The sequence below is a fragment of the Microbacterium sp. NPDC086615 genome (genome assembly GCF_040686055.1).
Lineage (GTDB): Bacteria > Actinomycetota > Actinomycetes > Actinomycetales > Microbacteriaceae > Microbacterium.
Window position 1 is genome coordinate 141,332 of sequence record NZ_JBFBJJ010000003.1, and the last position, 57,671, is coordinate 199,002.

50 protein-coding genes and 1 tRNA gene (1 of these 51 cut by a window edge) are annotated in these 57,671 nt (G+C 70.5%); 32 read left to right on the plus strand and 19 right to left on the minus strand.

Annotation, left to right across the window (positions count from 1 at the left end):
- Positions 1–397: 397 nt before the first annotated feature.
- Positions 398–468: transfer RNA gene (locus AB0O24_RS04815), tRNA-Gly, on the minus strand.
- Between the two features lie 180 nt (positions 469–648).
- On the opposite strand from AB0O24_RS04815, the gene dcd reads away from it, so the two are divergent.
- Positions 649–1,254 (plus strand): dCTP deaminase, encoded by a 606-nt coding sequence (gene dcd / locus AB0O24_RS04820; protein ID WP_058597005.1) that lies wholly within the window; start codon positions 649–651, stop codon positions 1,252–1,254.
- Between the two features lie 137 nt (positions 1,255–1,391).
- Here dcd and AB0O24_RS04825 read toward each other — a convergent pair whose 3' ends face one another.
- A complete protein-coding gene (locus tag AB0O24_RS04825) occupies positions 1,392–2,186 on the minus strand; it encodes a hypothetical protein (protein WP_363372949.1) in 795 nt (264 codons plus the stop codon).
- Between the two features lie 108 nt (positions 2,187–2,294).
- Between AB0O24_RS04825 and AB0O24_RS04830 the strand changes: the two genes are divergently transcribed.
- A complete protein-coding gene (locus tag AB0O24_RS04830) occupies positions 2,295–2,801 on the plus strand; it encodes a MarR family transcriptional regulator (RefSeq protein WP_275800793.1) in 507 nt (168 codons plus the stop codon).
- 196 nt (positions 2,802–2,997) lie between these two features.
- Here the strand turns inward: AB0O24_RS04830 and AB0O24_RS04835 are convergent, their stop codons facing one another.
- On the minus strand, positions 2,998–4,368 hold the full coding sequence (locus tag AB0O24_RS04835; RefSeq protein ID WP_363373173.1) for an MFS transporter: 1,371 nt from the start codon (positions 4,366–4,368) through the stop codon (positions 2,998–3,000).
- A gap of 126 nt (positions 4,369–4,494) precedes the next feature.
- On the opposite strand from AB0O24_RS04835, the gene AB0O24_RS04840 reads away from it, so the two are divergent.
- The 5 genes from AB0O24_RS04840 (at position 4,495) to AB0O24_RS04860 (ending at position 10,758) form a co-directional block, all read left to right on the plus strand.
- A complete protein-coding gene (locus AB0O24_RS04840; protein WP_363372954.1) occupies positions 4,495–6,237 on the plus strand; it encodes a DEAD/DEAH box helicase in 1,743 nt (580 codons plus the stop codon).
- A 497-nt stretch (positions 6,238–6,734) separates the two neighbouring features.
- The gene (gene dnaK / locus AB0O24_RS04845) at positions 6,735–8,606 is read left to right on the plus strand and encodes a molecular chaperone DnaK (protein WP_058597008.1); all 1,872 of its coding nucleotides are present in this window, start codon (positions 6,735–6,737) and stop codon (positions 8,604–8,606) included.
- Positions 8,607–8,615: 9 nt separating this feature from the next.
- On the plus strand, positions 8,616–9,242 hold the full coding sequence (locus tag AB0O24_RS04850) for a nucleotide exchange factor GrpE (protein ID WP_058597009.1): 627 nt from the start codon (positions 8,616–8,618) through the stop codon (positions 9,240–9,242).
- 11 nt (positions 9,243–9,253) lie between these two features.
- Entirely contained in the window at positions 9,254–10,243 is a 990-nt protein-coding gene (locus tag AB0O24_RS04855) for a DnaJ C-terminal domain-containing protein (protein ID WP_058597010.1), read from the plus strand.
- Between the two features lie 77 nt (positions 10,244–10,320).
- A complete protein-coding gene (locus AB0O24_RS04860) occupies positions 10,321–10,758 on the plus strand; it encodes a MerR family transcriptional regulator (protein ID WP_275800795.1) in 438 nt (145 codons plus the stop codon).
- Positions 10,759–11,174: 416 nt separating this feature from the next.
- Here the strand turns inward: AB0O24_RS04860 and AB0O24_RS04865 are convergent, their stop codons facing one another.
- Together AB0O24_RS04865 and AB0O24_RS04870 are read right to left on the minus strand one after the other, a co-directional pair.
- Positions 11,175–11,768 (minus strand): hypothetical protein, encoded by a 594-nt coding sequence (locus AB0O24_RS04865; protein WP_363372959.1) that lies wholly within the window; start codon positions 11,766–11,768, stop codon positions 11,175–11,177.
- Positions 11,769–11,800: 32 nt separating this feature from the next.
- Positions 11,801–12,283, minus strand: a complete 483-nt coding sequence (locus AB0O24_RS04870) for a HutD family protein (RefSeq protein ID WP_307384330.1) — start codon at positions 12,281–12,283, stop codon at positions 11,801–11,803.
- A gap of 124 nt (positions 12,284–12,407) precedes the next feature.
- Between AB0O24_RS04870 and AB0O24_RS04875 the strand changes: the two genes are divergently transcribed.
- The 15 genes from AB0O24_RS04875 (at position 12,408) to AB0O24_RS04945 (ending at position 30,412) form a co-directional block, all read left to right on the plus strand.
- Positions 12,408–13,082, plus strand: coding sequence for a helix-turn-helix domain-containing protein (locus AB0O24_RS04875; RefSeq protein ID WP_307384332.1), 675 nt, complete (start codon positions 12,408–12,410; stop codon positions 13,080–13,082).
- The gene (locus tag AB0O24_RS04880; protein WP_363372963.1) at positions 13,079–14,176 is read left to right on the plus strand and encodes an ABC transporter ATP-binding protein; all 1,098 of its coding nucleotides are present in this window, start codon (positions 13,079–13,081) and stop codon (positions 14,174–14,176) included. The genes AB0O24_RS04875 and AB0O24_RS04880 overlap by 4 nt, the downstream gene beginning before the upstream one ends.
- Positions 14,173–14,823 carry an ABC transporter permease subunit gene (locus AB0O24_RS04885; RefSeq protein WP_275800454.1) on the plus strand — a complete coding sequence of 217 codons (651 nt, stop codon included), beginning with the start codon at positions 14,173–14,175 and terminating at the stop codon, positions 14,821–14,823. The genes AB0O24_RS04880 and AB0O24_RS04885 overlap by 4 nt, the downstream gene beginning before the upstream one ends.
- Positions 14,820–15,536: an ABC transporter permease subunit gene (locus AB0O24_RS04890; RefSeq protein ID WP_363372966.1), complete on the plus strand. Its 717-nt coding sequence runs from the start codon at positions 14,820–14,822 to the stop codon at positions 15,534–15,536. The genes AB0O24_RS04885 and AB0O24_RS04890 overlap by 4 nt, the downstream gene beginning before the upstream one ends.
- A 79-nt stretch (positions 15,537–15,615) precedes the next feature.
- Positions 15,616–16,530: an ABC transporter substrate-binding protein gene (locus AB0O24_RS04895; protein ID WP_363372969.1), complete on the plus strand. Its 915-nt coding sequence runs from the start codon at positions 15,616–15,618 to the stop codon at positions 16,528–16,530.
- A 35-nt stretch (positions 16,531–16,565) separates the two neighbouring features.
- On the plus strand, positions 16,566–18,236 hold the full coding sequence (gene hutU, locus AB0O24_RS04900; protein ID WP_307384342.1) for a urocanate hydratase: 1,671 nt from the start codon (positions 16,566–16,568) through the stop codon (positions 18,234–18,236).
- A 1-nt stretch (position 18,237) separates the two neighbouring features.
- Positions 18,238–19,815 (plus strand): aromatic amino acid ammonia-lyase, encoded by a 1,578-nt coding sequence (locus AB0O24_RS04905; protein WP_363372972.1) that lies wholly within the window; start codon positions 18,238–18,240, stop codon positions 19,813–19,815.
- Entirely contained in the window at positions 19,805–21,025 is a 1,221-nt protein-coding gene (locus tag AB0O24_RS04910; protein ID WP_275800460.1) for a CoA transferase, read from the plus strand. The genes AB0O24_RS04905 and AB0O24_RS04910 overlap by 11 nt, the downstream gene beginning before the upstream one ends.
- On the plus strand, positions 21,022–21,903 hold the full coding sequence (locus tag AB0O24_RS04915; protein ID WP_275800462.1) for a 3-hydroxyacyl-CoA dehydrogenase NAD-binding domain-containing protein: 882 nt from the start codon (positions 21,022–21,024) through the stop codon (positions 21,901–21,903). The genes AB0O24_RS04910 and AB0O24_RS04915 overlap by 4 nt, the downstream gene beginning before the upstream one ends.
- The gene (locus tag AB0O24_RS04920) at positions 21,900–22,667 is read left to right on the plus strand and encodes an enoyl-CoA hydratase-related protein (RefSeq protein WP_275800465.1); all 768 of its coding nucleotides are present in this window, start codon (positions 21,900–21,902) and stop codon (positions 22,665–22,667) included. The genes AB0O24_RS04915 and AB0O24_RS04920 overlap by 4 nt, the downstream gene beginning before the upstream one ends.
- A gap of 3 nt (positions 22,668–22,670) precedes the next feature.
- Complete coding sequence (locus AB0O24_RS04925) at positions 22,671–23,873, plus strand: allantoate amidohydrolase (protein ID WP_363372976.1); 1,203 nt, start codon at positions 22,671–22,673, stop codon at positions 23,871–23,873.
- Positions 23,870–25,186 (plus strand): formimidoylglutamate deiminase, encoded by a 1,317-nt coding sequence (locus AB0O24_RS04930; protein WP_363372979.1) that lies wholly within the window; start codon positions 23,870–23,872, stop codon positions 25,184–25,186. Before AB0O24_RS04925 ends, AB0O24_RS04930 begins: the two co-directional genes overlap by 4 nt.
- A gap of 29 nt (positions 25,187–25,215) precedes the next feature.
- A complete protein-coding gene (hutI, locus tag AB0O24_RS04935) occupies positions 25,216–26,358 on the plus strand; it encodes an imidazolonepropionase (RefSeq protein WP_363373175.1) in 1,143 nt (380 codons plus the stop codon).
- A 299-nt stretch (positions 26,359–26,657) separates the two neighbouring features.
- Complete coding sequence (locus AB0O24_RS04940) at positions 26,658–28,385, plus strand: ABC transporter ATP-binding protein (protein WP_363372981.1); 1,728 nt, start codon at positions 26,658–26,660, stop codon at positions 28,383–28,385.
- Positions 28,382–30,412, plus strand: a complete 2,031-nt coding sequence (locus tag AB0O24_RS04945; protein ID WP_363372983.1) for an ABC transporter ATP-binding protein — start codon at positions 28,382–28,384, stop codon at positions 30,410–30,412. Before AB0O24_RS04940 ends, AB0O24_RS04945 begins: the two co-directional genes overlap by 4 nt.
- A 20-nt stretch (positions 30,413–30,432) precedes the next feature.
- On the opposite strand, the gene AB0O24_RS04950 is transcribed toward AB0O24_RS04945, so the two are convergent.
- Positions 30,433–31,095: an NAD(P)H-dependent oxidoreductase gene (locus tag AB0O24_RS04950; RefSeq protein ID WP_363372986.1), complete on the minus strand. Its 663-nt coding sequence runs from the start codon at positions 31,093–31,095 to the stop codon at positions 30,433–30,435.
- A gap of 5 nt (positions 31,096–31,100) precedes the next feature.
- The gene (locus AB0O24_RS04955; protein WP_275800479.1) at positions 31,101–33,359 is read right to left on the minus strand and encodes an LLM class flavin-dependent oxidoreductase; all 2,259 of its coding nucleotides are present in this window, start codon (positions 33,357–33,359) and stop codon (positions 31,101–31,103) included.
- A gap of 64 nt (positions 33,360–33,423) precedes the next feature.
- Here AB0O24_RS04955 and AB0O24_RS04960 point away from each other — a divergent pair, with 64 nt between their 5' ends.
- The 5 genes from AB0O24_RS04960 to AB0O24_RS04980 all read left to right on the plus strand — a co-directional run bounded on the left by AB0O24_RS04960 (position 33,424) and on the right by AB0O24_RS04980 (position 40,853).
- A complete protein-coding gene (locus AB0O24_RS04960; RefSeq protein WP_275800480.1) occupies positions 33,424–33,792 on the plus strand; it encodes a helix-turn-helix domain-containing protein in 369 nt (122 codons plus the stop codon).
- Between the two features lie 142 nt (positions 33,793–33,934).
- A complete protein-coding gene (locus AB0O24_RS04965; protein ID WP_275800492.1) occupies positions 33,935–35,149 on the plus strand; it encodes a glycosyltransferase in 1,215 nt (404 codons plus the stop codon).
- A 4-nt stretch (positions 35,150–35,153) separates the two neighbouring features.
- On the plus strand, positions 35,154–36,479 hold the full coding sequence (locus AB0O24_RS04970) for a glycosyltransferase (RefSeq protein ID WP_275800482.1): 1,326 nt from the start codon (positions 35,154–35,156) through the stop codon (positions 36,477–36,479).
- A 236-nt stretch (positions 36,480–36,715) separates the two neighbouring features.
- Positions 36,716–37,705 (plus strand): helix-turn-helix domain-containing protein, encoded by a 990-nt coding sequence (locus AB0O24_RS04975; protein ID WP_363372992.1) that lies wholly within the window; start codon positions 36,716–36,718, stop codon positions 37,703–37,705.
- 940 nt (positions 37,706–38,645) lie between these two features.
- On the plus strand, positions 38,646–40,853 hold the full coding sequence (locus AB0O24_RS04980; protein WP_363372995.1) for an AAA family ATPase: 2,208 nt from the start codon (positions 38,646–38,648) through the stop codon (positions 40,851–40,853).
- A gap of 177 nt (positions 40,854–41,030) precedes the next feature.
- Here the strand turns inward: AB0O24_RS04980 and AB0O24_RS04985 are convergent, their stop codons facing one another.
- The 3 genes from AB0O24_RS04985 to AB0O24_RS04995 all read right to left on the minus strand — a co-directional run bounded on the left by AB0O24_RS04985 (position 41,031) and on the right by AB0O24_RS04995 (position 44,015).
- Positions 41,031–41,663, minus strand: a complete 633-nt coding sequence (locus AB0O24_RS04985) for a YdcF family protein (protein ID WP_275800749.1) — start codon at positions 41,661–41,663, stop codon at positions 41,031–41,033.
- A gap of 194 nt (positions 41,664–41,857) precedes the next feature.
- Positions 41,858–42,442, minus strand: coding sequence for a nitroreductase family protein (locus AB0O24_RS04990; RefSeq protein ID WP_275800751.1), 585 nt, complete (start codon positions 42,440–42,442; stop codon positions 41,858–41,860).
- A 211-nt stretch (positions 42,443–42,653) separates the two neighbouring features.
- Positions 42,654–44,015, minus strand: coding sequence for a glucose-6-phosphate dehydrogenase (locus AB0O24_RS04995; RefSeq protein WP_363373000.1), 1,362 nt, complete (start codon positions 44,013–44,015; stop codon positions 42,654–42,656).
- Positions 44,016–44,128: 113 nt separating this feature from the next.
- Between AB0O24_RS04995 and AB0O24_RS05000 the strand changes: the two genes are divergently transcribed.
- From AB0O24_RS05000 to AB0O24_RS05010, 3 genes are all read left to right on the plus strand, one after another.
- Positions 44,129–45,901 (plus strand): glycoside hydrolase family 15 protein, encoded by a 1,773-nt coding sequence (locus AB0O24_RS05000; RefSeq protein WP_363373003.1) that lies wholly within the window; start codon positions 44,129–44,131, stop codon positions 45,899–45,901.
- Positions 45,902–46,109: 208 nt separating this feature from the next.
- A complete protein-coding gene (locus tag AB0O24_RS05005; protein ID WP_275800756.1) occupies positions 46,110–46,787 on the plus strand; it encodes a hypothetical protein in 678 nt (225 codons plus the stop codon).
- Positions 46,784–47,161, plus strand: a complete 378-nt coding sequence (locus tag AB0O24_RS05010; protein ID WP_275800760.1) for a VOC family protein — start codon at positions 46,784–46,786, stop codon at positions 47,159–47,161. Before AB0O24_RS05005 ends, AB0O24_RS05010 begins: the two co-directional genes overlap by 4 nt.
- Before the next feature lie 6 nt (positions 47,162–47,167).
- Here the strand turns inward: AB0O24_RS05010 and AB0O24_RS05015 are convergent, their stop codons facing one another.
- The 5 genes from AB0O24_RS05015 to AB0O24_RS05035 form a co-directional block, all read right to left on the minus strand.
- The gene (locus tag AB0O24_RS05015) at positions 47,168–48,325 is read right to left on the minus strand and encodes a hypothetical protein (protein WP_363373008.1); all 1,158 of its coding nucleotides are present in this window, start codon (positions 48,323–48,325) and stop codon (positions 47,168–47,170) included.
- A gap of 284 nt (positions 48,326–48,609) precedes the next feature.
- A complete protein-coding gene (locus AB0O24_RS05020; protein ID WP_363373011.1) occupies positions 48,610–49,728 on the minus strand; it encodes an ABC transporter permease in 1,119 nt (372 codons plus the stop codon).
- Entirely contained in the window at positions 49,725–50,609 is an 885-nt protein-coding gene (locus tag AB0O24_RS05025; protein WP_363373014.1) for an ATP-binding cassette domain-containing protein, read from the minus strand. Before AB0O24_RS05025 ends, AB0O24_RS05020 begins: the two co-directional genes overlap by 4 nt.
- A 383-nt stretch (positions 50,610–50,992) precedes the next feature.
- Positions 50,993–51,661, minus strand: a complete 669-nt coding sequence (locus AB0O24_RS05030) for a response regulator transcription factor (protein WP_307384388.1) — start codon at positions 51,659–51,661, stop codon at positions 50,993–50,995.
- A complete protein-coding gene (locus AB0O24_RS05035) occupies positions 51,654–52,913 on the minus strand; it encodes a sensor histidine kinase (RefSeq protein WP_363373018.1) in 1,260 nt (419 codons plus the stop codon). The genes AB0O24_RS05030 and AB0O24_RS05035 overlap by 8 nt, the downstream gene beginning before the upstream one ends.
- 143 nt (positions 52,914–53,056) lie before the next feature.
- On the opposite strand from AB0O24_RS05035, the gene AB0O24_RS05040 reads away from it, so the two are divergent.
- Positions 53,057–53,629: an NADPH-dependent FMN reductase gene (locus AB0O24_RS05040; protein WP_058595253.1), complete on the plus strand. Its 573-nt coding sequence runs from the start codon at positions 53,057–53,059 to the stop codon at positions 53,627–53,629.
- A gap of 223 nt (positions 53,630–53,852) precedes the next feature.
- On the opposite strand, the gene AB0O24_RS05045 is transcribed toward AB0O24_RS05040, so the two are convergent.
- Positions 53,853–54,698, minus strand: a complete 846-nt coding sequence (locus tag AB0O24_RS05045) for an exodeoxyribonuclease III (RefSeq protein WP_363373178.1) — start codon at positions 54,696–54,698, stop codon at positions 53,853–53,855.
- Between the two features lie 271 nt (positions 54,699–54,969).
- Here AB0O24_RS05045 and pyrE point away from each other — a divergent pair, with 271 nt between their 5' ends.
- Positions 54,970–55,548: an orotate phosphoribosyltransferase gene (gene pyrE / locus AB0O24_RS05050; protein WP_275796686.1), complete on the plus strand. Its 579-nt coding sequence runs from the start codon at positions 54,970–54,972 to the stop codon at positions 55,546–55,548.
- 4 nt (positions 55,549–55,552) lie between these two features.
- Here the strand turns inward: pyrE and AB0O24_RS05055 are convergent, their stop codons facing one another.
- The 3 genes in view from AB0O24_RS05055 to AB0O24_RS05065 are tightly spaced (at most 15 nt apart) and all read right to left on the minus strand, a layout consistent with a single transcriptional unit that may run on beyond the window.
- Positions 55,553–56,737 carry a GDSL-type esterase/lipase family protein gene (locus AB0O24_RS05055; protein ID WP_275796684.1) on the minus strand — a complete coding sequence of 395 codons (1,185 nt, stop codon included), beginning with the start codon at positions 56,735–56,737 and terminating at the stop codon, positions 55,553–55,555.
- Positions 56,734–57,510 (minus strand): alpha/beta fold hydrolase, encoded by a 777-nt coding sequence (locus AB0O24_RS05060; protein ID WP_275796682.1) that lies wholly within the window; start codon positions 57,508–57,510, stop codon positions 56,734–56,736. The genes AB0O24_RS05055 and AB0O24_RS05060 overlap by 4 nt, the downstream gene beginning before the upstream one ends.
- A 15-nt stretch (positions 57,511–57,525) precedes the next feature.
- Positions 57,526–57,671: the final stretch of an MFS transporter gene (locus tag AB0O24_RS05065; RefSeq protein ID WP_058613678.1), read on the minus strand. Its footprint extends 1,183 nt past the window's final position; only the last 146 of its 1,329 coding nucleotides appear in the window; its start codon lies beyond the right edge, outside the window — the gene reads right to left on this strand; the stop codon is at positions 57,526–57,528.

Consider the following 57,671-nt stretch of genomic DNA (forward strand, 5'->3'; position numbering starts at 1 on the left):
GGCGGCAGGGGCCCACCCGCCGCGGATCGGTTCCTACGGCACCCACGCGAAAGGTCCGCCACCCCGGCTGCGCCGGAATGTCGGACCTTTGGAGGGGCTGACGGGAATCGTCCCCACCGCCCCTCCACGCGCTGCTTCGCGACGCGCGGAGCCTCCGGCGGCGTGGGCCCACCCAAGGCTTCGATTCGCGGCAACACGAAAGCCCTCCCGAACGGCCTGCGGCCGCCCGTGAGGGCTTTGAGGGGCTGACGGGAATCGTCCCTACCGCCCCTCCACGCGCCGCTTCGCAGCGCGCGGAGCCTCGGGCGGCAGGGGCCCACCCGCCGTGGGATCGTTTCCTACGGCACCCACACGAAAGGCCCGCCACACCGCCTGTGGCGGTGAGTCGGGCCTTTTGAGGGGCTGACGGGAATCGAACCCGCGCTGTCTGCTTGGGAAGCAGAAGTTCTGCCATTGAACTACAGCCCCGGATGCCTTGCGGCAACCCGGCCAGCATAACAGCGTCTGCGTCGCGCGCCGGCGGCGTCCCATGGCATCCCTCGCCGAAACCGCAGGCGATCTTCAAGATCGCGCCCAGCAGACGCGGTGTCGGCGCAGCGGGCACGTCACGCGACGACACGGCCGGACCCCGCGCTCTAGGCTGGCCTCGTGCTGCTCTCCGATCGCGACATCCGAGCCGAACTCGCCTCCGGACGCCTGGGGCTCGACCCCTTCGACCCCGCCATGGTGCAGCCGTCGAGCGTCGACGTGCGGCTCGATCGGTACTTCCGGCTGTTCGACAACCACAAGTACCCCTTCATCGACCCGGCCGAAGACCAGCCCGAGCTGACCCGTCTGATCGAGGTCGACCCCGACGAGCCGTTCATCCTGCACCCGGGCGAGTTCGCGCTCGGCTCGACGTTCGAGCGGGTCTCGCTGCCCGACGACGTCGCGGCGCGTCTCGAGGGCAAGTCGTCGCTCGGGCGCCTCGGCCTGCTCACGCACTCGACCGCCGGGTTCATCGACCCGGGTTTCTCGGGTCACGTCACCCTCGAGCTCTCGAACGTCGCGACCCTGCCGATCAAGCTCTGGCCCGGCATGAAGATCGGGCAGGTCTGCTATTTCCGCCTGACCTCGCCCGCCGAGAGCCCCTACGGTTCCGGCCCCTACGGCAACCGCTATCAGGGGCAGCGCGGCCCGACCGCTTCGCGCTCGGCGCTGAACTTCCACCGCACCGACGTCGGCGCGACCGACGCGGGTTCCGCCGGACGCTGAGCAACACGCGAACAGCCCCATCGAGTCGAGCTCGGTGGGGCTGTTCGCTGCGCGGCGCGTGCCGCGCCATAAACGCGATCCACGCACAGAAACACGATGTGCACGTGTTTCCGGTCGCGGAGAGCGTTTATCGCTGATCATTCGGATGCCGAGGGCTCACCGGATGCCGAAGCCTCGCGGCCGCGGACGAACCCGGCGTCGAAGCCGCGCTCGAAGGCACGCTGCGCCGCGCGGTGGGCGCGGTGCGAGCCGCCGTGATGGTGCTCGCCGCCGTGGTGCGCGCCGTGGCCGTGTCGGCCGAAGCCGTGCTCGCCGCGCGCGAACCCGTCGTGGTGGCGGAGTCGACCGTGGCCGTGCTCACCGTGCTCTGCACGCTCCGACCCGGTGCGCTCGCCGCGCTCGAACCCGGCGTGGTCGCCGTGCCCGCGGAATCCGGGGCCGAAACCGCGGCCGAAGCCCCGGCCGGCGCCGGGACCGAACGCAGGCCCGAAGCCGGGGCCGAAGCCGCGTCCGCCGCGGAACCCGCGGGGCCCGGAGTCCGTGGCATCCACCCCGAGGGCGTCCGCGACGGCATCGACCGAGGCGCTGAGCTGGGCCAGCTCGTCGGCGGGCAGGTCGGCGAGGATCGACGCGCGGTCGGCGTCCACCCGGTCGAGGATCGCGCGTCCCTCGTCGGTCAGCGTCCATGCGTCGTCGGTCCGGGCGATCCAGCCGCGCTCGGCGAGAGCGGCGACGCGCTTGCCGCCGCGGGAGATGCGGTCGCTCACCCAGTGGGCGTCGAGGCGACCGTCGATGACGCTGAGGATCGCGATGGTCCGCGGGTCGAGGTCGCTCGCGCGGAGCTGCTCGAACAGGCGGTGGTGCAGTGCATGGCTCACCGCGCTCAGGCGATGGGCGAGGCTGCGGGCATCAAGAGAAGAAGAGGTGTTCATGGGGTGTCCTTTCGTGCGACGGGATATCCGTCGATGTATGTCATGTGACAACAAATGTACTGTGACATGTATTCCGAATGCTTGTCAAGCGACATGTAAAATTCCCTCGTGACCTCCGATCCCGCCGACGACATCGCCGCCGCTCTCGCGAAGCTGCGCGGGCGACGCCCGCGTCCCCCTTTCGGTCCGGACGAGCATCACCACCACCCCCACTCCCACGGAGGGCCGTGGGGCCGCGGAGCGCCGCCGTGGGCGGATCCCGCGCACGGACGCTTCGGTGGACCCGCGCGCCTGCGCCTGCTGGACGCCCTGGTCGCGGCATCCGACGCCCTGTCCGTCAGCGAGATCGCCGAAGCGGTGGGTGTGGATCAGCCGCGCGCTTCGCGCCTTGTGCAGCAGGCGACGCAGATGGGTCTCGTCGCGCGAGAGCCCGACCCCGACGACGCCCGCCGCACCCGCGTGCGCCTCACCCCCGAGGGCGAGAAGCTCATCTCGAGCTTCCGCGGAAGGCGACGGGATGCCGTGCGCTCCGCGCTCGAGTCGTTCACCGAGGCCGAGCGCGCCGATTTCGCGCGTCTGCTGGCGAAGTTCGCCGAGGCCTGGCCGCGCGACTGAGTCCGCGGCATCCGGAGTCGTCCGCGCGGCGCGGGCGAAACTCCTGAAGAATCGCGGGCGGCACTGACGTCTGCCGCGAGATCACACGGACATCCCCGACGGCGGTGCGGGAAAGTCAGGAGTTTCGCACGCTCCGCGCCGCCCGACCGCAACGCGCCGTTCCGCACCGCGCCGCGCACGAAGCCAGCGCGGCGGCTCAGACGATCGCGGCCGGCTTCGCCTTCACCGGGAGCAGCAGCACCAGGCCGACGGCGAGGATCAGCACGATCCCCAGGATGCCGAGTCGCGTGTCGCCCGTCAGCCCGACGAACAGGGCGAACAGGCCGGGGGCGAGGAACGACACCGCGCGTCCGGTGGTCGCGTAGAGGCCGAAGATCTCACCTTCGCGGCCCTCCGGCGCGACGCGCGCGAGGAACGACCGGCTCGCCGACTGCACCGGACCGACGAAGGCGCACAGGCCGAGGCCCACAATCCAGAACCCGGTCTGTGACGTTCCGATGAAGAGCATCGCCGCGCCGAGCACGATCAGGCAGATCAGCGAGGCGGTGATCACGCGTTTCGGTCCGAAGCGGTCGTCGAAGCGTCCCGCCGCGAACGTGCTCAGCCCCGCCACGACGTTCGCCGCGACGGCGAAGTAGAGCACCTCGGTCGAGCTGAAGCCGAACACCTGCGCCGCGATGATCGCGCCGAACGTGAAGACGCCGGTCAGGCCGTCGCGGAACACCGCGCTCGCGACGAGGAAGAGCAGCACCTGACGACTGTCGCGCCAGAGGGATCGCAGCGTGTTCCACAGCACGACGTACGAGCGGAAGAATCCCACCCGCACCTCGCGTCGCTGCGCCGGGATCTCGGGCACGCGCAGAAGCACCGGGATCGCGAACACGGCGTACCAGAGGGCGGATGCCAGGATCGCGAGCCGGATGTTCAGGCCGCCGTCTTTCGACACGGCGAGGAGGCCACCGGCATCCGGATTCCCGAAGCTCTGGATGAACAGCACGAGGAGCAGGATGAGCAGCACGATTCCGCCCACGTACCCCATGCCCCAGCCGAAGCCCGAGACGCGGCCGATGTTCTCGCGCGTCGAGACCTGCGTGAGCATCGCGTAGTAGTTGACGCTGGCGAACTCGAAGAAGACGTTCCCGACGGCGATGAGCGTCGCGCCGAGGATGAGATACGCGGGCGTGCCCTCGACGAACACCATGGCGGCCATCGCCAGCACGACCAGGCCCGTGTTCACGCCGAGCCAGAGTTTGCGGCGTCCGGTGCCGTCGGAGCGTTGGCCGAGCACGGGGGCGACCAACGCGACCACGATGCCGGCGAACATCAGCGCCAGACCGACGACGCTCGCGTTCTCGGCGAGGGCGTGCACGAGCGCGGGGTCGTCGTCGTTGCCGTTCGCGGCGGCCACGATCGCCGGGTCGACGAAGAGTTCGCTCGCGAGGTACGTGCTGAACACGAACGTCGTCACGACGGCGTTGAAGGCGGCCGAACCCCAGTCCCAGAGGGCCCAGGCGATGACCGGGCGGCGGGTCGAGACGTTCGGCGAGGCGGTCCCGGGGGAAGGCATGTCGGTCACGCTAGGGTCCTTCGGTGAACGCCCGGTGCGCCGGGAGACAGCCGCGCCGGCGTCGGCGCGCGCGTTCAGGTTATCCTTCGGCCCGCGCGGGACAGCGGAGCGGACTACCGTGGAGTCATGGCATCCGAAATCCCCGTCGACTCCGCTGAGGCTGAGACCACCCCCGAGAAGCTCACCTTCGCCGATCTGGGACTGGATGCCGCCGTGCTCAAGGCCCTGAAAGACGTCGGGTACGAGACCCCGTCCGCCATCCAGGCCGCCACGATCCCCGTGCTGCTGCAGGGCCGCGACGTCGTCGGGCTCGCCCAGACGGGCACCGGCAAGACCGCGGCCTTCGCGCTGCCGGTGCTGTCGCAGATGGAGACCGGGCACAAGAACCCGCAGGCGCTCGTGCTCGCCCCCACCCGCGAGCTCGCGCTGCAGGTGTGCGAGGCGTTCGAGAAGTACGCCGCGCACATCAAGGGCGTCTCGGTGCTGCCCGTCTACGGCGGTCAGGGCTACGGCCAGCAGCTGTCCGCGCTGCGCCGCGGCGTCGACGTGATCGTCGGCACCCCCGGTCGCATCATGGACCACCTCGACAAGGGCACGCTCGACCTCAGCGAGCTGAAGTTCCTCGTGCTCGACGAGGCCGACGAGATGCTCAAGATGGGCTTCGCCGAAGACGTCGAGACGATCCTCGCCGACACCCCCTCGACCAAGCAGGTCGCGCTGTTCTCGGCGACCATGCCGGCGCAGATCCGCCGCATCTCGGCGCAATACCTCAACGACCCCGAAGAGATCACGGTCAAGACCAAGACCACGACCTCGGCGAACATCACGCAGCGCTACCTCGTGGTGTCGTACCAGCAGAAGATCGACGCCCTCACGCGCATCCTCGAGGTCGAGAACTTCGAGGGCATGATCGTCTTCACCCGCACGAAGAACGAGACCGAGACGGTGGCCGAGAAGCTCCGCGCCCGCGGCTACACCGCCGCCGCCATCAACGGCGACATAGCCCAGGTGCAACGCGAGCGCACGGTCAACCAGCTGAAGTCGGGCAAGCTCGACATCCTCGTCGCCACCGACGTCGCCGCGCGCGGCCTCGACGTCGACCGCATCAGCCACGTCGTCAACTACGACCTCCCGATCGACACCGAGTCGTACGTGCACCGCATCGGCCGCACGGGCCGCGCGGGTCGGACCGGGGATGCCATCAGCTTCGTCACCCCGCGCGAGCGCCGCATGCTCACCGCGATCGAGAAGGCCACGCGCCAGCCGCTGACCGAGATGTCGCTGCCGAGCGTCGACGACGTCAACGCCACGCGCCTGACCCGCTTCGACGACGCGATCACAGCGGCCCTCGAAGACACGGCGGCGATCGCGACCTTCCGCGACGTCGTCGCCCACTACGTCGCGCACCACGACGTTCCCGAGGCCGACGTGGCCGCGGCCCTCGCCGTCGTGGCGCAGGGCGATACGCCGTTGCTGCTCGAGGAGGAGACGATCCAGCAGCCGCGATTCGATCGCGACCGCGCGGACCGCCCGGCCCGCGAGCCGCGCGAGGGCGGCGACCGGCGCAGCAGCGGCGGACGCTTCGCGACGTACCGCATCGCCGTGGGCCGTCGCCAGCGAGTCGAGCCGCGCCAGATCGTCGGCGCTCTCGCGAACGAGGGGGGCCTGCGCCGCAACGACTTCGGGGCGATCCAGATCCGCCAGGACTTCTCGCTCGTCGAGCTCCCCGCCGACCTCTCGCGCGACACGATCAACCGCCTCGCCGACACCCGCATCTCGGGCCAGCTGATCGACCTGCGGCTCGACCAGGGTGGTCGCTCCGCGAAGCGCAGCGACCGGCCGCAGCGCCGCGACCGCGACCGCGACTGAGCCTCTGACCGGCCGCCGCGCCGGGCCCGCGGCATCCGTTCGACGCCCCCGCTGCCCTTCTGGGCGCGGGGGCGTCGGTGTCGTGCGCCGGCAATGACCTGACCGCTGAGGGCGTGTCCACTTTGTGCAGTTCGAAGGCCCTGCGGCCGCACATAGTGGGACATCTGAGCGTTGGGCGGGGCCGTGGCCGTTGGGCGTGTCCCATTTTGTGCGGTTTGGTGGGCCGGATGCTGCACATAGTGGGACATCTGAGCGTTGGGCGGGGCCGTGGCCGTTGGGCGTGTCCCACTTTGTGCAGTTCGGAGGCCCTGCGGCTGCACATAGTGGGACATCTGAATGCGCAAGTTGCGCGCCGAAGTTGAGCCAATTCATATCAAGTCTCCTTGACGCCCGGAGAGGGCTGCGATAACCTTGAGTCATCGCGGCTCAACCCGTGAGAAGACTTCAACAGAACCACGAGCTCGGCACCGGTCGGGCTCACAAGCAAGGAGACACATATGCCACGTGCAGTGGGAATCGACCTCGGTACGACCAACTCCGTCGTGAGCGTCCTCGAGGGTGGCGAGCCCAAGGTCATCGCCAACGCCGAGGGTTTCCGCACGACCCCCTCGGTCGTCGCGTTCACGAAGGACGGCGAGGTGCTCGTCGGCGAGACCGCCAAGCGCCAGGCCGTGACCAACGTCGACCGCACCATCTCGAGCGTCAAGCGCCACATGGGCACGACCTGGACCTTCGATGTCGACGGCAAGAAGTGGACGCCGCAGGAGATCTCGGCCCGCATCCTGCAGAAGCTCAAGCGCGACGCCGAGGAGTACCTGGGCGACAGCGTGACGGATGCCGTCATCACGGTGCCCGCGTACTTCAACGACGCCGAGCGTCAGGCCACCAAGGAGGCCGGTGAGATCGCGGGCCTCAACGTCCTGCGCATCATCAACGAGCCCACCGCCGCGGCCCTCGCGTACGGCCTCGACAAGGGCAAGGAAGACGAGCTCATCCTCGTGTTCGACCTCGGTGGCGGAACGTTCGACGTGTCGCTGCTCGAGGTGGGCAAGGACGACGACTTCTCGACCATCCAGGTGCGCGCCACCGCCGGTGACAACCGCCTCGGTGGTGACGACTGGGACCAGCGTCTCGTCGAGTACCTCATCAAGCAGTTCAAGGACACCACCGGTGTCGACGTCTCGGGTGACAAGATCGCCCTCCAGCGTCTGAAGGAAGCGGCCGAGCAGGCCAAGAAGGAGCTCTCGTCGTCCACGTCGACGAGCATCAACCTGCCCTACCTGTCGCTGACCGACTCCGGCCCCGTGTCGCTGAGCGAGACGATCACGCGCGCCAAGTTCGAGGACCTCACCAAGGACCTCCTCGACCGCACCCGCAAGCCCTTCTCCGACGTCATCCGCGAGGCCGGCGTCAAGGTCGACGACATCGCCCACGTGGTGCTCGTCGGCGGCTCGACCCGCATGCCCGCGGTCGCCGAGCTCGTCAAGAAGGAGACCGGGAAGGACGCCAACAAGGGCGTGAACCCCGACGAGGTCGTGGCCGTGGGCGCAGCCCTGCAGGCCGGTGTCCTCAAGGGTGAGCGCAAGGACGTGCTGCTCATCGACGTCACCCCCCTGAGCCTCGGTATCGAGACCAAGGGCGGCATCATGACCAAGCTCATCGAGCGCAACACGGCCATCCCGACCAAGCGCAGCGAGACCTTCACCACCGCCGACGACAACCAGCCGTCGGTCGCGATCCAGGTCTTCCAGGGCGAGCGCGAGTTCACCCGCGACAACAAGCCGCTGGGCACCTTCGAGCTCACCGGTATCGCCCCGGCTCCCCGTGGCATCCCGCAGGTCGAGGTCACCTTCGACATCGACGCCAACGGCATCGTGCACGTGTCCGCGAAGGACAAGGGCACCGGCAAGGAGCAGTCGATGACGATCACGGGCGGCTCGTCGCTGCCCAAGGAAGACATCGAGCGCATGGTGCGCGAGGCCGAGGAGAACGCGGCCGAAGACAAGAAGCGCCGCGAGTCCGCCGAGACCCGCAACCAGGCCGAGACGCTCTCGTACTCGATCGAGAAGCTGATCAAGGAGAACGAGGACAAGCTCCCCGCCGAGGTCAAGACCGAGGTGCAGGGCGACGTCGACGCGCTCAAGACGGCTCTCGCCGGTGACGACGACGACGCGGTCAAGACCGCGTTCGACAAGCTGAACGCCAGCCAGGGCAAGCTCGGCGAGGCGATCTACGCCTCGTCGCAGGCCGCGGGCGAGCCCGCTGACCCCAACGTGGGCCAGCCCGGCAACGGCGAGACGCCGAACCCCGAGGAAGACGTCATCGACGCCGAGGTCGTCGACGACGAGAACCCCGACGAGAAGAAGTAAGCAGAGAACATGGCACACAAGGACGACGAACAGCCCACGGGCTCGGGCGCCGGTCCTGACGAGACGGGGCCGGAGGAGAACACCTCCGGCCCCGCGCCGTCGGGCGAGCAGTCCGAGACGCAGGATGCAGGCCAGACCCCGGATGCCGAGGGCCTGACCATCGACGACATCCTCGGCGCCGAGCAGACCCCCGAGGCGGCCGCAGAGGGCGCTTCCTCCGACAAGGAGGCGTCGCTGCTGATCGACCTCAAGCGCCTGCAGGCCGAGTACGCGAACTACCGTCGACGGACCGAGGAGCAGCGCGAGCGCGAGATCGAGCGCGCCAAGGGCGAGGCCGTGAAGGGCCTGCTGCCCGTCATGGACGACCTCGACCGCGCCGCCAAGCACGGCGACCTCGTCGAGGGCAGCCCGCTCGCCGCCATCGGCGAGAAGGTCCGCGCCGTGGCCGAGCGCCTCGGTGTGGTCTCGTACGGCGCCGTCGGCGAGGTGTTCGACCCGCAGCAGCACGAGGCGATCTTCCAGGCTCCGACCCCGGGTGCGACCGAGACGACGATCCTCGAGGTCGTCGAGGTCGGCTACCGCCTCGGCTCGGTCGAACTGCGACCGGCGAAGGTCGTCGTCGCCGTGCCGGCCTAAGAGGAGGACATATGGCGAGTCAGGACTGGTTCGACAAGGACTTCTACAAGGTCCTCGGTGTCGACAAGGGCGTGAGCGCGGCCGATCTGAAGAAGACCTACCGCAAGCTGGCGCGCCAGTACCACCCCGACTCGAACCCGGGCGACGCGAAGGCGGAGGCCAAGTTCAAGGAGATCAGCGAGGCCTACTCGGTGCTCAACGATCCCGAGCAGCGCGAGGAGTACGACCAGATCCGGGCCATGGGCTCGGGGGCGCGCTTCTCGGCTCCGGGGACGGGTGCCGGCGGCGGTTTCGATGACGTGTTCAGCCGTTTCGGTCAGCAGCGCGGGGGAACCACGGGCGGTCCCGCCGGCTTCGAGGACTTCTTCTCGATGTTCGACCAGGGCGGAGGGGGCTTCGGTTCCGGACGCTTCGGTCAGACGACGGGCGGATACCGCGGCTTCGGCGGCCCCCAGCGCGGGGCCGACGTCACGGCGCGCACGACGATCGACTTCGTCACCGCGGCCAAGGGCGAGACCATCACGTTGCAGGGCGAGGACAACAAGCCCTTCAAGGTGAAGATCCCGGCGGGCGTCTCGGACGGGCAGAAGATCCGCCTGCGTGGTCGTGGTCGTCCTTCCCCGGACGGCGGCGAGAGCGGCGACATCGTCGTGACCGTCGCGGTGCGTCCGCACCCGGTGTTCACCCGTGATGGCCTCAACCTGCGGCTGACGGTCCCCGTGACCTTCACCGAGGCGGCTCTCGGCGCGACCATCGAGGTCCCCACCCTCGGCGGCGACCCGGTGCGGCTGCGTGTCGCCCCGGGCACTCCGTCGGGGCGCGTGCTGCGCGTCAAGGGGCGTGGCATCCAGACCTCCAAGGGCACCGGCGACCTGCTCGCCGAAGTCCAGGTCGCGGTCCCCGCGCACCTCGACGACGCCGCCCGCGAGGCCCTCGAGCGTTTCCACGAGCTCGAACCGAAAGAGAATCCCCGCGCCGACCTGATGGCCAAGGCGCGATAACACCACCACGCCGGGGCTCGGCATCCGGGATCACGGATGCCGGGACCCGGCGAACGGCACGAGCGAGAGGAGAAGACGTGGCCGACCGAGAGATCGATGAGGATTCCCCCATCTTCGCCATCGCCGTCGCCGCCGAGCTGTCGAACATGCACCCGCAGACCCTGCGGCAGTACGACCGGCTCGGCCTCGTCGTTCCCGCGCGGACCCAGGGCGGGTCGCGCCGGTACTCGAGCCGGCACGTGCAGCAGTTGCGCGAGGTCGCGCGCCTGTCGAGCGAGGGCATGAGCCTTCCCGCGATCGCGCGGCTGCTGACGCTCGAGCAGCAGGTGCACGACCTCTCGCGCCGCGTGAACGACCTCGAGCGTCAGCTCATCGCCGAACGCGAGTCGCGCCCGGGTGCGCGTGTGTTCGCCGCGGGGGCGACCGGCTCGGTCGTGACGCTGCGCCACGGTGCGCGCGTGCGGCGCGCGACCGACATCGTGCTGTGGCGTCCGCGCGACGCGCACGGCGACTGACGCCGCCTCCGCGCCGCGAGCACGCTCTGTGCGGCGCGAGGCCCCTGCGCGCCGCGAGGCCTCCGCGCGCGAGGCGAGGTCCCTGAGCTCGAAGCGAGGTCCCTGAGCTTGTCGAAGGGACCGGGATGCCGCGGTCGCCCGGTGGCTTCGACAAGCTCAGCCACCTCTGCCGGGCTGCCGCGGTCGCCCGGTGGCTTCGACAAGCTCAGCCACCTCTGCCGGGCTGCCGCGGTAGCCCGTGGCTTCGACGCGCTCAGCCACCTCTGCCGGGCTGCCCCGGTAGCCCGTGGCTTCGACGCGCTCAGCCACCTCTGCCGGGATGCCGCGGTCGCCCGGTGGCTTCGACAAGCTCAGCCACCTCTGCCGGGCTGCCGCGGTAGCCCGTGGCTTCGACGCGCTCAGCCACCCCTGCCGGGTCAGGCGGGATCGAGGCGCAGAACGGCGGGGGATTCGCCGAGCTTCACGTCGTCGACGATGCGCACCGTCCGGGCGATGGCATCCACGTCGCCGATGACCGTGCCGAAGCGCTCGCGGTCGGAGCAGACCGTGGTGACCGTGACGAAGTGCGAGCCCGTGTCCCACGTGTAGGTCGCGAACGGCGGCGTCTTCGGGTCGGTCGGCAGCGGCATCGCGAGCTTCTCGCCGACCCCGAGGAAGGGGTTCCGGAACGACTCGGTGTCGTCGTACTCCATCGGCATCATCGCGCGCGCCGTGCGCAACTGCGGTGTCGCCTCCTGCAGCTGCGCCATCACGACGAGCAGCTCGGGGTCGCTCTTCCACACCCACACGAGCACGCGTCCGGCCGCGCGCCGCATGAGCAGCGGAGCGGCCTGGCTGAGGATCCACGCGAAAGCTCCGCCGCCGGGGCGGGGTGTCGATCCCGCGGCGGTGTTCGCCTGGTTCAGCAGCATGCCGATGGCGGCCTTGCGATGGCGGCGGCCGCGGAATCCGAGAGAGCCCGTGACGGGCACCCAGCGGTCGGCGGGGGCGTCGGCCTGCAGTCGGGACATGGGTCCAGCCTAGAAGGAGCGACCGGGTGGAGTCAGTCCCCGTCCAGGCGCACCACGACGGAATCGGCCGGCAGCGGTTCGCGGGCGTCGAGCCGGATGACGTCGAAGCGCTCTGCGTCGACGATCGGCGCGCAGAGGACCGCGATCGCGGCATCCGGCAGCCGTGCACCGGCGGCGACGACAGCGAGAGTGGGCCGACTCTCGGATGCCATGAGGTTGACGGCATGACACGGGTGGTCGAGCGCCAGCAGGCGTGTCGTCGCGTCCCCGTCGAACCGCGCGATCTCACCGTGGCGGACGTCGAGCTCTTCGCCGTCGACCTCGAGGCGGACGCCGCCGCCCCACGGCACGAACGTGCGGTGCAGGTCGGGGAAGGACGAGAAGGCAGCGGGGTCGTCGAGTCGCGCGACGCTCAGTCGCCAGGAGGTCTCGGTGAAGAGCGGCCACGTCTGCCCCCGCCCATTGCGCCATGGTGTCGCGGGTGTCTCGGCGAAGCGGCGGATCACGGTGGCCATACCGGCACGGTACTCCACGCACTATTGCCATTCTGTGGCAACCGCGTTTTACTAGCTGGAAACATGAACAGCGGGACCGCGTAACAGCGGCCGCATAACGTCACTCGCAACGAAGGGAGGACGCATGGCCGAAACACCCACCCGCACCGTCGACCGGGCGCTGTCGCTGCTGGGGACCGTCTGCGATTCCGGACCGATCACCCTGGCCGACGCGGCCCGCGCCGCGGAGCTGTCCGCGAGCACCGCTCTCCGACTGCTGCGCACACTCGAGGCCCAGGAGTTCGTCCGCCGTGTCGCCGACGGCCGCTACGCCGCCGGAGCGCGCATCGTGCAGCTCGGTGCCCTCGCCCTGTCGAACGACTCGCTCGTCTCGCTCGCCGAACCCGCCCTCGCCCGCGTCGTCGCCGAGACGGGCGAGTCCTGTTACCTCGCCGTCCGCGGGGCGGGTGACACGGCCCTCTACATCGCGATCGTCGAGGGAACGCACTCCATCCGCCACGCGAGCTGGGTGGGTCGGACGATCCCGCTGCACGGGTCCGCCGCCGGTGCGGTGCTCGAGGGTCAGACCGGCGAGGCCGGCTACGTCGTCGTCATGCAGGGCGTCGAGGACGACGTCACCGCGATCGCCGCCCCCGTCGTCGTGGGCGGGAGGGTCGTGGCATCCCTCTCCGTCGTCGTCCCGAGCTACCGCACGACCGACGTCAAGAACGCGGCGATCGGACGCCTGCTCGTCGCGGAGAGCCGGTCGATCCTGGCGCACCCCGAACTTCCCGCCGCGGCTGAGGAGCGCGCTCGATGATCACCTTCCAGAACGTCACCAAGCGCTACGGCGACACGGTCGCGGTCGACGACCTGCAGCTCGTGGCGCCGTCCGGAAAGCTCACGATCCTCGTCGGCCCGTCGGGATGCGGCAAGACGACCTCGTTGCGGATGGTCAACCGGCTCATCCGGCCGACCTCCGGCGACATCCTGCTCGACGGGGAGTCGACAGCGGGCATGGACGTCGCCGCGCTCCGCCGCCGGATCGGCTACGTCATCCAGCACGCGGGACTGTTCCCGCACCGCACGATCGCCGACAACATCGCCACGACCCCCCGGCTGGCGGGCGTGCCCGCGAAGCAGGCGCGTAGCCGCGCGATCGAGCTGATGGAACGCGTCGGACTACCGGCCTCGTTCGCCTCGCGGTATCCCTGGCAGCTGTCCGGGGGGCAGCAGCAGCGCGTCGGCGTCGCCCGTGCCCTCGCGGCCGACCCCGCCTTCATGCTGATGGACGAACCGTTCAGCGCCGTCGACCCCGTGGTCCGCACGCAGTTGCAGGACGAGTTCCTGCGCATCCAGCGCGAAGAGGGAAAGACCATCGTCATGGTCACGCACGACATCGACGAGGCGCTCAAGCTCGGCGACTACGTCGCGGTGATGCGCACGGGCGGACGCCTCGCCCAGCTCGCCACCCCCGAAGAACTGCTGACCAGCCCGGCCGACGCCTTCGTCGCGGACTTCGTCGGGCGCGACCGCGGCTACCGCTCCCTCGGCTTCCGCTCGGTCTCCGACCTGCCGCTGACGCTCGAGCCGACCGTCGTCGTGGGCACTCCTGTGGCCGAGGCGCGGGGCGCGACCGACGACGACTGGCTCCTGGTGGTGGACGGCGAGCGGCGCCCACTCGGCTGGGTCGAGCCGCGCCGTCTGAACGCCCCGATCGCGGCGTCCGACCTGAATCTCGCCGGCACCGTCGCCCCGCGCGAGGGAACCCTGCGGCAGGTGCTCGACGCGGCCCTCAGCGCCCCGAGCCGTCGCGGCGTGATCGTGGACGACACCGGAGCAGTCGCGGGATCGGTGACGGCCGCAGCCGTGGTCGCGATGATCCCCGAACTCGACGCGGGGGCGGCGGCATGAACCTCGACTGGGTGTTCCGCGAGAGCGACAACATCCTCGGACTGCTCGCGTCCCACATCGCACTGTCGGTCGTCCCGGTGATCGTCGGCCTCGTTCTCGCGCTCCCGCTCGGTTGGGCGGCCCAGCGCAGCGGCGTGTTCAAGACGGGCCTGTTGAGCATCACCGGACTGCTCTACACGATCCCCTCTCTCGCTCTCTTCGTGCTGCTGCCCTCGGTGCTCGGGACCCGCATCCTCGACCCGCTCAACGTCATCGTCGCGCTGACCGTGTACACGCTGGCGCTGCTGGTCCGCACGGTCTCGGACGGGCTCGACTCGGTCGCCCCCGAGACCCTGCAGGCAGCGGATGCCATGGGCTACCGGCCCCTTCACCGGCTGCTGTCGGTGGAGCTTCCGGTGGCCGTGCCGGTCATCGCGGCGGGGCTGCGCGTCGCGGTGGTCTCCAACGTCAGCGTCGTCTCGATCGCGGCTCTGATCGGCACCCCCCAGCTCGGACTGCTGTTCACGCAGGGCGCGCAGCTGCGGTTCCTCACCCCGATCATCGTCGGCATCGTGCTCTGTCTCGTGCTGGCCCTCGTGCTCGACGGACTCGTGCTGCTCCTGGCGCGCGTGATGACCCCGTGGACCCCGAGAGGAGCGCACGCGTGATCGACTACCTGCTCGACCCGAACAACTGGACCGGGTCCGGTGGCATCCCGGTCCTCGTCGGACAGCACCTCATCTACACCGCCGTCGCCCTCGTCATCGCGGGAGCGATCGGGGTTCCCGCGGGCCTCTACGTCGGGCACACCGGACGCGGCGTCGTCGTCATCGCCGGCTTCGCGAACGCCCTGCGCGCCCTGCCGACGCTGGGACTGATCGTTCTGCTCGTCATGATCGTGGCACCGCTCATCGCGTCGGATCTCGCGTTCGTCATCCCCAGCATCATCGTGCTCGTGCTGCTGGCGATCCCGCCCATCATGACGAACACGTACGCCGGCATCCGAGCCGTGGATGCCGCCGCCGTCGACGCCGCCGTGGGGATGGGGTACCGGCCCCTCCGAGTGCTGTTCTCGGTGCAGGTGCCGTGCGCACTGCCGCTGATCATCTCGGGCTTCCGTGGAGCGACGCTCCAGGTCATCTCGACCGCGACCATCGCCGCCTACGTCTCGCTCGGGGGCCTCGGTCGCCTCATCATCGACGGCCGCGCGCAGAACGACTACGACAAGATGCTCGTCGGCGCGCTGCTGGTGGCGATCCTCGCGCTCGTCGTCGACCTGCTGCTCGCCCTCGCCGCGCGCGTCTTCGTCTCCCCGGGCCTCGACCGCCGGACCTCTCGCATCCCTCTGCGCGTTCGGCGCTCCGCCGTCGCCGCCTCCTGACCCGTTCCATCCGAAAGCACCACCCGACCCGCACCACCGCTTTTCTCGCTCCGTGCTCTGCACGACGAAAGGAACCCTGATGATCCGTACCCGCATCGCCGCGGCGGCCGCCCTCGCGACCGTCGCCGCCCTCGCCCTCTCCGCCTGCTCCTCGGGCGGCAACCCGCTCGCTGCGGGCGATGACCAGTCCGCTCCGGCCGACAGCATCGTCATCGGCTCGGCCGACTTCCCCGAGAGCCAGCTGCTCGCGACCATCTACGCCCAGGCGCTCACCGGGGCCGGCGTCGAGGCGACCACGCGCCTCAACATCGGCAGCCGCGAGGTGTACATGCCTGCCCTCCTCGACGGCTCGATCAACATGCTCCCCGAGTACACGGGTGCGACCCTCAGCTACCTCACGAAGGGCGACGCGGGCGTCTCGAGCTCGGCCGACGTGGCCGCCGCGCTCGAGAAGGCGCTACCCGAGGGCATCACCATGCTGACGCCGTCAGAGGCCCAGGACTCCGACGTGCTCGCCGTGAGCAAAGAGACCGCCGCGAAGTACAACCTCAAGACCATCGAGGATCTCAAGCCGTACGCGGCCGACATGGTGCTCGGCGGTCCGCCCGAGTGGCCGACGCGCCACGAGGGCGTCCAGGGCCTCCAGGAGGTCTACGGCCTCACGTTCAAGGAGTTCAAGGCGCTCGACGTGGGCGGCCCGCTGACCATCGCAGCCCTCACGAACGGCCAGATCCAGGCGGCCGACATGTACTCGACCTCTCCCGCCATGAAGGACTTCGTCGCTCTGGAAGACAACCTGAACCTCTTCCCCGCGCAGAACATCGTGCCGATCATGGCGGCCGACAAGAAGACCGACAAGGTGACCGAGGTGCTCGACAAGGTCTCGGCGGCGCTGACCACGCAGGACCTCATCGACATGAACGCCAAGCTCGACGACCAGCAGAGCCTCGACGACGTCGCGGCCGAGTGGATCTCCGCCCACGACCTGGGCTGATCGCGCGAACGCTCCACCAGAAAGAGAGACAAGAGATGACCGGAAGCCGCGCGGTGCGCGCGCCGCGAGGGACGACCCTAACAGCCAAGAGCTGGCAGACCGAGGCCCCGCTGCGGATGCTCATGAACAACCTCGACCCCGAGGTCGCGGAACGGCCCGAAGACCTCATCGTCTACGGAGGCACGGGGAAGGCCGCCCGCAACTGGGCGAGCTACGACGCGATCGTGGCGACCCTCGCCGACCTCGACGACGACGAGACGCTGCTGGTGCAGTCGGGCAAGCCCGTGGGGGTGTTCCGCACCAACGTGTGGGCACCGCGCGTGCTTCTGGCCAACTCCAACCTCGTCGGCGACTGGGCCACCTGGCCCGAGTTCCGCCGGCTCGAGGCCGAAGGGCTCATGATGTACGGCCAGATGACGGCCGGGTCGTGGATCTACATCGGCACGCAGGGGATCCTTCAGGGCACGTACGAGACGTTCGGCGCCGTGGCGCGCAAGCGCTTCGGCGGCACGCTTGCCGGCACCCTCACCGTCACGGGCGGCTGCGGCGGCATGGGCGGCGCGCAGCCGCTGTCGGTGACGCTCAACGGCGGCGTCGTGCTCATCGTCGATGTCGATGAGACGCGCCTTCGCCGTCGCCAGGGCAAGCGCTACCTCGACGAGGTCACCACCGACCTCGACGACGCCCTCGAGCGGGTGCTCGCGGCGAAGGCCGAGGGACGGGCCCTGTCGGTCGGTCTCGTCGGCAACAGCGCCGAGGTGTTGCCCGAGCTGCTGCGCCGCGAGGTGCCGGTCGACATCGTCACCGACCAGACCTCGGCCCACGACCCGCTCGCCTACCTTCCCGCGGGCATCGCGTTCGAGGATTGGCGCACCGAGTCGGCCCGCGACCCCGAGGGCTTCACCGTCCGTTCGCGTGAGTCCATGGCCCGCCACGTCGAGGCGATGGTGGAGTTCCAGAAGCGCGGCGCCGAGGTGTTCGACTACGGCAACTCGATTCGCGACGAGGCCCGCCAGGGCGGCTACGCCGACGCGTTCGCCTTCCCCGGCTTCGTGCCGGCGTACATCCGGCCGCTGTTCTGCGAGGGCCTCGGCCCCTTCCGCTGGGTGGCACTGTCGGGCGACCCCGCCGACATCGCCGTCACCGACCAAGCGATCCTCGAGCTCTTCCCCGAGAACGAGGGCCTGAAGCGCTGGATCACCGCAGCGCAGGAACACGTCGAGTTCGAAGGCCTTCCCGCCCGCATCTGCTGGCTGGGCTACGGCGACCGGGCGAAGGCCGCGGTCCGCTTCAACGAGCTCGTCGCCGAGGGGAAGATCTCGGCTCCGATCGTGATCGGGCGCGACCACCTCGACTCCGGCTCGGTGGCCTCGCCCTATCGCGAGACCGAGGCGATGGCGGACGGTTCGGATGCCATCGCCGACTGGCCCATTCTCAACGCGCTCATCAACACCGCCTCCGGCGCCACCTGGGTGTCGCTGCACCACGGCGGCGGGGTGGGCATCGGCCGCTCCATCCACGCGGGACAGGTCTCGGTTGCCGATGGCACGCCGCTCGCCGCCGAGAAGCTCCAGCGCCTGCTGACGAACGACCCCGGCATGGGCGTCATCCGTCACGTCGATGCCGGCTACGACCGGGCCGTCGAGGTCGCCCGCGAGCGCGGGGTGCGCGTCCCGATGCTGGATGCCGAGAAGGTCGAGGCCTGAGATGAGCCAGGAGGAGGTGGTCTTCGGGCTCGGCTCGACCACGATCGACGAGCTCGTCGCCGTCGCCCACGGGGCACCGCTGCGCGTCGCTCCCGAGGCGCTCGCCGCCGTCGAGCGGACGAACCTCCTCCTGGCCGGTCTGGCTGCCTCGGGACAGCAGATCTACGGACTCACGACGGGCGTCGGCGACCTCTACAAGGTTGCCGGCGTCCAGCCCGACGTCGCCGACGTGCAACTCGGCATGCTGCGCAGCCACGCCAGCGGTGTGGGTGTCCCACACGACGAGCCGGCGACGCGCGCCATCGTCGCGGCGATCGTGCGAGCGCTGTCGCGCGGGCACAGCGGCATCCGCCCTGTTCTTGTGACGACCCTGGTCGAGATGCTCAACCGCGGTGTCACCCCCGTGGCCCCCTCGCAGGGCTCGGTCGGCTACCTCACCGCCACCGCGCACATCGGTCTCGTCGCGTTCGGCGAGGGTGAGGCGTGGTTCGCGGGGGAGCGGCTGCCCGCGGCGACGGCGTTGGAGCGGGCCGGCATCGCCCCGCTCGTCCCCGCGGCGCGCGAGGGGCACGCGATCATCAGCGGCACCTACGAGATCACCGGGATCGGCGCGCTCGCCGTGGCCGGGGCCCGCGCGCTCGTCGACGTGGCCGACCTCGCGGGCGCCATGTCGCTCGAGGCGCTGCGCGGCAACACCCGCGGCTACGACCCGCGCCTTCAATCCCTGCGCCCGCACCCCGGGCAGATCGAGACGGCGCGGCGCCTAAACGCCCTGCTCGCCGACAGCGAGATCCTCGACGCCCACCGCGACCACCGGCTGCAGGACGCCCTGAGCCTCAGGTGCATCCCGCAGGTGCACGGGTCGGTGCGAGACGCGCTCGCCTACGTCGAGTCCGCGGTGCAGACCGAGATCGATTCCGTCACCGACAACCCGGTGTTCGTCGTCGACGGCGACGAGCTGCTCGCCCTCCCGGGAGGGAACGGCCACGGCGCGCCCGTCGCCCTCGCCCTCGACACCCTCGCGATCGCTGTCGCCGAGGTCAGCACGATGTCGCAGGCCCGCGCCGATCGCCTCACGCACGCCGCGCTCAGCGGATTGCCCGCGTTCTTGGCATCCGGTTCCCTCGGCATGTCGGGCTTCATGATCCCGCCCTACGTCTCGGCCGCCCTCGCCGGGGAGAACCGCGCGCTCGCCGCCCCCGCCTCGGTGCACACCGTGCCGACGTGCGCCGGGCAGGAAGACCACGTCAGCATGGGCACGACCGCGGCGATCAAGGCGCGCCAGGCCGTGGCGAACGCCGAGCGCATCGTCGCGATCGAGCTGCTCTGCGCCGCCGAAGCGCTGGACCTCCACGCGCCGCTCGCGGCGGGCGTGGGGACCGCCCGCGCGCACGCCGCGATCCGCGCGCACGTCGCCCCGCGCGACACCGACCGAGTGATGGCCCCCGACGTCGACGCGGTGACGACCCTCGTCACCGACGGCACGCTCGGCCGGATCGTCGCCGAGATCACCGCCGCCGCCACCGCCACCGCCCCAGAAGCCGCCACCGCCCCAGAAGGAGACCCCCGTGTCGACTGACACTCCGCCCCCGTCGGGCGCCGTCCGCCCCCTCGACGGCATCCGCGTCCTCGATCTCTCACGGGTGCTCGCGGGGCCCTTGTGCGCCTCGATGCTCGCCGACCTCGGAGCGATCGTCACGAAGATCGAGGTGCCCGGTCGCGGTGACGACTCCCGCCACTTCACCCCGCACATCGAGGGTGAGAGCAGCTACTTCATGCTGGTCAACCGCGGAAAGCGGTCGATGGCCCTCGACCTGAAGTCCGACGAGGGGCGCGCGCTGCTTCACCGCCTGATCGCGGATGCCGACGTGCTCGTGGAGAACTTCCGGCCCGGGGTGACCGCGCGTCTCGGCATCGACTTCGAGAGCGTGCGCGCGCTGAACCCGGGACTCGTTTACGTCAGCATCTCGGGATTCGGGCAGACGGGTCCGCTCTCGCACCGCCCCGCTTACGACCACATCGTGCAGGCGATGGGCGGCATCATGTCGGCCACCGGCTGGGCAGATGGGCCGCCGACGCGCGTGGGCGACGCCGTGGGCGATGTCGTCGCGGGGATGTACGGCGCGTTCGGTGCGCTCGCGGCGCTCCTGCAGCGGGCGCAGACCGGTCAGGGCCAGCACGTCGACGTGGCGATGCTCGACGCGATGTTCTCGCTGCAGATGGTGGCGCTCTCGCAGGTGCTCGCCGGGGCGCCCGCTCCCTCGCGGCTGGGGAACGCCCACCCGATCAGCGCCCCGATGGACGCCTACGCGTGCAGCGACGGGCATCTCGTCATCGCCGTCGCGAACGATGCGCTGTTCGTGCGGCTCGCGAACGCCCTCGGCCGCGCCGAACTGCTCGACGACGCGCGCTACGCCACCGATCCCGCCCGTCTCGCGCACCAGGACGCGCTGCGCGCCGAGATCGAGGCGTGGACGAGCGCGCGCACGGTGGACGAGGCCGTCACGGAGCTCGAGACGGCGGGCGTTCCCGCCGCCCCCATCTGGGACGTCGCCCAGCTCGCCGAGAGCGACCATGCTCGGGAGCGGGGCTTGGTGCGCGAGGTCGAGCACCCCGTCGCCGGGACGGTGCCTCTCGTTCCGCAGCCGGTGCGCTTCAGCGGGACGGATGCCGCCGCCCAGGCGCCCGCACCGGTCCTCGGCCAGCACACCGACGACGTGCTCGCCGACGACCTCGGGCTCGAGGCGGATGAGATCGCGCGTCTGCGCGCCGCGGGGGTCGTGGCGTGAGCGGCCCGGTCGCCGTTCTCGGCGCCGGCACCATGGGTGCCGGCATCGCGGCCGTGCTCGCCGCGCACGGTCGCGAGGTCCGCCTGTACTCGCGCACGACCTCGACCCTGGAGGCGGCGCGGGAACTCATCGCCGCGCACGACGGTGACGCCCGCGTCACGACCACCACCGACCTCGACGAGGCGGTTCGCGGCGCGGTGCTCGTCGTGGAGAGCGTGGCCGAAGACCTGGCCCTCAAGCGCGAGATCTTCGCGCGTATCGAATCCCTGGTCGCGACCGATGCCGTGCTGACCACGAACACCTCCAGCGTGCGCATCACCGAGATCGCCGAGGCGCTCGCCGATCCGGCGCGCCTCGTCGGTCTGCACTGGTTCAACCCGCCCACCGTCATGCCCCTCATCGAGATCGTGCGGGGCGAGCGCACCTCCGACGCCACCGTGCAGGCCGCGCAGGATCTCTGCGCCGCGATCGGACGCGAGAGCATCGTCGTCGACCGTGACGTGCCGGGCTTCGTCGTCAACCGCCTGCAGTACGCGCTGCTGCGCGAGGCCATCGCGCTCGTCGAGGGCGGTATCGCCACCGTCGCCGACGTCGACCGCGCCGTCTCCACAACCCTGGCCCCGCGCTGGTCCTCGCTCGGCCCGCTCGGCCTCATGGACCTCGCCGGACTCGACGTGGTCGAGAAGGTCTCCGGCATCCTGATGTCCGATCTGGATGCCACGGGCACCGTGCCCCGGACCGTCGCCGACCTGGTGGCCGAGGGTCACCTCGGCGCGAAGAGCGGTCGCGGCTTCTACCCCTGGTCTCCCGCCGAGGCCGACCGCGCCCGCGCGAACCGTGACGCCCTCGTGCGTCTGATCACGGAGGAACGTCGATGAGTGGAGTGCGGCAGCACGTCGACGGCGCCGTCGCGACCGTCACCCTCGACCGCGCCGAGAAGCGCAATGCGCTGGATGCCGAGACCCTCGGCGCCCTCGTCGACGCCCTCCGTCGCCTCGACGACGATCCCACCGTCCGCGCGATCGTGATCGCGGGCGACGAGCGGGCCTTCGCCGCCGGTGCCGACCTCGGCGACCTCGGCTCGGCCGGCGCCGTCGAGCTGTATCGCAGCGGCTTCAGCGAGCACTGGGACGCGGTCGCCGCGATCCGCACCCCGCTCGTCGCGGCGGTTCGGGGGTACGCCCTCGGCGGTGGCCTCGAACTGGCCCTCGCGTGCGACGTCGTGGTGATCGCCGCCGACGCCGTGCTCGGCTTCCCCGAGGTGCGCCTCGGCATCCTCCCCGGGGCGGGCGGCACCCAGCGGCTGCTGCGCGCCGTCGGAAAGACGGTCGCCCTCGACCTGCTGCTCACGGCTCGTCGCATCGACGGCGCCGAGGCCGCGCGGCTCGGCATCGCGAGTCGTGTCGTCGCCTCGGCGGAGGTCGAGGATGCCGCGCGCGCCGCCGCCGACGAGATCGCTCAGGGTGCGCCGGTGGCTGCGGCGATGATCAAGAGCGCTGTGCTCGCCGGCTTCGAGATGCCTCTCGGCGCGGCGGTCGCGCACGAGCGCGCCCTGTCGGCCCTCATCGCCGCGAGCGCCGACCGCGCCGAGGGCATGCGCGCCTTCGGCGCCCGCGAGACCCCCACTTTCGAAGGACGCTGATCCATGACGCCCGTCACCTCCCTCCTCGACGCCATCTCGGGCATCGGTCGTGAGCCGCGCAGCGGCGGATACGCCCGCCCGGTCTTCTCGACCGCCGAGCGCGACCTGCGTGCGTGGTTCGTCGCCGAGGCCGAGGGGCGAGGGCTCGACGTCGAGGTCGACCGCAACGGCATCCTGTGGGCCTGGTGGGGGATGCCGGGCCCCGGCGCCGTCGTGACCGGAAGCCACCTCGACTCGGTGCCCGGCGGTGGGGCGTTCGACGGCCCGCTCGGGATCGCGGCGGCGCTCGCCGCGGTCGACGTGCTGCGCTCGCGCGGGGTGACGCCGGCGAAGCCGCTCGCGATCGCGGTCTTCCCCGAAGAGGAGGGCTCGCGGTTCGGCGTCGCGTGCCTCGGTTCGCGCCTGCTGACCGGGGCGTTGTCTCCGGATGCCGCGCGCCGCCTCACCGACCGGGACGGCGACACGCTCGCCGACGTCTTCGCGGCGGGTGGCGTCGACCCGGCGGGGATCGGCCCCGACCCCGAGACGCTCGCACGCATCGGCGTCTTCGTCGAGCTGCACGTCGAGCAGGGCCGCGGCCTCATCGACCTCGACCGACCCTTCGCGGTCGCGGAGTCGATCCTCGGGCACGGCCGCTTCAAGGTCTCGGTGCGCGGCGAGGGAAACCACGCCGGAACGACCCTCATGGCCGACCGTCGCGACCCCCTCGTCGCCGCCGCCGGCATGGTCGGGCGCATCGCCGAGATGGCCGGAGCCGTCGATGACGCGCGCGCCACCGTCGGCCGGTTCGAGCCGGTCCCCGGCGGCACGAACGTCATCGCGTCGTCGGTCGACTTCTGGATCGACGCCCGGCATCCCGACGACGCCGTCACCCGCCGTCTCGTGGCCGACATCGATCGCATGTGCGTCGAGCTCGCCGCCGCGCGCGGGTGCGAGGCCGTGCTCGTCGAGGAGTCCTGGAGCCCCACGGTCGGCTTCGACCCCTCGCTCGCGCGCCGACTCGGCGCGGCGCTCGGCGATGCCCCGCATCTGCGCACGGGCGCCGGTCACGACGCCGGCATCCTCTCGGGGGTCGTGCCCACCGGCATGCTGTTCGTCCGCAATCCCTCGGGGATCTCGCATTCGCCCGAGGAGCACGTCGTCGACGCGGACGCCGACGCGTCGGCCGCCGCTCTGGCGGATGTCCTGCAGGACCTGCTCTCGTGACGTCGTTCTGGGCGCCGCGGGCGTGGATCGGCGACGCCGTGGCGCCGGGCGTGCGCATCTCGGCATCCGAGGGTCTCATCACCTCCGTGGAGACCGGGACGATCCCGGATGCCGACGACCACCGCCTCGACGGACTCGTGCTGCCGGGCGCGGTCAACGCGCACTCGCACGCCTTCCACCGGCTGCTCCGCGGGCGCACGCACGGCGACGGCGGCAGCTTCTGGACGTGGCGCGAGTTGATGTACCGCGAGGCGGGGCGCCTCGACCCGACGTCGTACGAACGCGTCGCGACCGCGGTCTACGCCGAGATGGTCGCCGCCGGTTGGACCTCGGTCGCCGAGTTCCACTACGTCCACCACGCGCCCGACGCCTCGCCGTACGCGCCTGCTCACGCGATGGAGCGCGCGCTTGCGCGCGCGGCCCGGGCCAGTGGCATCCGTCTCACGCTTCTGGACACGTGTTACCTCTCCCGCGGCTTCGGGGAACCTCTCGAACCCGCACAGCGGCGCTTCGGGGATCCGGATGCCGCCGCCTGGCTCGCACGCCTGTCGGCGCTGCGCGCGTCGTTCGCCGACGAGTTCCCCGAGGTCGTCGTGGGCGCGGCCGTGCACTCCGTGCGCGCGGTTCCGGTCGACGCTCTCGAGCGCATCGGAGCGGAGCTCGATCCGGCGATCCCGCTCCACGTGCACCTGTCGGAGCAGCCGGCGGAGAACGAGGCGTGCCTCGAGGCGACCGGTCTCACCCCCACCGCCCTCCTGGCCCGCAACGGCCTGCTCTCGCCGCGGCTCTCGGCCGTGCACGCCACGCACCTCACCGACGACGACATCGCGGCCCTGGGTTCGGCTCGCGCGACGATCGTGATGTGCCCCACCACCGAGGCCGACCTCGGCGACGGTGTCGGACCCGCCCGCCGCCTCACCGACGCGGGAGCGCGCCTCGCGCTCGGCACCGATCAGCACGCCGTGGTCGACCCGCTGCTCGAGGCCCGCGCGCTCGAGCACGGAGAGCGGCTCGCCTCCGGGAGACGCGGACGGTTCGCTCCCGCCGAGCTCGTCGCCGCGCTCACCCGCGGGGGCGCGACCGCGGTCGGTCGTACCCTGGGCGCGATCGCGGTCGGACAGTCGTGCGATCTCCTCGTGATCGACGAGAACAGCGCCCGAACCGCCGGGAGCGACCCCGGGCAGCTCGTGCTGAGCGCGACCGCGCACGACGTGACGCGTGTGATCATCGGGGGACGCGAGCGTGCCGCAGACGGCGTGCACACCGACCTCGGCCCGGTCGGCGACCTGCTGCGAAAGGCGATGACATCGTGAGCACCCTCATCACCGGCATCGGCGAGCTGATGACCGTCGACGACGAGGACCGCGTGCTCCGTGACGCCGCCGTGGTCATCGACGGCGACCGGATCGCGTGGATCGGCTCCGCCTCCGACGCCCCCGCGGCAGACGAGAGGGTGGATGCCGACGGCCGAGCGCTCCTGCCCGGCTGGGTCGACTCGCACACCCACCTCGTCTTCGATGGCGACCGCACCGCCGAGTTCGAGGCCCGCATGGCGGGGCAGAGCTACGCCGCTGGGGGGATCGCCGTGACGCGGGATGCCACCCGCGACGCCTCCGACGATCGCCTCGCCGCGCTCGTCGCCGCCCGCGTCCGCGAGGCGCGCGCGCAGGGGACCACGTGGATCGAGACGAAGACCGGCTACGGGCTCGACATCGCGAGCGAGGAGCGCAGTGCGCGGATCGCCGCGGCCGGCGTCGACGACGTGACCTTCCTCGGCGCTCACCTGGTGCCGGCCGGGCGCGACGCCGACGACTACGTGCGCGAGGTGTGCGGACCGATGCTCGAGGCGGTGCGCCCGTACGTGTCGTGGGCCGACGTGTTCTGCGAGCGCGGGGCGTTCACCCCCGAGCAGTCGCGCGAGGTGCTGACCGCCGCGCGCGCGGCGGGGCTCGGGCTGCGCGTGCACGGCAATCAGCTCGGTCACGGCGAGGGGATCCTGCTCGCGGTCGAGCTGGGGGCGGCGAGTGTCGACCACTGCAACTTCGTCTCGGATGCCGATCTCGAGGCGCTCGCGGGAGGATCGACCGTCGCGACGGTGCTCCCGGCCTGCGACCTGTCGACGCGCGCTCCTCTCGCTCCGGCTCGGCGACTGCTCGACGCCGGGGTCGAGGTCGCGATCGCCTCGAACTGCAACCCCGGCACCTCGTACACGAGCTCGATGCCGTTCTGCGTCGCGACGGCGGTGCTGCAGATGGGGCTGAGCGTCGCCGAGGCGGTGCGCGCAGCCACCCGCGGAGGGGCGATCGCGCTCGGTCGCGCCTCCGGTGACGGTGCCGTGGGATCGATCGCCGTGGGGAATCGCGCCGACCTTCACCTGCTCGACGCGCCGTCCGCGACGCATCTCGCCTACCGCCCCGGGATGCCGCTGACCGCGGGCGTGTGGAAGGACGGGCGCCGGGTGGCGGCGCCGCTCGTCGCGCGCTGACGTCGTCGCGCGCTGACGTCGTCGCGCGCTGCGGTCGTGTGCGGCGGTGTCGTGGCGTCGGGCTCACGGCGGTGTGCCTGTGCCGCAGCGCCTCGCTGACGTTCGCCCTCCGGTGCCGCGGCGCCGCGCGCTGGCATCCATGTCCCGAAATGTGCAGATTTCACCCCCTCCGGCTGCACAAAAGGGGACATGCCCTGGGCCGGACGACTTCTCGGGTGGGGAGTGCCGATGTCGGAGGTCCGTGCCAGGCTGAGGAAGCGGTCATGGCGACCGTGTTCCAGTGATTTCCGGAGGGCTCCGTGCTCGCCAAGCTCCTCATCCGCTACCTCAGGCCGTACCGCTGGCTGCTGCTCGCGCTGCTGGTCTTCCAGTTCGCCGCGGCCATGGCATCCCTGTACCTGCCGCGTCTGAATGCCGACATCATCGATCAGGGCGTGGCCCGCGGCGACACGAACTTCATCTGGTCGCGCGGAATGATCATGCTCGTCATCTCCCTCGGGCAGATCACGGCGTCGATCATCGCGACGTACTTCGCCGCCCGCGCCGCGATGGCGGCCGGTCGCGACATCCGCCGCGACGTGTTCGAGAAGGTCAGCGGGTTCAGCGAGCGCGAGCTGTCGCAGTTCGGTGCCGGCTCCCTGATCACGCGCAACACCAACGACGTGCAGCAGGTGCAGATGCTCGCGATGATGGGGGCGACCATGCTCGTCAGCGCACCCCTGCTCGCGCTCGGCGGCATCTTCATGGCGCTGCAGCAAGACGTGGGACTGAGCTGGTTGCTCGGCGTCTCGGTGCCGGTTCTGCTCATCGCCGCCGGGCTCATCATCGCCCGCATGGTCCCGCTGTTCCGCAGCTACCAGTCCAAGCTCGACGCCGTGAACCGCATCATGCGCGAGCAGTTGACGGGCGTGCGCGTCGTACGCGCGTTCGTGCGCGAAGGCATCGAAGAAGAGCGCTTCCGCAGGGCCAACACCGACATCATGATCGTCGGCCGGAAGGTCGGATCCCTCTTCGTGCTGCTGTTCCCCCTCGCGATGCTCGTGCTCAACGTCACCCTCGTCGGGGTCATCTGGTTCGGCGGCATCCAGATCGACAGCGGCACGGTCGAGATCGGTACGCTGTTCGCCTTCATGCAGTACGTCGCCCAGATCCTCATGGGCGTTCTCATGGCGAGCTTCATGACGGTGATGATCCCGCGCGCGGCCGTCTCGGCGGAGCGCATCGCCGAGGTCCTCGACAGCCACTCCACGCTCGAGCGCCCGGTCAACCCGGTCACCGCCTTCCCCGAGCCGGGGGCGGTCGAGTTCGACGACGTCGCCTTCGCCTACCCGGGGGCCGAGTCGCCGGTCGTGACGGGCGTGAGCTTCGCGGCCCGGCCGGGTGAGACCGTCGCGATCGTCGGATCCACCGGTGCGGGCAAGACCACGCTCGTGTCGCTGATCCCGCGTCTGTTCGACGTGACGGGCGGCGCGGTGCGCGTCGGCGGGGTCGATGTGCGCGAGGCCGACCTCGACGGACTGTGGAAGGGCATCGGGCTCGTCCCGCAGCGCCCGTTCCTGTTCAGCGGAACGGTCGCGTCGAACCTCCGCTTCGGGCGCGAAGACGCCACCGACGATGAGCTGTGGCGCGCGCTCGAGATCGCCCAGGGTCGTGATTTCGTCGAGGCGATGGACGGCGGCCTCGAGGGGCGTATCGCCCAGGGCGGGACGAACGTCTCCGGCGGGCAGCGGCAACGCCTGGCCATCGCGCGCGCGATCGTGCACCGTCCGTCGGTGCTCGTCTTCGACGACTCCTTCTCGGCGCTCGACCTCAGCACCGACGCGAGGTTGAGACAGGCCCTGTGGGACGAGTTGCCTGAGGTGACCAAGATCGTGGTCGCCCAGCGCGTGTCGACCATCACCGGCGCCGACCGCATCGTGGTGCTCGAAGACGGTCGCATGGTCGGTCTCGGCACGCACGAGGAACTGCTCGAGACGAGCGCCACGTACCGCGAGATCGTCGAGTCGCAGCTGGGGGTGGAAGCATGAGCACCCCCGACGCGCTCACCGAAGAAGAACGCGCCGAGCTCGAGCTCGCCGAACAGGCGCGGCTGAACTCCGGCGACTGGGACAGCGTCGCCCCCGGCAAGGCCGCGAACTTCGGGCCGAGTTTCCGCCGCTTGATCGGGCTCCTTCGTCCGCACGCCGTCGCGTTCACGTTCGTGTCGGTGCTCGGAGCCCTCGGTGTGGTCCTCGCCGTCCTCGCGCCGCGCGTTCTGGGCGACGCGACGAACATCATCTTCGAGGGCGTCGCCTCTCGGGGTCTGGCGGCGCAGTTCCCCGCCGGAACCTCGCAGGCGGATGTCGTCGAGGCGCTCCGGGCGTCGGGCCAGAACGACTACGCGAACGTCATCGGAGCGATGAACCCGTTCCAGGTGGGCGAGGGCGTCGACTTCGACGCCCTGCGTCTCGTGATCGTCGCCGTGCTGGCGATCTACGTGGGATCGTCGCTGCTGTCGTGGATCCAGGGTTACGTCATCAACGTGATCATGGTGCGCACGATGTGGCGCCTGCGCGAAGACGTCGAGGCCAAGATCAACCGCCTGCCCCTGTCGTACTTCGACAAGGTGCAGCGCGGAGAACTGATCTCGCGCGTGACCAACGACATCGACAACATCACGCAGACGATGCAGCAGTCGCTCTCGAGCGCATTGACGTCGGTGCTGACGGTCGTGGGCGTGCTCATCATGATGTTCACGATCTCGTGGCAGCTCGCGCTCGTCGCCCTCGTCTCGCTCCCGCTCATGGCGATCATCTTCGGCGTGATCGGCCCGAAGTCGCAGAAGGCCTTCGGCACGCAGTGGAAGAAGGTCGGGCGACTGAACGCCCGCGTCGAGGAGTCGTTCTCGGGCCACGCGCTGGTCAAGGTGTACGGCCGCGAGAAAGACGCCCGCGAGAAGTTCGAGGTCGAGAACGAGGAGCTCTACCAGGCGAGCTTCAAGGCCCAGTTCCTCTCGGGCATGATCATGCCCGGCATGATGTTCGTCGGAAACCTCACCTACGTCGGCATCGCGGTGCTCGGCGGGCTCATGGTGGCGGCGGGGCAGATCCGCCTCGGCGACGTGCAGGCCTTCATCCAGTACTCGCAGCAGTTCACCCAGCCGCTGTCGCAGCTGGGCGGCATGGCCGCCGTGGTGCAGTCGGGCACCGCCTCCGCCGAACGCGTGTTCGCGCTGCTCGACGCCGACGAGCAGGAGCCCGACGCCGTCGACGCCCCCGAACCGGTCGACGGGCGCGGCGTCATCGAGTTCGAGAACGTCGCCTTCGCCTACACGCCGGAGCACCCGCTCATCAGCGACCTGTCCTTCCGCGTCGAGCCCGGGCAGACGGTCGCGATCGTCGGGCCCACCGGCGCCGGTAAGACCACGCTGGTCAACCTCATCATGCGCTTCTACGAGCTCGACGCCGGGCGTATCCTGCTCGACGGGCAGAACATCGCGGACCTGCGCCGCGACGACGTCCGTTCGCGCACGGGGATGGTGCTGCAAGATCCGTGGCTGTTCGCCGGCACGATCCGCGACAACATCCGGTACGGCCGCGAGAGCGCGACCGACGAAGAGATCGTCGAGGCTGCCGTCGCGACCCGTGTCGACCAGTTCGTGCACTCTCTCCCCGAGGGATACGACACGGTCCTCGACGAAGATGCGGCGAACGTCTCGGCCGGCGAGAAGCAGCTCATCACGATCGCGCGGGCGTTCGTCGCGCGTCCCTCCGTGCTGATCCTCGACGAGGCGACGTCATCGGTCGACACCCGCACCGAGCTTCTGCTGCAGCAGGCGATGGCGGCGCTCCGCGAGGGGCGCACGTCGTTCGTCATCGCCCACCGCCTCTCGACGATCCGTGACGCCGACCTCATCCTCGTGATGGAGCACGGCGACATCGTCGAGCAGGGAAGCCACGACGAGCTCATCGCCCAGCACGGCGCGTACTGGCGCCTGTACCAGTCGCAGTTCCAGAACGCCGCGTCGGGCGCCGACGCCGCCCGAGTGGAGGTCGCACGCGGCGCGGACTCCTGAGCGGTCCTCGGGCGCCGGCGTCACCGGCTCGCGGACTCGACTTGTCGTTTCGCGAGCCGGCGGCCGGCGTGCCGGGCATCTGCGTGCGCCGCGGTCTCGATGCGCTCAGCCATCTCGGTGAACGCGTCCAGCGCCGGGTTCACTCCGACAAGAGTGAACTCGCGCGTGACGATGTCCAGGTCGATCTCCCAGACGTCCTCCAAGATGCGACGCATCCACGCCGTCGCGTGATCCCATCCTTCCTTGGGCGTTCCCGGCGAGTAGTTCCCTCCTTGGACCGTGACGAGCACTCCGGGCTTGCCTGCCGTGACCGGACGCGATCCTGGACCCATGCGGAAGTCGGCGACGACGAGGTCCACGTACGTCTTGAAGTGTTGAGAGACCCCGAAGTTGTAGAGAGGGACGGCGAACAGGTAGGCATCAGCCGCAGCGAGTTCATCCACGAGCAGCGCCGTGAGGTCCAGCGCCTCTCGCTCTTCGGCCGTGCGGTCCTGGTCTGTCGCGGCGCTCGCGGAGAGGGCTCGCGCCCACGCATCACTGGGGAGAGGCGTGACGCCCACCTCGCGTCGCACGACACGCGTGTCGGTGGTGGTCCTCAGCCAGTGGTCCTGGGCTGTGTCCGCGAGAGCCCGGCTGGCCGAGCCGTCGTGGCGGATGGATGCGTCGATACGCAGCAAAGACAAGGAAATCAACTCCGGGGGGTGGTGGTCGGGAAACGGTCCTCGTCCGAGGTCGAGGATGAGCGAGAGACGGGATGGGGGTCGGGCGCGATGAAGAAGTTGTCGCGGAACAGGCCGCTGGGGTCCCAGACGGCTTTCAGCCTCCGGAGCCGAGCGAGGTGGGCGGGCGGAAATGCTCGCTCGAGAACCTCTGGACCGGTGTCGGTCTCGAAGCTGAGGTACATGCCCTCCAGGCTCGGCGCGAGCTCAGCCCACCTCTCTTCGACCTCACCCGTGCCGCCCCCGACCATCGCCAGGAGGAAGTTCGCGTCTCGCCATCCGTAGGCGGCCGCGTCCGCGGCGACATCCCCGACGGCGCCGCCGGCAGAACGGATGCTCAGAATGAACGAGGAACGGGATGCCATCAGGTCGGCGATCCTCCCGGCCACCTCATGGTCGAGGTGACGTACCAGGCCCGAGTGCCCGTGCGGCTCGCCGTGCCCGTGCTGGAGCTCGCCACCGGCGGGGAGTTCGAGAAGCGCAGCGTAGGGGACCATCTGGACGGACTGATTCGCCATCGGCGCGAGCCGGGCGAGCGGCTGGAGACGCGCCACGACCACCTCGGGATCGTGCTCGTCGACGACGATCAGTGCTTGCACGACGGGCGGCGTGCCGGGGGAGACGGGGCCGATCATGAGCGTGCCCGTCACGGTGCGATCCGCATTCTCGATCGCCGTCCCCCACCCTTCCAGGAAGGTCGTGAGGTCGTCGGGGATGAAGGCGAGCATGGCGAATCCGACCTGGTCGGTGACCGGGTGCGCCTCGAACTCGAACGAGACCACGACGCCGAAGTTCGCACCCGCCCCACGCACTGCCCAGAACAGGTCGGGGTTCTCCGACTCGCTCGCGTGGACGCGCTCGCCGTCCGCCGTGACGATGTCCACCGCGCGCAGATGGTCGATGGTGAGTCCTCGCTCGCGCGCGAACCACCCGATCCCCGCGGTGGTGGCCAGCCCGCCCACGCCGACGCCGCCGTAGTCACCCGCGGTGATCGCCAGGCCGTAGGGCGAGAGCGCCGCCGCGACCTCGCGCCAACGGGCGCCCGGGCCGACCCGCAGGCGATTCCCGCCACTGATCTCGATCTCGTTCAGGGCATCGAGGGCGATCACGATGCCGCCGTTGTTCAGCGACCGCCCCGACATCCCATGTCCGCCGCTGAACAGGCCGAGCGGTACGTCGCGATGACGAGACGCGAAGCGCACGGCATCCTGAACCTCCGCCGGCGACTGCGGGCGGATCACCAGCCCGGGCCTGGCTCCGCGGAAGTACCCGGCCGTGTAGCGGGTGTAGCCCGGGTCGCCGGGCAGCAGGATGCGCGAGGCGAGCGCATCGGGAATCGGATCGTCGCGGAAGGCGCGCGCCGCAGAGGGGGTGCGCTTGCTCCGGCGGGCTTCGGCGACACGGTCGCGAATGCGCGGCGCCGTCTCTGCCGCGAACCTCCGGATCTCGCGCGGATCGTCGGAACCCAGGATGAAGACGCTGATCCCGTGCTCGACGGTCAACTCGGCGAGGTCGGCTGCGGCATACTGCGGGGTGACGTTCAAGAGACGGGTCACCGCACGCGGATCACGGCCGGCTTTTCGGGCGGATGCATCGATGATCCGGTTCCCGCGCTCGATGTCGCCGGACTTCATCCACGGCAGACTCGGCAGCCAGCCGTCTCCCTTCCGGCCGATGATGCGCTGCATCCGCGGCTTGTAGGCCCCCACCCAGATCGGGATCTCGTGCGCCGGGGCCGGTCCGCGTGCGGCGCCGAACACCCGGTGGTGCACGCCGTCCACCTGCAGTGGCGAGGGGTCGGTGGTGTCCCAGATGCCCCGGATGATGTCGAGAGCCTCGTCCAGCCCGCTCACGGCCTCGCCCGGCGTCAGCAGGGGCGCGCCCATCGTCGCCATCGCATCGAAGTATCCGCCCGTGCCGATCCCCAGCTCGGCACGCCCGCCGCTGAGGCGGTCCAGGCTCGCCATCGCCCGCGCGAGCACGGCGGGCTGGCGTAACGGGAGGTTCAGGACGTTGCCGGACACATGGATGCGAGAGGTCTTCGCCGCGACCCAGGACAACAGCGTCCACGTGTCCTGGAGCGCCGGCTGATAGGGGTGGTCCTGGAATGTGACGATGTCCAGCCCCACCTCTTCGCTGAGGAGCGCGAGGTCGACCGGCTGCTGCGGGGCGGACGCGACCGGGGTGACGAAGGTGCCGAAGCGCAGGGGATGCAGGTAGTCGGTCATGTCTTCAGCCTCCGGCGACCTGTCACGCTCGACAAACCCCGCGTAAGCGGCTTACGATGAGTAAGTGACTGCTTCGCTGCCCCTGCACATCGACGACGAGGAATGCCGGCGGATCTCCGATGTCATGGAAGTCGTCGGTCGGCGGTGGTCCAGCGGCATCCTGCTCGCCCTCGGCATGGGGGCCGAGCGCTTCAGTGAGATCGAGCACCGGGTGCAGGGGCTTTCGGGTCGCATGCTGAGCGTCCGACTCCGTGAGCTCGAAGTCGCCGAGCTGGTGGCGCGCGACGTCCGGCCGACCACGCCCGTGACGATCTCGTATCGCCTCACCGAGCGCGGTGTCGAGCTTCTCCGCTCTTTGCAGCCCATGGCGCGCTACGCCCGCCGCTGGGAACCGGTCGCCGAAGACGAGAAGGGTGGAGAGGTGAGGGGCTGAAGCGTTCGGGCGGGGCTTCCGGGGAGCGCAAAACGCCCTCCGGTACAGTGGAGCAGCCCCGCGAACCCGCCCCGCGTGCCCCTTACCGCCGCACAGATAGGCCTCACCACCCGTGACCACTCCTGCGACGCCCTCCGACCCCATGCCCGACGGCAGTCCCACCGGCACGCCCACCGGCACGCCCGCCGACCGTCCGCTCACCGTCCTCATCGGAGCCGACACCTTCCTTCCTCACGTCAATGGCGCCGCTCGATTCGCCGAGCGCCTCGCCGCGGGGCTCGTCGCCCGCGGGCATGACGTGCACGTGGCGGCACCGAGCGTCGGGCACAGCCACGCCGGCACCTTCACCGAGGTGATCGAGGGCGAGCCCATGACGATGCACCGTCTGCCGGCGTATCGCTTCCTCCCACACGACTGGCTCACCTTCGTCCTGCCGTGGCGGGCGAAGCACTACGCGCGCAAGGTGCTCGACCAGGTGAAGCCCGATGTCGTCCACATCCAGTCGCACATCGTGATCGGCCGCGGTCTCACGAGAGAGGCGCGCAAGCGCGGCATCCCGGTCGTCGCCACCAACCACGTGATGGCCGAGAACATCCTCGACTTCACGACGCTCCCCGACTTCCTCGACCGCATCTTCGTCAAGCTCGCCTGGGCCGATGCCGCCCGCACGTTCGCGATGACCCGTGCGGTGACGACCCCGACGCGCCGTGCGGCAGACTTCCTCGAGTCCACGATCGGCATCGAGGGGGTCATCCCGATCTCGTGCGGCATCGACCGGTCGAACTACACGCCCGATCTCGAGCCGCGCGATGCGAACCGCATCCTGTTCGTCGGCCGCCTCACCAGCGAAAAGGGGATCGACGTCGTCCTGCGGGCGCTCAAGCTGCTCGACCCCGCCCTCGACGTCACCTTCGACATCGTCGGAGGGGGCGACCAGCGCCGCAATCTCGAGCAGCTCGCCGACCAGCTCGGCCTCTCTGCGCGCGTGACGTTCCACGGTCACACTTCCGAAGAGGAGCTGCGCGCGCTCTACACCCGGGCGAGCGTCTTCGCGATCGCCTCGATCGCGGAACTGCAGTCGATCGCGACGATGGAGGCCATGGCATCCGGACTCCCGGTGGTCGCTGCCGACGCCGTCGCCCTCCCGCACCTCGTGCACGACGGCGAGAACGGCTACCTCTTCGAGCCCGGCAACGCCGAAGAGCTGGCGGCGCGTCTGACCGACGTCCTCACCGCCGACCCCGAAGAGCGTCGCCGCATGCAGCAGGCCTCGCTCGACGGCGTCATCGTGCACGACATCGGTCGCACGCTCGACACCTTCGAGGCGCTGTACCGCGGACGGCCGATCCCGGAGTGACCGCGTGCACGTGGTGATGTTCGCCGACCAGCACCTCGAGTCCCTCGGCGGGGCGCAGGTGTCGATGCGGCTGCAGAAGCGCTTCCTCGAGCGCGCGGGGCACGTCGTGACGGTCGTCGCGCCACGGATGCACCGGCCCGCGCCCGACGACGCGGCGTACATCGACCTCCCCTCGATCGCGATCACGCCTGACCGCGAGTACGCGCTCACCTGGCCCGGCTCGCGCACGGATCGGTTCGTGGATGCCGAGCTCGGTGCCCGACTCCCCGTCGACGTCGTGCACGTGCAGGCGGACTTCTGGGGTGCGTTCATCGGACACCGCTACGCGGCGCGGCACGGCCTCCCCGTCGTGCACACGATGCACAATCGCGTCGACGTCGGGATCGAGGCGACCGCGCCCTTCCCGACTCTCGTCCTCCGCGTGCTGAACGCGTGGGCGCGGCGGGCGCTGCGCGGCGCGGCGGCGACGCGAGGCAACGCGGCGACCCCGCCGTCCCCGGGCGTGAATCCGCGGGATGCCGCGCGTTCCGCACGCGTGGCGGCGGCTGCGCCCGCGGCGCCCGACGCACGCGCGGGGCACGCGACGCAGGGCGCCGGCCCGGCAGACGGATGGGCCTATCTCCGCCGCTTCGCGGGCCTCTCGCGCGCGATCACCGCACCCTCCGGGCACTTCGCTCGGCGCCTCGAAGAGCGCGGTGTCGTGCCCGCCGCCGGCGGTGTCGATGTCATCTGGAACGGCATCGACGACGACATCCTCGACGCCGCGCTCGCGACCGGTGCCGAGGCCCGCCGCCCCGGCCCCCCGCGCTTCGTGTGGCTCGGCCGGATGAGCCCCGAGAAGCGCCTCCTGCCGTTCCTCGAGGCGGTGGTCGAGTCGGGCATCGACGCCGAGGTCGAGATCATCGGCGGTGGCGCCCAACTCCGCGCGGCGCAGAAGCTCGTCGCGGAGCGGAAGCCCGTGGCATCCGTGGTCTTCTCCGGACGCCTCAGCTACGCCGAGACGCTCGCGCGGCTGGCGGCTGCCGACGCGGTGGTGCAGACCTCGATCGGCTTCGAGACGCAGGGCATGACCGTGTTCGAGGCGGCCTCGCTCGGAACTCCGGCGGTCGTCAGCGATCCCGATATCGCGTCGGAGCTGGGCGCTGGCGTCTGGGCGGTTCCGGATGCAACGACCTCCGCGCTCGCGGACTCGCTCCGCCGCGCGGCCGACGACATCGCAGCGGGCACGCCGGTCGCTGTCGACCCGACGATCGCGGAGCGGTTCCGCCAGTCGTCGCGGACGGCAGCGATGGTCGGGGTGTACGGCCGGGCCGTTTCCGCCGGACGCTGACGCTTCTTTTCGCGCGAGGCGGGTTCCCGACGGCGCGCGGCGCGCGCGGGGTCGGTGGGGACCGCGCGGTAGCCGTCGGTGCGGATGAGCCACACCGACGCGACCACGCTGACGAGGGTGAGGGCGGCGAGAGCGATGAGATAAGCCATGGCAGAAAAGCTACGCATCGCTATTTTGCGCCGCGAGTGGCACGATGGACGGTGTTCGTTCGATTTCTGCCACTCCTTGAGGTGCACATGCGTTCTGTCGCCGTCGTGATCCAGCCGGGTTTCGCTCCGTTCGAGTTCGGTCTCGCGTGCGAGGCATTCGGCCTCGATCGCACGGATGAGGGCATCCCCAATTTCGACTTCCGCATCGTGGCGCCGGATCCGGGCGTCGTCCCCTCGAACATCGGCTTCTCGGTGAATGTCGAGCTCGGTCTCGACGCGGCGGCCGACGCCGACATCGTCATCCTCGCGCCGATTCCGCGCGAGCAGTGGGGGTCCGTGGATCCGCGTGTGCTCGAGGTCGTGCGTGGCGCTCACGCGCGTGGCGCGTGGCTCCTGAGCGTGTGCAGTGGGGCGTTCGTGATCGCGGCAGCCGGTGTGCTCGACGGCCAGCGCGCCACCACGCACTGGCGCTACGCCGACGTCATGGCGCGCATGTATCCCTCGATCGACGTCGACCCCGACGTGCTCTACGTGCAGTCCGGGCGCATCATCACGAGCGCGGGAACCGCCGCCGGTCTCGACGCCTGCCTTCACTTGCTGCGCCAGGAGCTCGGCGCCGAACTCACCAACCGCATCGCCCGGCGCATGGTGGTCGCCCCGCAGCGCGACGGCGGGCAGGCGCAGTTCATCGCCTCGCCGCTGCCGGTCGCTCCGTCGATGTCGCTCGCGCCGGTGACTGAGTGGATGCTGCAGAACCTGGATGCCGAACTCTCGGTCGATCAGCTGGCCTCCCGCGCGCACATGTCGCCGCGGACCTTCGCCCGCCGCTTCAAGGCCGACCTCGGTGCCACGCCCGCCGCGTGGCTCGCCCGCCAGCGCCTCCTGCACGCGCAGCGCCTTCTCGAGGAGACCGATCTCGGCCTCGACCGCATCGCTGCGGAGTGCGGGTTCGGCTCGGCGGCGGTGCTGCGTCAGAACTTCGCCCGCACGCTGGGCCTGACCCCCACGGCATATCGCGCGCGCTTTTCGTGTGCGGATGACGTGCCTGCCGCGCCGCGCGAGGCCGTGCCCGCCTGACGTCGTCCGGGGGCCGGGTTTCGGCATCCGGGATTCGTCCTGTTGCGGCCTCGGTTGCCCCGGGGCGGCGGGCGGGCCGCGGCCGTGCCGTCGCGCGGAGTTCGTGGGCGCCACGCCGTTTGTGCGGCGTTGTTCGCGGCGTGTCGTGGCCGGACTCCGCATGGCGGTACGCGCGGTGGTGCGGCGGGTTTCGCCTCGGGTTGATCCCCGCCCGGCGGTCGTGTGCCGTTGGGCGGAGTTCGTGGGCGACGCGCCGTTCGGCTGGTCGCCGGTGCGGCGTGTCGTGGCTGGACTCCGCATGGCGGTACGCGCGGTGGTGGGGCGGGTTTCGCCTCGGGGTGATCGCCGCCCGGCGGTCGTGTGCCGTTGGGCGGAGTTCGTGGGCGACGCGCCGTTCGGCTGGTCGCCGGGGCGGCGCGTCGCAATCGAACTCCGCGTGACGGTACGCCCCCGCGCGCACCCCCCACTTCGCCTGACGGTACGCCCCCGCGCGCACCCCCACTCCGCCTGGCGGTAGGCGCCGGCCCGAACCCGGACGCCACCAGACGGCCAGGTGGGCACCGCCTGCCTTGCTCCGGTCCCGTCCGGGACGGATCCCGGATGCCGCGCCTCGACGACTCGGTCGCGTGCCGCGTTCATTGCCCCGTGCGGGCCGAACTCCGGACGCCTCGGCCCGTCACCGCCCCCATCGCCCCCAGGACGGATTCCGAATGCCGCGCCTCGACGCCGCTCGCCGTCCCCCTCGCCGCGAGGGGCGGACTCCGGATGCCGCGCCTCGACGCCGCTCGCCGTCCCCCTCGCCGCGAGGGGCGGACTCCGGATGCCGCGCCTCGACGCCGTGGCATCCTGCCGACCCCATTGCCCCGCGCGGACGCTGATGCTAAACTTGAGTCAACGCCACTCAAGTTTGAGTGAAGCGAGAAAACTTCCAGGAGACACCATGAACGCCACACAACAGCCGGGGCAGGAGGACGCGCGCAGCGCCCTCGAGCAATTCGGCATCAACCTCACCGACCGGGCCCGCCAGGGCAAGCTCGACCCCGTGATCGGGCGTGACGGCGAGATCCGCCGCGTCAGCCAGGTACTCACCCGGCGCACCAAGAACAACCCCGTGCTCATCGGCGAGCCCGGCGTCGGCAAGACCGCCGTCGTCGAGGGGCTCGCTCAGCGCATCGTCGCGGGCGACGTCGCCGAGAGCCTCAAGAACAAAGAGCTGGTCTCGCTCGACATCTCGGCGCTGGTCGCCGGTGCGATGTACCGCGGACAGTTCGAGGAGCGGCTGAAGAGCGTCCTCAAAGAGATCACCGAGTCCGACGGACGCATCATCACATTCATCGACGAGCTGCACGTGCTCATGGGCGCGGGCGGCGGCGAAGGGTCGGTCGCGGCCAGCAACATGCTCAAGCCCATGCTCGCCCGCGGCGAGCTGCGCCTGATCGGCGCGACCACGCTCGACGAGTATCGCGAGTTCATCGAGAAGGATGCCGCTCTCGAACGCCGCTTCCAGCAGGTCTACGTCGGCGAGCCCACGGTGGAGGACACCGTGGCGATCCTCCGCGGCCTCAAGGAGCGGTACGAAGCGCACCACAAGGTTGCGATCGCCGACGCGGCGCTCGTGGCAGCGGCATCCCTCTCCAACCGCTACATCCCCTCGCGCCAGCTGCCCGACAAGGCCATCGACCTGATCGACGAGGCCGCGTCGCGCCTGCGCATGGAGATCGACTCGGCCCCGCTCGAGATCGACGAGCTTCGTCGTCACGTCGACCGCCTGAAGCTCGAAGAGCTCGCGCTGAAGAAGGAAAAGGACGAGGCGTCGAAAGAACGCCTGGCGACTCTTCGCGAGACGCTGGCCGCCGAACAGGCCAAGCTCGACGAGCTACAGGCGCGGTGGGAGCGCGAGCGCGCCTCGCTGAACCGCGTCGGTGAGCTCAAGACGCGCCTCGACGCCGCCCGCGTGGATGCCGAGCGTGCCCAGCGCGAGGGCAACCTCGAGCGCGCGTCGCGGTTGCTGTACGCCGAGATCCCGGCGCTCGAGCGCGAGCTGATGAAGGCCGAGCGCGAAGAGCCCGCGGGTGACCGCATGGTGAACGAGCAGGTCACCGACGAAGACATCGCGGCTGTCATCGCCGCCTGGACGGGCATCCCCGTGGGGCGCCTGCTCCAGGGCGAGACCGAGAAGCTGCTACACCTCGAGCGCGAGCTCGGCAAGCGTCTGATCGGACAGAAGGATGCCGTGAAGGCGGTGTCCGACGCCGTCCGACGCTCGCGGGCCGGCATCAGCGACCCCAACCGCCCGGTCGGTTCGTTCCTGTTCCTCGGCCCCACGGGTGTCGGAAAGACGGAGCTCGCGAAGTCGCTCGCCGACTTCCTCTTCGACGACGAGCACGCCATGGTCCGCATCGACATGTCGGAGTACGGCGAGAAGCACTCCGTCTCGCGCCTGGTCGGTGCCCCTCCGGGGTACGTCGGGTACGAGGCCGGTGGTCAGCTCACCGAGGCCGTGCGTCGGCGTCCCTACAGCGTCGTGCTGCTCGACGAGGTCGAGAAGGCGCACCCCGAAGTCTTCGACGTGCTGCTGCAGGTCATGGACGACGGTCGCCTGACCGACGGCCAGGGCCGCACGGTCGACTTCACGAACGTCATCCTGATCCTGACCTCCAACCTCGGCTCGCCGATCCTCATCGATCCGACGCTGTCGATGGATGCCAAGCGTGAACAGGTTCAGGCTCTCGTGCGGCAGGCCTTCAAGCCGGAGTTCGTGAACCGCCTCGACGACATCGTGATCTTCCAGGCCCTCAGCCAGGACGACCTCGCCCAGATCGTCGAACTCGCCGTCGATGCTCTGCACAAGCGCCTGCGCGAGCGCCGGCTGACCCTCGCGGTCACGCCCGACGCCCGCTCGTGGCTCGCCGAGCGCGGCTACGACCCGGTGTACGGCGCGCGTCCGCTGCGTCGACTCATCCAGTCCGAGATCCAGGACCGCCTCGCGATGGCGATCCTCGCCGGCACGGTGCGCGACGGCGACGTGGTCCGCGTCGACGTGGCCAGCGACGGCGACTCGCTCATGCTGGTGAGCACGGGCCCCGCTGCCGAGGAGCCCGGCGACGACCCCGACGACGACGTGATCGAGGCCGAGATCGTCGAGTAGGCCGAACAGGGAGAGGGATGCCACGCGGTGTGCGTGGCATCCCCCTCCCGTGTGTGCGCCCCCCGTGCATAAACGCCATCCGCTCACGTAAACGCGGTGTGCTCGCGTTTCTGTGAGCGGATGGCGTTTATGGGGTGTGGCCGTCCCGGCGGGTCCTGCACCAGCCGCCCCGTTTCGTCACGGGCAGGGCGTGAGCCAGGCCTTCACGAACCCCGCGGTCTGATACACGTACTGGAACGCCCAGTCGTACAGCGACATGTTCGTGTCGACACCCATCACGGTGACGTCGCCCCCGTAGCACTTCGCGAAGATGTAGCGCGCGCGGGCGACGTGCGGGGTGAAGGTGATCACGACCGTCTTTCCGCTGGGGTGACTGCTGACGTATTCGGTGAGGAGTTTGGCCTCGCCAGCGGTGGTGAACGGGTCCGGCCGCTTGCAGGTGACCCCGGGCTCGCCACACGCGTCGATCTCAGAGGCATCGAAGGCGCGGTCCCCATGCCCCTTTGCGGAACCCGACACGGAGATCAGCATCGGCAGGTTGCCATCGGCGTCGCGAAGGGTCTCACCGAGATCGAGCCGCTGCTGCTGGGGCGGTCCGATCACGTAGACGAGATTCGCGTCGGTCGGATCGCCCTGCGGAGGGAAGACGTAGAGGGGGAGCCCCGCCGCGACGATCGCCACGACAACGACGGCGAGTGCCAGGCTGAGCCGACGGAGGCGTCGCCACCGTATTCGTCCGCGCCGCGCCCCCGCGAGCGCGATGGGCTGTGATTCCGGTGCACCGGCTTCGGTGGGCGAAGAGGTCGTCACGGAAGCGATGGTAAGCCGCTCTTGTGAACGCCACGTTGCCGACGACAGGTGAGCGCGGTCCGCCACCGCTGCGGCGCGATCGCCTCAGGGCGGAGTCCGCGTCGGCGCCCCGCCGCTGGCCGGACCGAAGCAGGTTTGCCCCCGCACCGCGGCTTCGGGTGCGGGGGCGAACGAGTGTCGCTGGGGTGTCGTGATCAGGCGTCGACGAGCAGCGACTCCGCGATCGTGCGGCGCTCGCGCGGCGCGAGTTCGCGCTGGCGCAGTCCCTCTTCGGCCGCGTCGACGTCGCCGAGGGTGCCCACGGCGATGACCGTCACGGGCACGAAGCGGGGCTCGATGTCGAAGGCCGCGCGGAGGGCGTCGACCTCGAAGCCGCCCATCTGGTGCGTCGCGAGACCCTCGGCGTGCGCCTGCACGGTGAAGTGCGCGGCCGCTTGACCGGCGTCGTACAGAGCCCAGGGGCGTGCCTCGCCCTCGGCCGTCTCGGTCTCGGCGAGCACGACGACCAGCGCGCCGGCGGCCGGAGCCCATGCCTGGTTGAAGCCCATCAGGGCCGACACGACGAGAGCGTGCGCGTCGCCGCCGCGACGGGCGACGATCAGGCGCCACGGCTGGTGGTTCATGCCCGAGGGAGCCCAACGGGCGGCTTCCAGGGCCGAGCGCAGCGCGACTTCGTCGATCGGCGTTTCGGGGTCGAAGACGCGCGTGCTCCAGCGCTCGGCGAGGACGTCGAGGATGGGGGCTTCGGTGGGGGCGGTGCGGTCGAGAACGAGAGACATGGATACTCCTGTGAACGAGGACTGAGCCGGGACGCCGTTGACCCGAACCAGTGAACGCCACGCGCGCACGAGATGTTCCCATGTGACGTCGTGCGTCGCGCCCTCATAGAGAGATTTCAGGATGCCGCGCCCTCGGCGTGCGCGTCGATGAGCGACGGCTCGTCGCGTCGCGCCGCAACGGTGCCGCCCCGCCCCGCCGCAGGAGCCGCCGTCAGGCCTTCCAGGACGACGGCCCCGCGCTTCCCGCCGCGTACTCGTCGAGCGGCACCTCGTTCTGACGCCACGCGTCGATCACCGGCTGCACGATGCGCCAGCACTGCTCGGCCGCGTCGCCGCGGACGGCGAGCATCGCGTCGCCGTCGAGAATGCCCGAGAGCACTTCGCCGTACGCCTTGAGCGCGCCCTCGCCGAGATCGGCATCCAGGGTCACGCGCTCGAGCTCGAGCGGGTCGTCGGCGCCGTTGACGTTGAGCTCGAGGCTCATCGTGTCGGGGCCGAGCGAGAAGACGAGCTTCGACGGGTCGCTCTCGCCGACGAATCCGCCCGGAAGGTGCCGCACGGGCTTGAAGGTGACGGTGACGGCCGGGTCTCCGGCATCCAGAGCCTTGCCCGATCGGAGCGTGATGGGCACACCCTGCCAGCGCGCGGTGCGCACCTCGACGGTCATCTCGGCGAGCGTCTCGGTGTTGCGCGACGGGTCGACGCCGGGCTCGTCGACGTACGAGACGAAGTGGCGGTCGCCCACCTCGCCCGCGGTGTACCGCGCGCGGCGGGAGTTCTTCACCGGGTCGTCGTCGAGCACGTGGGTTGCGCGCAGCACGGCCGACGTCGCGTCGCGCAGATCGAGCTGGTCGAGCGAGGACGGCGGCTCCATCGTGACGAACGCCATGACCTGCAGCAGGTGGCTTTGGATCATGTCGACCAGGGCTCCTGCGGAGTCGTAGTACCCGGCGCGGCCTTCGAGGCCGAGCTTCTCGGGGAAGTCGACCGTGATGGTCGCGATGTCGTCGGCCGACCACACGCTCTCGATGAGACGGTTGGCGAAGCGCACGCCCAGCAGGTTGAGCACCGTGGAGCGACCGAGGAAGTGGTCGATGCGGAAGACCTGGTCTTCGGGGACGAGGGTTGCCAGCTGCTGGTTGAGCTTGTGCGCGCTGGCTTCATCGGTGCCGAAGGGCTTCTCGAGGGCGAGGATCGTGCCCGCGGGGATCGTGACGTCGGCGAGGGCGATGCACGACTTCTCGGTGACGGCCGGCGGAACGGCGAAGTACAGGGCCGGACGTCCTTCGGCGCCGTCGAGGAGGGTCTGCAGGTCGGCGGCCTTCGTGATGTCGGCTTGCGAGTAGGTCGTCGACGAGACCTGGTCGAAGGCCGCCTCGGCATCCATCGTCTGGAAGGCCTTCTTCACGACGTCGCGCCAGTGCTCGTCGGTCCAGTCGTCCATGCCGGCGCCGTGCAGGCGGATCGAGCGCTTCGGCTCGCGGGCGAGCAACTGGCCGAGGGCCGGGAGGAGCAGTCGAGAGGTGAGGTCGCCCGAGGCGCCCAGGATGATCAGGGTCGTGTCCGCCGCCATGGGGTAACCGTAGCGCTCGGTTCCGACATCGCCGGGATGCTTGCAGCGCGCGCATGGATGCCACTATCGAGATGTTCGGCCACGATGTCGGCGGCACCTGCCATGATCCGAGGGTGACCACTTCGATCGAGGACTATGCGGTCCTCAGCAACTGCCGCTCCGCAGCCCTGGTCTCCCGCGACGGGAGCATCGATTGGCTCTGCCTGCCGCGGTACGACAGCGGGTCGATGCTCGGCGCGCTCCTCGGCGACGAGTCGCACGGGCGGTGGTCGCTGCGCCCCGCAGACCCCGAGGCCCGGGCGACCCGCCGCTACGACGGCGACACCTTCGTGCTCGTGACGCGGTGGGAGACGTCGACCGGTGTCGCCGACGTCTACGACGCGATGCCGGTCGACGAGGGCGTCGAAGCGGTGATCCGTCGCGTGGTCGGTGTGTCGGGCGAGGTCGACTTCGTCAGCGAGGTCCGTCTGCGCTTCGACTACGCGCGAGCCGTCCCGTGGGTCCAGCAGATCGGACAGGGCGGCGAACACGCGATCCTCGCCGTCGCGGGTCCCGATGCCGTCGTCATCCGGGGTCCGCGCCTGATCGCCGTCGACACCGCGCATCGCGGCCGCTGGACGGCGGCGGCGGGGCAGAGCGTCGATTCCGTCCTCTCGTGGGGCCCGTCGTGGCGTGAGGCCCCGGCCGCGTTCAACGTCGAGGCGGCCCTCGAACGCACGCGCGAATGGTGGGCCGCGTGGGCCGACCGCGTGCAGTCAGCCGGCACGCACGCGGCACTCGTCACCCGTTCGCTCATGGTGCTGCGCGCCCTCACGCACTCCGAGACCGGCGGGATCGTCGCGGCCGCGACCACATCGCTCCCCGAGGCCTTCGGCGGCTCCCGCAACTGGGACTACCGCTACGTGTGGCTGCGCGACGCCGCGCTCACGCTGAGCGCGTACATCGACCACGGGTACCTGGATGCCGCCCAGCACTGGCGCACCTGGCTGCTCCGGGCCATCGCCGGCGATCCGGCCGACGTGCAGATCATGTACGGCATCGCGGGGGAGCGCGACCTCCCCGAGCGAGAGATCACGAGCCTCCCCGGGTACGGCGGCGCCGCGCCCGTTCGCATCGGCAACGGGGCGGTCACGCAGTACCAGGCCGATGTCATCGGCGAGGTGATGGTGGCGCTCGAAGCGGCGCGGAACGCGGGCGTCGAAGAGACGACGTTCTCGTGGTCGCTCCAACGTTCCCTGCTGAATCAGCTTGCAGGAGAGGTCGACAAACCCGACCTCGGCATCTGGGAGATGCGCGGAGAACCGCACTCCTTCACCCACTCCCGGGCGATGGTGTGGGCCGCGTTCGACCGTGGCATCCGGGCCGTCGAAGAGGGCGGTCGCGAGGGCGAGGTCGACACGTGGCGCGCGCTGCGCGACAGCGTGCGCGCCGACATCGATGCGCGTGGCGTGCACGAGGGCGGGTGGTTCACGCAGCACTTCGACACCGACGAGGTCGACGCGTCGCTGCTCGTGCTGCCGCAGGTGGGCTTCTGCGCCTACGACGATCCGCGCATGCTCGCCACGGTCGCGCGCATGGAAAAGACGCTCATGCCCGACGGGTGGCTTCTGCGCTATCGCACCACCGGTGTCGACGGGCTCAGCGGCGACGAGCATCCCTTCCTCGCGTGCTCGTTCTGGCTGGTCGGGCAGTACGCGCACAGCGGGCGGCGCGACGAGGCCGTGACGTTGATGAAGCGCCTCACGGCGGTCGCCAACGACCTCGGCCTGCTGTCGGAGGAGTACGACCCCACGACGAAGCGGCAGGCCGGGAACACCCCGCAGGCCCTGTCGCATCTCGCGCTGGTGGGGGCGGCCGACGCCCTGGATGCCACGGCTCCGCGCTGAGCGCCCTCCTCGGGCCGCGGCGGCGGTGGCCGCGCGCTCTGCGGGCCGCGGCGGAGGTGGCTGAGCCTGTCGAAGCCTCCGGTCCCTTCGACGGGCTCAGGGACCTCGCGCTGCGTGAGCGACCCCGCGCGGCGAGCACGACCTCACGCTGCGCACGGGGACCGCGCAGTCCGCCCCCACCCCCACCGCGCGGCCCTAGAGTCATCGCATGGACGACGACGTCGAGCTGCGCCTGCTGCGCGAGCGGGTCTACGGCGTCGACGGTGCCGCCGCCACTCCGGCGATGATCGCTCGGCTCGCCGAGCTCGAGGAGAACGCACGACGGCCGCCCATCGTGGAGGATCCGCCCGCCGACGTACCGGATGCCGAGCCCCCGACGCCCGCTGACGACGTCACCGAACCGTCCACCCGGCGCCCCGCCCTCCGCTGGGCGCTCATCGGGGTCGGCGCCGTCGCCCTCGTGAGCGTCGGCGTCGCGATCGGCTCCACGTTCGCGGCCCCGCCGTCGACCGCGGCCACCGCCGATCCCGCCGAGGCGAGCCTGCCCGAGCTCACCTTCCCGCAGACGGCCGAAGACGTCATCTCGGCCGAGATCCTCAGCGACAGCGGCATCGACCCGGCGAGCACCCGTTACATCGCGACGGTGAGCGACTTCCGCATCTACCTCGCCCGGCCCGACGACGGCGACGGACGCTGCATCGCGACCTTCACCTCCAGCGAGAACCGTCCCTGGTCCGCCGGGTGCGCGAGCGGAGCGCAGGTCGGAGCCGCCGTCTTCGGCATCGACGAGAGACTCACCGTCGCGATCGGCGAGCCGGTCTCGTCGGGGGTCGACGGCATCCCGATCCGTCTGTCCGACAGCGTCACGGCCTTCGTGGCGCGCTGAGTCCCGCCGGTGCCTTCTCGGGCTTCGCCGTCGACGACCTCGACGCCGCCCATCGCTTCTACGCGGACACGCTCGGACTCACCGTCGAGGTGCTCGCCGGCACCGGCTTCCTGTCGCTGCAGCTCGCCTCGGGTGGGAGCGTGCTCGTGTACGGCAAGCCGAACCACACGCCCGCGTCGTTCACGGCGCTGAACTTCCCCGTCGCGGATGTCGAGGCGGCCGTCGACGACCTGCGGGCGCGTGGCGTCGAGACGAAGATCTACGACGATGCGGACTTCCCCACCGGCTCGCGCGGGATCATGCGCGAGGGTGGCCCGCTGATCGCGTGGTTCCGCGACCCGGCGGGCAACGTCCTCGCGGTCCTCGAGGAGTGACCCGCGTCAGCCGGCCGGCTGCAGGTCGGTGCCCGTGGCGTCGAGACGGAAGAACGCGTCGCGATAGTCGTCGCGCAGCCCGAACGTGATCTCCGGCACGCCGACGTTGCGGATGAACGTCGGGCTCTGGACATCGTCGTCGGTCGCGCGCTCGATGCGAGCCGACGCACCGTCGGTGGGAAGCCCGCTCTGGGCGGACGCCTGCTCCATCGCGGGCCAGAGCCGGTCGAGGGCGACGTCCGACCACGAGAACTGCTCCTCCGCGAGCTCGGGCTGACGGTGAGCCGCCCCGTCGTGGCTCACGACGCCGCCGCGGTAGGTCCACTCGTCGGTCTCCACTGCGCCGACGCGGATCGGGGCGTCGACGAGGACGGCATCCGGGATCACCGTGATCGACACGACCCGGTCGTGTCCGATCGCCTCCTGGAGCGCCCCTTCGGCGGTCTCGAGTGCGTCGGGGTGTCGCATGTCGACGCTCCACCGGCCGTCCGACCACGCGTCGAGGGTCAGCCCGACCGCCCCGCGGAAGGGCAGCACGACGACGGCGCCCGCGAGCACGGCGACGAGCGCGAACACCGCCAGGCGCAGGGGTCGTCCACGGCGGCCGATGCCGATCAGCGGTCCGCGGCGGCGACCCCTGTCGATGCGCGTCCCCGGGGTGATCGGTCGGACGTCGACTTCGGAACGCGGCGGCACGACGAGGCGCGCGATCTCGGCGGGCGAGAGCTCCCCGTCTGCGAACACGATCTCGGGCCCGCCCTCGAGAAGGATCGCGACGTCGCGCTCGAGGCCGGCCTGGTACGCGGGCAGCTCGGTCAGGGGCACGAGCCTGCGGATGGTCGTCGCCCACGCGTCCCCGGTGAGGGAGACCACCGTGACGTCGATGTCGCAAACGGGCTGCTCGTTGACGAACGTGCCGGTCTGGCGCACGGCGTCGATGCGCGCGCGCCCGAGACGCCGGGCATCGCGGGCCTCCTTCACGGCGGCGGGGGAGGGAAGCGCTGCGGCAAGCCCCCCGGCCAGTCGCGAGACGGTGGTCGCGGCGATGCAGACTCCGATGGCGACGCCGAAGATGAGCATTCCCGGGTCTGGATTCCCCAGCAGCGAGACGATGAGACCGCCGATCGCTGCCCCGAACGCGGCGAAAGCGAGAAGGCGGAGCACCGAAAGAGCCTAATCGCCCCCTGAGAACACGGCGAGGAGCGGAGGGAAGAGGGGAGGGATGCCGAAGCCCTGGCATCCCTCCCCCTTCCCCCGCTGTGGCGCGCGAGGTCCCTGAGCCTGTCGAAGGGACCGGGGGCTTCGACAGGCTCAGCCCCCTCCGCCCCGCCGGGTCGCGCGCAACGCGAGGTCCCTGAGCCTGTCGAAGGGACCGGGGGCTTTGACGGCCTCAGCCCCCTCCGCCCGCCGGGCCTCAGCCCCCTCCGCCCAAAGCCCCCGCGCTGCTCTCAGCCCTTCAGCGCCTCCGCGAGCTTCACGCGCGCCCCCATCCGCAGGAGGGAGTTCTGGTAGATCCGCGCGCCGATGGCGATCGCCGCGACGCACGACGCGATGAGGACGAGTAGCGACAGCACCGGCTCCCACCACTGCGCGTCACCGAGGTACATGCGCAGCGGCATCCCCACCGGCGCCGAGAACGGCACGTACGACATGATCGTCAGCACGACCGGGTTGTCGTTGAAGAAGATCACGAGGAAGTACGGCGCCATGATCAGCATCGTGATCGGGGTCGTGGTGGCCCCGATGTCCTCCTGACGCGAGACCATCGCGGCGGCGGCGGCGAACAGCGACGCCAGCAGCACGAACCCGAAGAGGAAGAAGATCGCGAACCAGGCGATCGGGGCGCCCAGGGCGCTGAGCACCCCGGCCTGATCTGTGACGGCGAGGCCGATCACCGCGACCGCGGCGAGGAGCACGATCTGCGCCATCGCGAGCACCGTGTTGCCGAGCACCTTTCCCGCGAGCAGCGCCCGCACGGGGATCGCCGAGATGAGGATCTCGACCACCCGCGTCTGCTTCTCTTCGACGACGCTTTGCGCGATCGTGCCGCCGAAGGTCGACGCCGCGATGAGGAACACGAGCCCGAACGCGAGGGCGATGAAGTAGCGCAGCGCGCTCGCCGCGCCGGCTCCCGGCTCGAGCTCCTGAACGGGGGGCGTCTCGCTGAGCATCTGCAGAAGGGTCGAGGGCACCGAGTCCTTCACGACCACGGTGTAGTCGAACGAGGCATCCGTCGAGCCCGACACCAGGGCGGCATCCACCGTCCCGTCCTCGACGAGGGCCGTGGCCGCGTCGTCGCTGTCGGCGACGGTGACCTCGAGTCCGTCGAGTCCCTCGACCGCCGCCTGCGTCTGCGCCGTGACGGCGACCGGGATGCCGTTTCCCGAGAGGTTGTTCGCGGCGAAACCGCCCCAGACGACCGAGGCGAGGGCCGCGAGCACGAGGATCACCGTCGAGATGACGAACGCTTTGCTGCGCAGCTTCGAGCCGATCTCGCGCTCGGCGACGAGCCAGATGCTCTGCAGGTCGCTGGGGGCGCGGTGCGTGGTCGGGGTCGTGGTGCTCACTGGATGACCTCCTTGAAGATCTCGGCGAGGGTAGGTCTCTGCGGAGCGAAGCTCACGACGTCGCCGCGCGAGACGGCACCCTGCAGAACGCGCTGGGCCGAGGCGTTGTCGGCGGCGTCAAACAGGGCGTAGCCCCCGTCGAAGTCGAGGACCGTGACCCCCGGCTCGTCGCGCAGCCACCCGGCGTCGCCGCGCGACACCAGTTCGTAGCGGTGCGTGGCGTGCTCGGCCCGGAGGCCCTCGCGGGTCCCGGCCGCGCGGATCGTGCCGCCGGCGATGATGACGAGGTCGTCGCACAGCCGCTCGACGACGTCGAGCTGATGCGACGAGAACAGCACCGCCGCGCCCGCGGCCGCCTTCTCCTGCAGCACCCCGGCGACGACGTCGACGGCGAGCGGGTCGAGGCCCGAGAACGGCTCGTCGAGGATGAGCACGTCGGGCCCGTGGACGAGGGATGCCGCGATCTGCGCGCGCTGCTGGTTGCCCAGCGAGAGCGTCTCGACGAGGTCGCCGAGGCGCTCGCCGAGTCCGAGGCGCTCGAGAAGGGCCGTCGCCTTGGCGGTGGCCTCGGCCTTGCCGAAGCCGTGCAGCCGCGCGAGGTAGGCGATGTGCTCAGCGACCTTCATCTTCGGGTACAGCCCGCGCTCCTCGGGCATGTAGCCGAAGCGGCGGCGGTCGGACGTGGTGACGGGCGAGCCGTTCAGCACGACCGAACCGGCGTCCTTTCCGAGCACGCCGAGGGCGATGCGCATGGTCGTGGTCTTGCCGGCGCCGTTGCCGCCGACGAACCCCGTCAGCCGCCCGGGGGCGACGGTGAAGCTCACGTCGTCGAGCACGCGGCGACCGCCGTAGCTCTTGGTGATGCCGTCCAACTGGAGCACGGTGCATCCCTTCTTCTCGATGCTTCCCACGCTAGGGATCCGGATGCCACGGCACCTCCGCCGCGGGTGGGGTCGTCGCCTCCGCCGCGCGGGGGAGGGCGTCGACCTGCGCATCCCCCGGTGGCTTCGACGGGCTCAGCCACCTCGGTTCGCCGGTTCTCGGCCGTGGAGGTCCCTGAGCCTGTCGAAGGTCCCTGAGCCTGTCGAAGGGACCGGCGTCCCGGCTCGCCGTGGCTTCGACGGGCTCAGCCACCTCCCGCGCGGACCCTCGGGCGTGCCGGAGAGGCCGACGGGCTCAGCCACCTCGGTTCGCCGGTTCTCGGCCCGTGGAGGTCCCTGAGCCTGTCGAAGGTCCCTGAGCCTGTCGAAGGGACCGGGCGCCGTCAGGCCAGGCCGTGCCGGTGAGCGAACACCACGGCCTGCACGCGGTCGCGCGCGCCGAGTTTCTGCAGCACGTTCGACACGTGCGTCTTCACCGTCGCCTCGCCGATGAACAGTCGCGCGGCGATCTCGGCGTTGCTGAGCGCCTCGGCGACGAGTCTCAGAACCTCCGACTCGCGCTCGGTCAGAGGTTCCGCGAGCGTGAGCGGGGGAGGGACGGATGCCGCGGGCTCGGGCGACCCTCCCGAGGCGAAGCGCTCGATGACGCGGCGGGTGACCTCGGGCGCGAGCAGGGCGTCTCCGGCCCCGACGACGCGCACGGCCGAGACGAGCTCTTCGGGACCCGCATTCTTCAGCAGGAATCCGCTCGCTCCGGCCGACAGCGCGGCGAAGAGGTAGTCGTCGCGGTCGAAGGTCGTGACGATGAGGACGGCGGCATCCACCGCGGGGTCCGCCACCAGAACACGGGTGGCTTCGAGGCCGTCCATGTCGGGCATCTGCACGTCCATGCAGATCACGTCGGGGTGCAGCTCCGCCGCCGCGGCGATCGCCTCGCGACCGGTCGTGGCCTCGCCGACGACCGTGATGTCGTCTTCGAGCGAGAGGATCGTGCGGAAGCCCGCGCGCATCATCGCGTGGTCGTCGACCAGGAGGACTCGGAGCTCAGACATGGGCCACCTCGTTCTGCGCGGCCGGGACGCGCACGCGCACGAGGTAGCCGCCCCGCGAGCGCGGGCCGATCTCGATCGTGCCGCCCGAGACCGCCGCGCGTTCGCGCATGCCCAGTTGACCGAGCCCAGGCGTCTTCGAGCCTGCGCGTCCCGTGTTCGAGACCTCGAGCTCGATGGCATCCGGATCGAACCGCAGACGCACGTCGGCGGTGGCGCCGGGACCGGCGTGCCGACGCGCATTCGTGAGCGCTTCCTGCGCGATGCGGTACAGGTTCACCTGCACGAGCGGGGGCGGATCGTGCGCGGGTTCGCCGATCACGGTGAAGGTGGTGGGAAGACCCGCGGCGGTCGCCTCGTCGACGAGCGCCGCGATCGAGGTCAGACCGTGCGTGGTCGGCGCGGTGTCGGGGTCGGACTCGCTACCGGGGGCGCGGAGCGTCTCGAGCAGTTGCCGCAACTCGTGCAGCGACGTGCGGGCGGAGCCCTCGATACCCGCGAGCACCTCGCGCGCTCTGTCGGGGTCCTTTGACAGCAGCGTTCGCGCGACGCCCGCCTGCACGCCCATGAGCGATACGTGGTGCGCGACCACGTCGTGCAGCTCGCGCGCGATGCGCACACGGTCGAGCGCGACGGCCTGCGCCGCGGTGACCTCGCGTTCGGCTTCGAGTTCTGCGGTGCGCTCCTCGAGTGCGGCGCGCTCGCTCATCTGCTGGTGGGAGCGGTTCCCGAAGTAGTACGCGCCGCCGAAGAACAGCGCGTTCACGCCGATCATGAGCAATTGGTAGGCGACGAACGGTGAGAAGGCTCCCGCGCGTGAGAACGCTCCCTCGACGGAGGGATCGACGGGCTGGGTCGCGTCTTGGAACATCACGACGAACAGCCACGTGAACATGCCGACGATGATCGCGATCCGCACGATCGTCGCGCGCCGCCGGTTCTGCTCCCAGGCGCCCACGGTGTACAGCGCGATGAACATCGCGATGTTTCCGGCGTAGATCTCGGGGATCCGCAGGGTCACCGCCAGGAAGTACGCAAACGAGACGATGACGGCCGTGATCGAAGGCCATCGCCGCCGGAACGCGATCGGCACCGCGAGCACGAAGACGTACCCCACGGCGAGGGCGAGCGGCGCCTGCTTGTCGCCGTACAGCCCCGAGACCGCGGAGAGCACCGCACTGAGCAGCCCGCCCAGCAGCAGCACCACCGCGAGCACGATGTCGTTTCGCTGCTGCGTGCGGGTGGGCGGTGGCATCCCCTCACGCTACGGCGAGTTGCCGACGCCTGCATCCCCCTCGGGACGGAGTCAAGAGGAGGGGGAATACAGGTTCACCGTCGATGCTTGCAGGTGAATGTACCCGGGCGCGCGCCGCCCTTCAGTCCCCAGAGAGGATCACCGTGACCGACTACACGATCGGCTACATCGTCGGAAGCATCTCCAGCACCTCGATCAACCGCCGCCTGGCGAAGGCCCTCGAGAAGGTCGCCCCCGAGGGCGTCACGCTCAAGGAGATCCCGATCAAGGACCTCCCTTTCTACTCGCCCGACTACGACGGGAACTTCCCCGAGGTCGCCAAGGAGTTCAAGAAGGCGATCGAGGATGCCGACGGCGTCTTCGTCGTGACCCCCGAGTACAGCCGTTCGATCCCCGGCGTGCTCAAGAACGCGCTCGACTGGTCGGCGCGTCCCTACGGCGAGGCGTCGTTCAACGACAAGCCGACCGCCGTGATCGGCACCTCGCAGGGCGGCATCGCCACCGCTGCGGGCCAGCAGCACCTCCGCTCCGTGCTCCTGCACTACAACGCCCTCGTCCTGGGCCAGCCCGAGGGCTACATCCAGTCGACCCCCGGCCTCTTCGAAGAGGACGGCACCGTGACCGACGAGGGCACCGCCGCGTTCCTCCGCTCGATCATCGAGGCGCTGGTGACGCTCATTCAGCGCACCGCTCCCGCCGAGGTCCCCGCGGTCTGAAGCCCGCGCAACGGCGGGGTCGGGGTTCGCCTCGGCCCCGCCTTGGCACTCGCGTCGGAACGCACGGCCGGGTGGCGCACCGGTGTCGTGGATCCGGAGACCGGCGTCAGATTCGGATGAATCCACGCGATGCGTCCGGATCTACGACGCGTTTCCGGTTCTGTGCGCCGGATGCCACCGGTAATCGTCGAACGCGTCGGTTGCGCGCGAGCCGGTACCCGTGTCAGCCGAAGATCATCGGCAGATCGTCGTCGTCTCCGGCATCCGTCAGGTCGAGGTCGGCGACGACGGGGACGTGATCGCTCGGGACCTCACCCTTCCGCTCGTTCCGGTGGATCTCGGCGCCCTGCACCGCGTCGGCGAACGCGCGCGACCCGAGGATGAAGTCGATGCGCAGCCCCTCGTTGCGGGGGAAGCGCAGCTGCTTGTAGTCCCAGTACGTGTAGCCGGTGGGGACGAGCGGACGGACGACGTCGGTGAGTCCCGCGGACTCGAAGGCCGCGAAGGCGGCACGCTCGGGCGGCGAGACGTGGGTGGTCGCGCCCTCGACGACCGTGGGATCGCCGTTGTCGGCATCCGTCGGGGCGATGTTGAAGTCGCCGGTCAGCGCGAGCGGAAGATCGGGGTTCTCCGCGAGCGTGTCGGCGGTGTACTGACGGAGCTTCTCGAGCCAGTCGAGCTTGTAGGTGTAGTGCGGGTCGTCGAGCCCGCGACCGTTGGGCACGTACAGGCTCCACACCCGCACGCCGTCGACGGTCGCGCCGATCGCGCGCGCCTCCTGCGGGAGGTCGGGCCCTTCTTTGCCCTTCTCGAAGCCGGGCATGCCCGGGAAGCCGATCTCGACGTCTTCGAGAGGCTCGCGGCTGGCGATCGCGACGCCGTTCCACTGGTTCAGCCCGTGCGCGGCGACGTGATACCCGGCTTCTTCGAACGCGGCGTAGGGGAACTGCTCGGTCTTGCACTTGATCTCCTGCATCGCCAGCACGTCGATGTGCTCGCGCACGCAGAACTCGACGGTGCGGGTGACGCGGGCGCGGATGGAGTTGACGTTCCAGGTGGCCAGGCGCATGGCATCCAGCCTACTTTCGGGCGGGGACATCGTCGGTCTCGTGCGGGGTGGGTGGGCTGGGCTGTCGTGCCGTCGCGTCGGGCCCGTGCCGTCGCGCGGAGTTCGTGCCCGAGACGCCGCTCGAGGCGGCGCGGCTGCGGCGTTTCGCCGACGAACTCCGCCGGACGGATGCCGAAGCACGGCGCCGCGACATTCCCGGCCGGACGGATGCCGAACCCCCGCGCCGCGACATCCCTCGGCCGCGCCGGCACGGGGCAATAGAATCGACGCCGTGACCGCCGCCTCAACGCCCGAGCTCGAAGCCGACCGCCAGGCCCTCATCGGCCTCATCAAGGACGAGGCGGTGTTCCACGGCGACTTCACCCTCTCGAGCGGCAAGAAGGCGACGTACTACGTCGACATGCGCAAGCTCACCCTCGACCACCGGGCGGCTCCCGCGATCGGCCGTCTCGTGCTCGACCTCGTTAAGGATCTCGACGGTGTCGTCGCCGTGGGCGGCCTCACCCTCGGCGCCGACCCCATCGCGAACGCCGTCATGCACGAGTCGGTGCACGCCGGCCACCCGCTCGACGCGTTCGTCGTGCGCAAGGAGCCGAAAGACCACGGCCGCGGCCGCCAGATCGAGGGCGCCGACGTGAAGGGCAAGCGCGTCGTCGTGGTCGAAGACACCTCCACGACGGGCCAGTCGGCGCTCAAGGCGGTCGAAGCCCTGCGCCGCGAGGGCGCCGAGGTCGTCGCCGTCGCCGTGATCGTCGATCGCAAGACCGGTGCTCAGGCCGCGATCGAGGCGGAGGGCCTGCAGTGGCTGGCATCCATCGATCTCGACGACCTGGGCCTCCAGCCGCAGTAACGGCTCAGTCGCCGAGGCTCTCGCGCGGGACGAGCCCGTCGGGGCCGAACGCCAGGGCCGCGAAGCGCGCGCCCATCTCGCGGTACAGCGCCTCGTCGGGGTGCAGCCCGTCGGGGAGCGGGAAGCGGGCGACGTCTTCCGGGCCGTAGAGCGCCAGCCCGTCGAGGTAATGGATCGCCTCGTCCGCGGTCGCGCGGGTGCGGACGACTCCCGCGATGTGACGCCGCGATTCCGCGAGCGTGAGCGCGCCCTTCGCGATGTCGGCCGGGTCTCCCGCGGTGAAGCATCGGATGCCGTCGTCGAGGAACTCCACGTCGGAGGGGCCGGGACGTTCGTCGCTCTCGGGCCAGAGGATCGAGGATGCCACGACGATCGGCGTCTCGGGATGCCCCCGCCGCACCCGGTCGAGGAAGCCGTGCAGCGCCGGCGCGAAGGTGCGCTGATCCATGGACCGGGCGCCCACGATGTTCACGCCGACCTTGAGGGAGATGACGTCCGCGGGGGTCGCGGCGATGGCGTCGGCGACGAAGGGGTCGAGCATGCATTGGCCCCCGAAGCCGAGGTTGATCACGTCGAGGTCGGCTGTGCGGGCGGCGACGACGGGCCAGGTGCCGGTGGGCAGCGGCGTCTCGACTCCGTGGCTGATCGAGCTGCCGTGGTGGACCCACACCGGACGCGTCGAGGGCCCCGGAGCTTCGATCGGCCGATTCGCCCGCACGTCGAGGAGATCGACGATCATGCCCTGGGGAAGCCACACCGTCACGGTCTTCTCGCCCTCGGGGAGGTCGTCGAACACGACGACCGACGACGGCGAGAACTCCTCGGTGCGCTGCGCGTCGGCGCTGAGCGGCACGTGGAGGATGCCGTTCACCGGCGACTCGACATGAGCGTGCCGCTTCTCGTCGATCTCGGCGACGAACGCGTTGCGCGCACCGAGGAAGTCCTGCACCTGAAAGCGCGTGCACACCACGTGCAGCTCGATGCGGGTCGCCGCGGTGACGAGGGCGATGCGGACGCCGCTCGCCTGCATCGACACTGCGCGCAGGTTCTCGCCGGCGGGCGGGAACTGCGGCCAGGCCGCGACGGGGATGCGCACCGGACGGATGCCGCGGTCGCGCAGCGTGTCGAGGTGCCCGACGATCCGCACGCGGCCGCCGTCGAGAGCGACGACCTCGCCCCGGGCGGTCATCGGACGTTCGCCGTGATGAAGGCGACGGTGCGCGCGATCAGGTCGTCGCGCTGCGGAAGCTGCGCCCACCCGTGATCGGCACCGTCGACGACGACGAGTTCGCCGCGGTCGCCGAAGACGTCGGCCGCGAGGTAGCGCTCGGCGTACGAGACGGGGATGAAGTCGTCCGTCCCGTGCAGCAGCAGGACCGGACCGTCGTAGCCGGCCGCCCGACCGTAGACGTCGAAGGTCACGGCGTCGTCGCGCAGCGCCGGCCCCAGCCGCATCCCCAGGAAGTCGAAGAAGCCGTCGCGGTCGAGGCCCTCGAGCGAGCGTCCCTGCAGGGTGCCGCCGCTGATCTCGTCGACGAACAGCGCCGCGGTGGACCACATCGTGAGAGAGCGGAAGGCGTGCTCGTTCGAGGCGGCGGCGACGGATGCCACGACCGAGCCGAGGCTCATCCCGACGAGGTGGAGGTTCTCGGCATCCACTCCTTCCCTCCGACGCACGGCCTCGAGCACGAGGTGGGCGTCGGCGATGTCGCCCGAGACGGTCGTGTCGAAGAAGTCGCCGTCGCTCTCGCCGTGCCCGGCGCGGTCGTAAGCGACCACCCCGAGCCCGCGCGCAGTGAGGGCACGGGCCAGGGTGACGAACACCCCGGTCGTCTCGACCCGCGAGCCTCCGAAGCCGTGGAACAGCACGACGGTGGGCGCGTCGCCGTCGCGATCGGGTCGGTAGTGCACGCCGCGCAGAGCGAGACCACGGGCGGAGACGTCGAAGGGCTGCAGGATCATCGAGGACTTCCGGGTTCAGGCGGTCGCCGGCGTGGCGGGCGCGGGGCGGTCTGTCGCGGACGCGTCGGCGACGAGTTCACTCTCGACGTCGAAGGACGATCGCGTGGCGCGCCGGAATCCGATCCAACCGATCAGGAAGCCGAGCGCCGCGACGATCGAGA

Bases quoted from the DNA above. Each gene is read 5' to 3' on its own strand.
- AB0O24_RS04825 (WP_363372949.1), bottom strand. From the start codon at position 2,186: ATGAACACCTCTTCTTCTCTTGATGCCCGCAGCCTCGCCCATCGCCTG.
- AB0O24_RS04835 (WP_363373173.1), bottom strand. From the start codon at position 4,368: ATGCCTTCCCCCGGGACCGCCTCGCCGAACGTCTCGACCCGCCGCCCG.
- AB0O24_RS04840 (WP_363372954.1), top strand. From the start codon at position 4,495: ATGGCATCCGAAATCCCCGTCGACTCCGCTGAGGCTGAGACCACCCCC.
- dnaK (WP_058597008.1), top strand. From the start codon at position 6,735: ATGCCACGTGCAGTGGGAATCGACCTCGGTACGACCAACTCCGTCGTG.
- AB0O24_RS04850 (WP_058597009.1), top strand. From the start codon at position 8,616: ATGGCACACAAGGACGACGAACAGCCCACGGGCTCGGGCGCCGGTCCT.
- AB0O24_RS04855 (WP_058597010.1), top strand. From the start codon at position 9,254: ATGGCGAGTCAGGACTGGTTCGACAAGGACTTCTACAAGGTCCTCGGT.
- AB0O24_RS04865 (WP_363372959.1), bottom strand. From the start codon at position 11,768: ATGTCCCGACTGCAGGCCGACGCCCCCGCCGACCGCTGGGTGCCCGTC.
- AB0O24_RS04870 (WP_307384330.1), bottom strand. From the start codon at position 12,283: ATGGCCACCGTGATCCGCCGCTTCGCCGAGACACCCGCGACACCATGG.
- AB0O24_RS04875 (WP_307384332.1), top strand. From the start codon at position 12,408: ATGGCCGAAACACCCACCCGCACCGTCGACCGGGCGCTGTCGCTGCTG.
- AB0O24_RS04880 (WP_363372963.1), top strand. From the start codon at position 13,079: ATGATCACCTTCCAGAACGTCACCAAGCGCTACGGCGACACGGTCGCG.
- AB0O24_RS04885 (WP_275800454.1), top strand. From the start codon at position 14,173: ATGAACCTCGACTGGGTGTTCCGCGAGAGCGACAACATCCTCGGACTG.
- AB0O24_RS04895 (WP_363372969.1), top strand. From the start codon at position 15,616: ATGATCCGTACCCGCATCGCCGCGGCGGCCGCCCTCGCGACCGTCGCC.
- hutU (WP_307384342.1), top strand. From the start codon at position 16,566: ATGACCGGAAGCCGCGCGGTGCGCGCGCCGCGAGGGACGACCCTAACA.
- AB0O24_RS04905 (WP_363372972.1), top strand. From the start codon at position 18,238: ATGAGCCAGGAGGAGGTGGTCTTCGGGCTCGGCTCGACCACGATCGAC.
- AB0O24_RS04920 (WP_275800465.1), top strand. From the start codon at position 21,900: ATGAGTGGAGTGCGGCAGCACGTCGACGGCGCCGTCGCGACCGTCACC.
- AB0O24_RS04925 (WP_363372976.1), top strand. From the start codon at position 22,671: ATGACGCCCGTCACCTCCCTCCTCGACGCCATCTCGGGCATCGGTCGT.
- hutI (WP_363373175.1), top strand. From the start codon at position 25,216: ATGACCGTCGACGACGAGGACCGCGTGCTCCGTGACGCCGCCGTGGTC.
- AB0O24_RS04945 (WP_363372983.1), top strand. From the start codon at position 28,382: ATGAGCACCCCCGACGCGCTCACCGAAGAAGAACGCGCCGAGCTCGAG.
- AB0O24_RS04955 (WP_275800479.1), bottom strand. From the start codon at position 33,359: ATGACCGACTACCTGCATCCCCTGCGCTTCGGCACCTTCGTCACCCCG.
- AB0O24_RS04965 (WP_275800492.1), top strand. From the start codon at position 33,935: ATGCCCGACGGCAGTCCCACCGGCACGCCCACCGGCACGCCCGCCGAC.
- AB0O24_RS04975 (WP_363372992.1), top strand. From the start codon at position 36,716: ATGCGTTCTGTCGCCGTCGTGATCCAGCCGGGTTTCGCTCCGTTCGAG.
- AB0O24_RS04980 (WP_363372995.1), top strand. From the start codon at position 38,646: ATGAACGCCACACAACAGCCGGGGCAGGAGGACGCGCGCAGCGCCCTC.
- AB0O24_RS04990 (WP_275800751.1), bottom strand. From the start codon at position 42,442: ATGTCTCTCGTTCTCGACCGCACCGCCCCCACCGAAGCCCCCATCCTC.
- AB0O24_RS04995 (WP_363373000.1), bottom strand. From the start codon at position 44,015: ATGGCGGCGGACACGACCCTGATCATCCTGGGCGCCTCGGGCGACCTC.
- AB0O24_RS05005 (WP_275800756.1), top strand. From the start codon at position 46,110: ATGGACGACGACGTCGAGCTGCGCCTGCTGCGCGAGCGGGTCTACGGC.
- AB0O24_RS05030 (WP_307384388.1), bottom strand. From the start codon at position 51,661: ATGTCTGAGCTCCGAGTCCTCCTGGTCGACGACCACGCGATGATGCGC.
- AB0O24_RS05035 (WP_363373018.1), bottom strand. From the start codon at position 52,913: ATGCCACCGCCCACCCGCACGCAGCAGCGAAACGACATCGTGCTCGCG.
- AB0O24_RS05045 (WP_363373178.1), bottom strand. From the start codon at position 54,698: ATGCGCCTGGCCACCTGGAACGTCAACTCCATCCGCGCCCGCGTCACC.
- AB0O24_RS05055 (WP_275796684.1), bottom strand. From the start codon at position 56,737: ATGACCGCCCGGGGCGAGGTCGTCGCTCTCGACGGCGGCCGCGTGCGG.
- AB0O24_RS05060 (WP_275796682.1), bottom strand. From the start codon at position 57,510: ATGATCCTGCAGCCCTTCGACGTCTCCGCCCGTGGTCTCGCTCTGCGC.